Raw genomic sequence first — 41689 nt, 5'->3', positions numbered from 1 at the left:
GGGGTATTTCCTTTGGGGGCAGTGCAAGACACTACCTCAAAAGCCGAAGGCTACATGAAATTTTCAACGGCCGACAGTACTGGTATGCGCCGTTTGGCGGTAGTAGTACCCGGCCCGCCTCGAAATCTGGTTCAAATCTATAATTTTAACGATTCTACAGGAAGACTTTCCGGCCCGACAACGGTGGACTTGGGCCCTGCTCCGCCCAAAGCATACGGGGTGGAGTTTTCGCCCGATGGAACAAAGATGTACGTTTCACTTCAAAAAGGGTCAACAGATACGACCCTGTCCAAGCTTTGGCAGTTTGATATCACGGGCGACTCGGCACGCATTGCCGACTCTAAAATATTGATTGACAGTTCAGCTACCCAAATCTACGGTGCTTTGCAGATTGGCTCCGACAGTCGTATTTATTTGGCCATTAAAGACAGTCAGTATTTAGGAGTTATCAATGTTCCGGATGAGGATTCACAGGAAGAGGTACGGTTTGTAAAAAACGGGATTTCGTTAGGCGGAAAAATCAGTCAGTTAGGTTTGCCCAACTTTGTTCAAAACTTTACCGAGTCTTCTACCGGGCCGGGATTTACTTACTCGGATACGTGTTCCAATCAGCCTACTAATTTTCAGGCATCGCCCCTTTGCGACCCGATAAAAGATACCTACACGTGGAATTTTGGAGATGGATCACCTGAAGTTACAAGTCAACAACAGCAACAGCCGCACACTTATCGAATGCCTGGCACTTATACGGTGAGTTTAACACTTATGAATAAGTGTACTACGATAATTGAGAAAAAACAAATTACCATCATTGCCACGCCAGACCCAATTAAACTGAAATCTCCGATTGATACCTGTATAAATAAGTTGGTATTGGATGCGGGAGTGCAGGCCGAGCAGTATGAATGGTATAGGGGAACTAATCTTATTGCTCGAACCAAGACGGTTACATTACAACCCAGCGGAGGTTCAGGTACTTATCAAGTTATCGCGGCTAATGGAATTGAAGGCCAATGTTTTTCAACAGGAAGGGCCGAAATAAAGCTTCGGCAACCCCCGGCTTACCTACTACCGGATACCAGTTTGTGTGTTGGAGGAGGGAATGTGGTTCTTGATGCCAGACCGACCGTTACACGTTGGGATGAATTTAAATGGAGCACAGGAGAAACCAGCCAAAAAATTACTGTTACACAGCCGGGTAGATATTCAGTTCAAGTATATAATAGCTCTCTTCAGTGTTTCAACGAAGATACCATTGCCGTTCGAGCGTTGCCTAAAGCAAGATTACAGGCTGTTTTGACTCCACCTACGGGTTGTACCACGCGGGATGGGAGAATTGCCATAGGGACTGTTACGCCCAACGGAAATTATAGCTATAGCTGGTTTGGAGCGGGTGATGTGCCCTTACCAAGTACCGGAAATACGTTGACTAATTTGGGAGAGGGTGTTTATAAAGTACGTTTGACGGGTAATTCCGCCGTTTGTGCCACTGACTCCTCATTTAATTTGAAAGTTGTTAAAACCTTACGATTGCAACCTACCATTGTCAACGCCCGTTGTACGTTGCCGAGTTCGGGAGCAATCAATCTTAATACGTTGGCAGGGACTCCTACCCGATATGTGTGGACCAACGCACTGGGAACGGTGATCGGGAATAATGCACCGCTTTTGAACAATCTACTTCCCGGAAAATACAATGTGAAAGTAACCGACGCGGGAGGATGTGATACAACCCTGCGCGATATTACGGTAGGAATAACCCCCGAAAAATTCCTGAGTCTCGGGCCTGATCGTAAAAAGTGTATCGGTGATACAGCCTTATTGATTCCAACGTTGCCCGCTTTAGCCGGCAACCGGTACAAATGGAGCACAGGCGATACCACCAATCGCATCAGCGTAAGCCGAGCAGGAACGTATACGTTGACTGTGACCAATAGTGTTACGGGCTGTACGGATACGGATGACTTTGTGTATTCGTTAGCCCCGCGACCCACGTACGATTTAACCAAAGAAGTTGGACTGTGTGATCTTGATGTTGGGTCAAGTGCGACGTTGATTATTCGACCGACTTCGCCTAATGCGACCTTTTTCTGGCTTTCGCCTTTAGAGGCAAGCACTCAGCGAGTGACCGTGACCCGCGTGGGTAATTACTTTGTGCGTATTTCCAATCCGGAAGGATGTGTATTGATAGATACGGCTCGCGTCGTGGTGCGTTGTGAGCCACGGATTTATATCCCAGACATTTTTTCTCCAAATGGCGATGGTCGTAACGATGTGTTGGATGTGTATGGTGACCACCTTACCGATTTTGAATTGAAAATTTTCAATCGTTGGGGTGAGGTAATTTTTCACACGACCGACATGAACCAAAAATGGGATGGTACTTACCGTGGAACAAGTTATCCACCAATGAGTTATCCGTATGTAGTCTCCTTCAAGTCTGAATTTTTTCCTAATCGACCGCGGGCCTCTCAGCGCGGCGCAGTGCTACTGATTAAGTGATTTTTGTGTATCTTTGGATAACCAAAAATAGGAGAATGAGTGAGTTATTCACTCATTCTCCTATTCACAAATTTTCAGATGCGTCAAGACTACTTAACCGGCACCAAAGAGCCCCTTTCCCCCATTGAAAAGGAAATAGATCGGGCTTTGCGACCGCTCTCTTTTGGTGATTTTGCAGGGCAGGACAAAATCCTTGAAAATATCAGGGTGTTTGTAATTGCGGCCAAACAGCGAGGAGAAGCCCTCGACCATGTGCTGTTGCACGGGCCTCCGGGTTTGGGGAAAACCACTCTTTCCAACATTATTGCCAACGAATTGGGGGCCAGCATGAAAACCTCATCGGGGCCTATTTTGGACAAACCCAGTGATTTGGCCGGTTTACTTACTAATTTACAGACCAATGATGTGCTGTTTATTGATGAAATCCATCGCCTTAACCCGGTCGTTGAAGAATACCTGTACTCGGCGATGGAAGATTATAAGATAGACATCATGCTTGATTCTGGGCCGAATGCGCGCAGTATTCAGATTACCCTGAATCCATTCACATTGATTGGGGCTACTACGCGGGCGGGTTTGCTTACATCGCCGTTGCGTGCGCGTTTCGGCATCAATTGCCGTTTGGAATACTATGACGCTCAATTACTTTCTTCGATTGTAAATCGTTCAGCGCATATCTTGGGGACCCCTATTGACGAAGACGGAGCGTATGAAATTGCGCGGCGCAGTCGAGGTACCCCGCGTATTGCCAACAATCTGTTGCGTCGTACACGTGATTTTGCCCAAGTGAAAGGCAAAGGACGAATAACGGTTGATATAGCAGAAATGGCCCTAAAAGCCCTTGATGTGGACCAAAATGGTCTGGATGATATGGACATCCGCATCTTAACGACTATCATCGAAAAATTCAAAGGAGGGCCCGTAGGCTTATCGACCATTGCTACTGCCTGCGGTGACGAGGCCGAAACTATTGAGGAAGTTTATGAGCCGTTTTTAATTCAGGAAGGGTTTATAAAACGTACTTCCAGAGGACGGGAAGCGACCGAAAAAGCCTATCGCCACTTGGGTATTGTGCCTAAATTTAGAACAGGAGATTTGTTTGAGTAGTGTTTTTTTTAAGAAAAATTTGGCAAATTTTTGAAAAATTACGACCTTTGCCCCTCATTCTGAAAAAACAACAATTGTCATGGCCAGAGTTTGTGAAATTACGGGCAAAAGAACACGGGTTGGTAATAACGTATCGCACGCTAACAATAAAACCAAGCGTAAGTTTTATCCTAACTTACAAACAAAGAAGTTCTTCGTACCTTCTTTGAATGAGTGGGTTGAGATTAAATTGGCCACTTCGGCTCTTCGCACTATCAATAAAAAAGGTATCGAAGCCGTTTTGAAAGAAGTAGGTGCATTGTAAGATACCAATCTTTTGCAAAAGACATTGAAACCCCGCCGATGCGGGGTTTTTTGTTATGCTTTTATCCAGAAAATTTAAATTGTTTAGCTTGATGGTTAACCAATAGAATGCTTTACCGAAAAAAACACGACAAATCCATACCCTAAAGTGAGCATGGTGTGTAACATGAGCATTTGATAAGAATGCCAATAAATCCCTAAACCAACTCCGAGAGCGAAATAAAGGGCAAGAAAGAGTTCTATGACCGTAATTGGGTTAAGGCTTTTGACTAAATAGTTTTTACGCTGCCAACCATCCTGATCTTTTACAATTCCCCATTTGGGGGTACGAACAAAAGGTGTTTTTTTGCCTAAGTACCCTTCAAGTGCTGCCACGGAATTATGCAGTGACAAGCCCATGATAACAATCAGAAAAAAAGGTAACTGCCAAACTAATTGGACTACTGATTTTCGGTCGTAATGGACAGTTCCATAAAAAACGAATAGCAATATAAAACTTCCCTGAAATATTCGAAAAATGCCTAATAAGTAAGCGTACTGGGGGAATTGGTGGATGATTAACAGAGTCGGTAAACTTACCAAAGCCATAAGAAAGACTACTACAAAAACTCCGCTGTTAAGTAAATGAAAAGTCGCGTGGATTTTGGTGGACAGTTTGATATTTTTGGTTTGAAATACGTTTACCAAATTTTTTCTGGCACATTCTGCGGCTCCTTTCATCCAACGGTATTGCTGTGATTTGAGGGCAGGCATGGTAGCGGGGAGCTCAGCGGGTGTTACTACGTTTTCTAAATACACAAACTGCCAACCCCGCATTTGAGCACGATAGCTTAAATCCAAGTCTTCAGTGAGGGTATCGGCGGCCCACCCACCGGCATCGGCAATGCAGCTTTTTCGCCAAATGCCTGCTGTACCGTTGAAGTTGATAAAATGTCCGCCTGCGTTACGTCCGCCTTGTTCAACGACAAAATGCCCGTCTAATCCAAAAGCCTGTAATTGAGTAATGAGCGAATACGATTCATTAAGATGCCCCCAGCGTGTTTGTACAACCCCAACGTGCTCTTCTGTAAAATAGGGTAGGGTTTTCTGTAAAAAGTCGGGAGTGGGAACAAAATCAGCATCAAAAATCGCGACAAATTCACCTTTGCTTATGGTAAGCCCATACGCCAGCGCTCCTGCTTTGAAGCCTTCTCGGTTAGGGCGCCGGATATGCTGAATTTGAAAGCCCTGTGATTGATAGAAAGCTATTTTTGAAGCTGCCAGCTCTACCGTTTCGTCGGTAGAATCATCCAAAACCTGAATTTCTAATAGTTCTTTTGGATAGTCAAAGGCTATAACTGCCTCTATCAGACGCTCAATGACGTAGCGCTCGTTATAAATAGGAAGTTGGATGGTAACTAAAGGAGCGAGTTGTTGGCTGTTGATTGCTATCTCTGAATTGTAAACTGTAAATTGTAAACCGCTCACTGCCGATTGTAAAGTATCAGCTGCGGACTTCTTGAACCAATAGTTCCAGACTAAACTTAATTGTGCGCAACTATAAGAAAACAGGATAACCGTAGGCAATAAGTACAGTAAGATGATAAATGCTCCCATTAAAAAGGTAATTTTACCCCTGTCTGAATCAAATTAGTTGCTGTTTTTGCAATGATTTTTCCAGTCTCATTGACGATTCGGCACTCCCCGTGAATAATATTTTTACCCGCACGAATCACATGTGCCTGAACAGTAAGTACTTCTCCTTCGCGGGCGGCAGAGAGAAAATCGCAGTTCAGATTTACTGAAGTATAACCGTATTCACGTCCAAGGGCGTACACCATCATCCCTACTACATCGTCCATCATAGCGGCAGCGACTCCTCCGTGCAAAACGCCCATTGGGTTAGTCATCTCTTCTCGAACCAAAAATTCGACCGTCATAAGTCCGTGGCTTGCTTCTTTGAGGGTGCCGTTGAGCCAACGCCCTAAAGGAGATGGGCTTTGAGAAAGACTATTGCCGATTTGCGAGCGAAAAAACTCTAAACGTGGATTGGTTTCTGATGACATGCAGTAACATTTAGGGAACAAATATACACCATTTGAGATTAAACCGATTTTTCTGGCTGTTCGACTTGCTTTAAGAAATCCAAATAACGCTTTGCCAACACTTTACGGTCAAAATTTGCTTTTGCATATAGATAGCCATTTAAGCCGTGCTGTTTTACCAAGTTAGGGTTTTGTAAGTAAAATCGAATTTTTTCGGCGAAATCATCGGCGTTTTCGGGTTCTACATAAAGCCCCGCTTGCGCTTCTTCTACCAACTGCCTGGAGACCCCGTCTATTGCCATCAGAATGGGCTTTTGGCAAGACATATAATCAAAGGTTTTGTTGGAGTAAATGGTTTTGAAGGTATCCACTTTTTTCAATACCGATGTGCCGGCATCCGATGCCAAAATGTATTTGAAAACTTCTTTTTTGGGGACTGAGTCTATAAAACGGACATTGGAAAGTTGGCGGCGTTGAGCCTCTTCTTTCAATTCTTTTTTTAACATTCCATCGCCAATGAACAGAAAAAGAACGTTGGTATCTTGCAACAATTCCGCAGTATCCAAAACCTGTACCAAATGATTGGCTACGCCGTGTGCTCCTACGTAAGTTACGATAAATTTTCCTTCTAAATCGTGCTCTTTTCGAAATGCAGGTACGTCTAATCCAGTCAATAATTCTTCGGAAAGTGAAAAATCGGCTGCGTTGGGAATAAAAATGATTTTTTCGGAAGGAACTCCTTTTTGGGTTATTAATTTTTCTCGAAAAGCAGGGGTTAATACGTTGATGAGCCTTGCTTTTTTGTACATAAACTTCTCAAACCAGTAAGCAAATTTGATGAGAATACCGCTCGTAAGTATTCTGGTATCAATAGCTGATTCAGGCCATAAATCACGAATTTCAAATACGAATGGAGTACGTTTCAGGAGAGACAATACATAAGCCGTAATTCCCACAAAAAGAGGGGGAGAAGTTACTACAATGACGTCATAGTTGCCTTTTGTATAACGTAACCCACCCCAAATACTCGAAAATGTGAAGGAAAAATACGCCCATAATCGCCCTAAAAAACTTTTATTATACGATTCAGACACGTGGCAACGAATCACTTGCACGCTGTCTCGATTGGTTTCCTTCAGAAAATGTTTTCCCGAATATTTAGCGGAACGGTGACCCATATAATGTACCATTCCTGCAATAACAGTTATTTCGTGGCCTTCTGCCTGCCAAAAACGGCTGATTTCGTTCCAACGGGAACCGCCACCGTCATCATCTTCCAGAAAATATTGGTGAATAAGTAAAATTCTCATAAGTTGGTGCGAAGATACTGTAAACTCAATAAATTATGTCTGACCAACCTACTTTTGCCCCCCGAAATAATTATAAAAACTTGGCGCCCCGTCGGGGTAATTTGTTGGGAACTAACACTCACATTGCCGTTGTAGGTGCAGGGGCATTTGGGGGGTGGACTGCTTTGTGGCTTCGGCGGTTGGGGTATCGTGTTACTCTCATAGACGCTTGGGGGCCGGGCAACTCGCGGGCCAGTTCAGGGGATGAAACAAGAGTAATCCGCTCTACCTACGGTGCAAATGAAACGTACTTTGACCTGAATGTACGAGCCATTGAACTTTGGCGGGAACATCAGCACCGTTGGAATAAATCCCTGTTCTTTAATGCAGGTGTACTGTGGTTTTGCTACGATGAATCTCCCGAAATGATTGAAGCTACGCAGCCATTTATGCGTAGACACGGGCTGGAGTATCAGTATTTTTCACCCCAGGAAGCTGCCCAAAAATATCCCCATATAAATACGGCCGACTTACATCATTTGGTGTTGGATCCCTACGGCGGCTATCTCAAAGCCCGCGAAAGTTGCCAAGCCGTTCAAGAGGCTTTTGTGAGAGGAGGAGGCGCTTATGTGAATGCATTTGTTCAGCCAAACAAGATTGAGAAGGGGCGTTTGACTTCCTTAACTCTTTCCGATGGTTCTACGTTTGCGGCGGATACTTTCCTGTTTGCGTGTGGGTCTTGGCTGGGTAAACTTTTCCCCGAAGTGATTGGGGAAACAATTACATGTACCAAACAGGAAGCGTACTATTTAGGCGTTCCTGCCTCACATACGCAGCTTTTTGATCAAATGCCGGCGTGGATAGATTTGGATGGAGTGGATTTTTACTATGGAATTCCGGGAAATGCCTATCGGGGCTTTAAAATTGGCGTAGATAAACGGGGAGAACGTTTTGACCCAACAAACGGAGAAAGAATAGCGAATCCCGATGTTTTGGCAAAAGCACGGGCTTTTATGAGTCACCGTTTTCCGGCGCTCAAAAATGCACCTTTAGTTGAAAGCCGCGTATGTCCTTATGAAAATTCGCCTGATGGGAATTTTATCTTGGATACTCATCCCGAGGCAGACAATTGTTGGTTTTTAGGTGGCGGATCAGGACACGGCTACAAGCACGGCCCCGCTTTGGGCGAAATGGCAGCCGGGATTGTCAGTGGCAAACGAGATTTGGAGAATTTGTTCAGAATGAGATAAAGGTAATTTGGATCTGTGGTGATTTTTGTAAAAAGGTAATCGCCACGCCATTTAGGGCGTGGATAAAAAAGATGTGAAGGCAAAACGCAGGTCTCTTAAAAATTCAACGGGTCCAAATTCTTAAAATGCCCGTTGAGCTTAATTCGCTCTTTGGTGCGTTCCATTTCAGACATTACTGGAACGACTTTGTTGAGGTGACGAAGAATGTATCGTTGTCGTTCCGTTTCAGAATCTATTGTAAGCAAATGGTATTCTTCTTCTTGCGAAAGTCCCACTTTATGGCCTATTTGGTACGAAAACTGCTGTACTTGGGTGTCAAAATTTACTTTAGTTTGAAGAATATGGTGCAACCGATCAAGCTGAAGCAGTAATTCTGAAATGACTCCATCTGGCGTGTCGGTATCTTCTACATAGGTAATTCTGCCACCCGCGTATAATTTATTGGGTACAGGATTTTGAAAATTCAGCATCCGAAATACCTTCAATCCCTTAGTTTTGATGTCCATTCGTCCATCTTCATAGCTTTTAGAGAGACTCACGATTTGCATTTCAGTACCGTAGCCAGGAAGCTTGTTGTTGATAAAAGCCGGAATTCCAAACGTTTTTTGTTCCTCTAAGCACTCGTTGATTAACTGCCGATAGCGGGGTTCGAAAATATGTAGGTTTAGATTTTCGGTAGGATAAGCTACCAAATTTAAAGGAAAAAAAGGGAGAAAACTTTCCATAGGTTGTGCCAGAACACAGATTAAATACTGCTTGGATTTATTGCTGCTGATTACTTGCTGTAGATTCTACACTTACGCCCATGCTCAAAATAGCAGGTAATGGATCCTGACGCATGTATTGGCGAACTTTGAAGGTATATTTACCTGCGCGGGGAAAACGGTAATTTTTGAGAGCAATGATTTTATGGTCAAACAAATCGCCCAGCCCATCGCCCATGGGTTTTCCCGTTTTTTCATCCATTAGAATCAATTCATTCAGAGCTTCGTTAACGATTTTCTTTTTGTCGTTAATTAAAAACCGTTTTACGTATAAATTGTAATAAGGATAAGCTATGCTGTTACGAACCAAATAGTAAATGTTATAAGTCTTTGTCGTGTCAGTAATCTCAAAAGTAAACGACGGCTCGTTTTTGAGATACCATTGCCCGTCTTCGATGTCTTCGTGGTCTTTAAAAACAGAGTTAGAATCACAGGAAAGTAGAGTGAAAACGAATAAGTAAACAAATAAGCGAGCAATTTTTCTTGCGTATATCGCGAAAACCATAGCGTCTATTGCAGTTAGAAGAAAATTTTAATTCAAAACTTTAATTTTTTGACGAATTCTCAAAGGTATTGAATCCCGTTCAACGAGCAAAATGCCTAATCCGTACAGCAGACATAACGCCAAATGATAAGGAACAGATACCCACAGATTAGAGATTTTGACCAATGACGAAAGGTAAATCACTAATCCCGCACTTCCAATGTAGCCTAAGGCTGATGTGACTTGATAGGGAACGGAGTAATATTTCTCTCCCAAAAGATAGCATAGTATACACATTATAGCACTTGAAAGTAGAAAAGCATACGCACAAGCCATATAACCCAGTTGCGGAATCAATAAAATATTGAGTCCCACAGTCAATATGGCCCCAATAACTGTAATAAGCGTACCAAAATGAGTTTTGTCAGTGAGTTTGAACCAAAAAGCCAAATTATAGTAAATACCTAAAAGCAAGTTTGCCAGTAATAAAACGGGAACAACATCAAGGCCCACACGATATGCCTTTGAAAGCATATAATGACCTAAGAAATCAACATTGAGACTTACGCCAACCCATAAAATTACGCACACAATTACAAACCATTTCATAACTGATGCCAACAATTGTGGGGCATTTTTGTCTTCGGCTTTTGAGAAAAAGAAGGGGTCGGCAGCATACTTGAAAGACTGAATAGCCAACGACATAAAAACAGATAGTTTATAACAACTGCCGTAAATACCAAGTGCATCCTCAGAAGTAAGATTCGGGTAGAAACCCGCCGGTAGCAAGTGTCTTAAGAACCAACGGTCGGCCATTTGATTGACTGTACCGGCCAAACCGAGAATGAGAATAGGATAGGCATATACCCACATTTCGTTGAAAAGGGGTCCTTTCCATGTAAACTTAAATCCTTTAAAGGCGTCTTTCAGCAAAATCAAAAAGCAGGCATTGGCAATCAAATTGGCAATGAAAATATACCCTGGACCTATCTCGGGACGATATAAAAAAGCACCCAAAGACTGCAAAGAAGGAAGGTATTTTCCTAATGAAATATCTCGGCAAATCAGCAGAAAAAACACATTAAGTAACACATTGATGACAATATTGATAACTTTAATTTGAACAAATTTCTTTGCCTTTTTTTCTAACCTAAGGCGAGCAAAAGGAATGGCCACTACGGCATCAATTGCTACGATAATGGCTAAATAGATGATATTGGAAGATTCGCCCGGATAATCAAGCAGGTCGCTTACGGTAGGGGCGGCTATCATTAAGAGTCCAGAAAAAACAAGACTCACCAGTATAATAGCGGTAAGTGCTTGATTGAAATAGACCTGACGGTGCTCAGGAGAGCGATTTGCAAATCGAAAAAAGGCGGTTTCCATTCCAAATGTGTAAACCACGTTAAACAATGCTACCCAACTATAGAGCTCTGTGTTGGATGAAAGTTCACCGGGACGTAAAAAAACGTAAGTGTGCAGAGGTACTAAAAACCAGTAAATGGCTCGTCCGAGAATACTGCTTACTCCATACAGCGCAGTTTCGCTGGCTAATTTTTTGAGAACACTCATGTTTTAGTTAATAAGGTTCAAAGAAATCGTTAAATCCCTGACTGCGAAGATGGACTTTTAAAGTGTCGTCTCTTGTCCAATATCTTGCTTTTAATGCCAACGTTAAAGCTACAAAGGGAGTATCTTCTTCGTCAACGTCCTTGCAAAGACGATAAGCCTGCCAATACTGATTGGTCGAAATAAAGTCATTACCAACAAAGTGGATATGTTGGAGAATATTATCTAATAATTCATAGATTTCCGACTCCGAAATGTGCGCTTTTTGAATAATGGTTTCTTTGTGTTCAAAAAGCTCTACAAAGATGTACTTTGGGGCGAAGAACTTATATTGACTGTCAGAAAGAAGTAATCGACTTTTTCGATTGTTAGAGATAAGTGTTGAAAACAGGACATTGGCATCCACAACAATAGTGTCCATGTTATTTCAAAAGGCCACTTTTATGTTTTGACCACCATTCTTTTTTAATGGTTTTGCTTAAATCCAGAATAGATTCATCAAATTGTGCCCTTTTCACGAGGTCTTCTGTGCGTAAGTATTCTAATAAATCCATAATTTGCGTTCCATCAAACGCTTCTTTATCCAAGGTTATCCTTAGGTATTTGTCTGTATTTTCGATTTGTAAAGCTTCCATGGGTGCAACTTTTTGAACAAATTTATCGTAATTATTTTAAATAACGCAAACCTTATAGCACTAAATGCCCACTCTTTTAGATTTTGTAGGAAATACCCCCCTCGTCGAGCTGACACGAATGAACCCTAATCCCAAAGTAAAATTATTGGGAAAACTGGAAGGCCATAACCCGGGCGGAAGCGTAAAAGACCGCGCCGCTTACAGCATGATAAAAGGCGCTGTAGAGCGCGGTGAAATTAAACCTGGTATGAAATTGATTGAGGCTACCAGCGGTAATACAGGGATAGCTTTAGCGATGATTGCAAGGCTGTACGGGATTGAAATTGAACTGACAATGCCCAAAAATTCAACCCGCGAGCGAGTATTGACGATGGAGGCTTTTGGGGCAAAAGTTATTTTGACCGATACCATCGAATCAGCGCGGGACTATGCCGACGAAAAAGTAGCCGAAGGTGGATATTTGATGCTCAATCAATTTGCTAATCCTGAAAATTACCTGGCTCATTATCGTACCACCGGTCCTGAAATTTGGCGCGATACCGACGGAAAAGTTACGCATTTTGTGTCATCCATGGGTACTACTGGCACCATTATGGGTACTTCGAGGTACCTGAAAGAACAGAACCCTGATGTTCAAATCGTGGGGTGCCAACCGACTGACGGGTCGAGTATTCCCGGAATTCGGAAATGGCCGGTAGAGTATTTGCCCAAAATTTTTGAACCGTCGCGCGTAGACAGAGTGCTGGAAGTTTCTCAGGAAGACGCTACCCAAAGAGCGCGTGATTTGGCAAAGGTTGAAGGTATTTTTGCGGGAATGAGCAGCGGAGGGGCAGCCCACGCAGCTATTCAGTTGGCCGAAGAATTAGAAGAAGGAGTAATTGTCTTCATCGTTTGTGATCGTGGCGATCGCTACTTATCAAGTGACTTGTTTGGATAAAAAAAATCTCAAAGCGGAACTTGATACGGATTCCGCTTTGAGAAATATAAGAACCCCAATCGTTTAGTCCTCAGAAGGTTCTACATTCGTTCCACTCGGCGCTTTGATGATACCGCGCTCGGAATTACGAATAAAATTCAAAATCTCATCGCGCTCGGCCGAAGGAGGAAGTTCGATTTCGATGTGTTCCAATGCTTCCGAATTGTTCAGTCCTTTTAAATAGATATATCGGTAAACTTCCTGAATATCAGCAATTTGCTCATTAGTAAATCCACGGCGACGCAATCCGATTGAATTTACTCCAGCATAAGAAAGTGGCTCACGTGCGGCCTTGGTAAAAGGAGGAACATCCTTCCGAACCAAAGAACCTCCAGAAATCATGGCATGTTGGCCGATTTTTACCCATTGATGCACGGAGCTTGAACCGCCGATAATGCCCCAATCACCCAGATGAACGTGACCGCCCAATTGGACATTGTTCACGATAATACAATAATTGCCGATGCGACAATCGTGTGCAACGTGTGCATAAGCCATGATAAGGCAATGGCTGCCTATTTCGGTTTTACGGTATTCTTCTGTGCCACGGCTGATGGTTGCGTATTCGCGGACGATGGTTTCATCGCCAATGTAAGTAAGCGTGTATTCGCCTTTAAATTTTAAATCCTGAGGAGTAGATGAAATCACCGCTCCCGAGTAGATTTTGCAATTTTTGCCAATCCGAGCGCCCTCATTAATGACCGCGTGTGAACCTATCCAAGTGCCTTCACCGATTTCAACATCTTTGTGGATAATCGCAAAGGGTTCAATTACAACGTTATGGGCGATTTTCGCCTCCGGGTGTATGTATGCCAATGGTTGAATCATCTTTTTCTTACTAAACTTGCAGTCATGTCAGCTTCGCAAACAAGTTGGCCGGCTACATAGCCCGCACCGTGCATTTTGACAATTCCACGTTTGATAGGTGCTGTAAATTCACACTTAAATATGACGGTATCTCCAGGAATAACGTTCCGACGAAAACGGCAATTTTCAATCGCTGCCAGAAAAGGCCAATAATTCTCGGGGTCAGGTTGACTGCTAAGGGCTAATATTGCACCCGTTTGCGCCATCGCTTCCATTTGTAAAACTCCCGGCATTACCGGATTGTTTGGAAAATGCCCTGTAAAAAATGGTTCGTTCATCGTCACGTTTTTGAGACCCGCCACGCTGGTCTCGTCCATATAAACGATTTTGTCAATCATCAAAAATGGATAGCGGTGGGGAAGGAGTTCACAAATTCGCTTCAAATCCATCACAGGCGCTACTTTCGGGTCATAATGGGGAACGTGGCTCTTGGCCGCTCCCATCAATTTCTTAATTTTTTTGGCGAGAGCTACGTTGGCGGCATGGCCCGGGCGGGCAGCCAAAATTTGGGCTTTGATGGGTCTTCCTATCAATGCTAAATCTCCCACTACATCAAGAAGTTTATGGCGAGCCATTTCATTGGGGTAGTGAAGGTCTAAGTTATTCAGAATTCCTACCTTTTTATTGACTCCTATCTTGGGCTTATTGAGCAATTGCGACAAATAATCCAACTCGCCTTCTTCTACATCACGATCTACAATGACAATGGCGTTGGTTAAATCTCCGCCTTTGATGAGATTAGCTTTGTAAAGTGCCTCCAGTTCGTGCAAAAAACAAAACGTACGACAGGAAGCAATCTCGCGGGCAAAAGTCGAAATATCGTTGAGGGAGGCATGTTGACTGTTGATTACCTGTGAATTGTAATCCACCATTACCGTAAGTCGGTAATCATTGAGCGGTAAAGCCACCATCTCAATGTCTTTCTCCGCATTGATGTAGCGAACCGGTTCGGGAATTTCAAAATAATTGCGCGAGGCATTTTGCTCTTCAATCCCCGCTTCGCGTAAGGCCTCCACAAACTTGATAGAACTTCCATCCATAATAGGCGGTTCCGGACCGTCGAGTTGGATCAGAACGTTATCAATCTGTAAGCCAACCAAAGCAGCCAAGGTATGCTCGACGGTATATACGCGTGCACCGCTTTGCTCAAGGGTGGTTCCGCGCGACACATCCACTACATTGTCCACGTCGGCATCAATGATGGGCTGTCCTTCCAAATCTATCCGTTGGAATTTATAGCCATGATTGATGGGGGCCGGCAGAAAAGTCATAGTAGCTAAAACGCCCGTGTGCAAACCTACACCCGATACAGATACCGCTTTTTCGATGGTTTGTTGTTTAATGTTCAACATTCCTATTGTTTATCTTCTTTGTTATGTTTCTCTAACGCCTGAACTCTTTTTTCTAAAAGAGGTAATTTTCGAAAAATTGCTGCCGCCCGTAAACTGTCCTTAATTTCAAGAGCGGGAGTTCCGTTAAGCGATAGCCCCTCTTCGGTCCAAGTACGCGTAATGCCAGCTTGCCCGCCTACCTTGGTGCCATTCGGAACAGTAATGTGTCCATTAAAACCGGCTTGTCCTCCTATGACGCAATTCTCTCCGATTTTAGTCGAACCCGCTATGCCTGCCTGAGCAGCAATTACGGTATTTTTACCGATTTCAACGTTATGTCCAACCTGTACTAAATTATCCAGTTTTACACCTTGTCGGATAATTGTGGAACCTATAGTAGCGCAGTCTATAGATGAACATGCTCCTACACTTACATTGTCTTCGATGACTACGTTGCCCAATTGTGGAATTGTTTTGTAAGTTCCGTCAGCTTGAGGCGCAAATCCAAATCCATCGCTGCCAATGACCGCATTCGCAAAAAAAGTACAATTTTCTCCAATGACGGTATTGTTATAAATTCGTACACCCGGATGAACAACCGTCCCATCACCAATTTTGACGTTATCACCAATGTAAGCTTGCGGATAAATCTTAACATTTTTGCCAATTCGACAATTAAGACCGATGTAGGCGAAAGCACCTAAATACAGGTTTTCACCTAAGGTAGAACCCTCTCCGATGTAGGAGGGTTGCTCTATTCCTCGCTTTTCGCCTTTGATGATTTGTTCATATTGCTGAAGAAGCTGAGTGAATGCAGTATATGAGTTTTCGACCCGAATAAGGGTAGTTTTAAACGCTTTTTTGGGTTCAAAACGCTTATCTACAATAACCGCCGAAGCTTCAGTAGTGTATAAATAAGGCTCATATTTTAGATTCGATAAGAAAGAAATAGTGCCAGATTTGCCCTCTTCTATCTTAGATAACTGGCTGATTTTCAGATTGTCATTTCCTTCTATTTCTCCTCCTAGCAGCCCGGCAATCTGCTTGACGGTAAATTCCATACGGTCTCATTTAAGACTGCAAAGTTAGAGGTTTCATCCAACAAACATAATACTTTCGGACAATATTACTCAAGGCCTTAATTGTCGGTAAATCAGAGGCATTGGCAATGTCGCATACGCTCCCGTCTTTCATTTTAATGAGTATGTGTTCTTTGCTGGATACATAAGCCGCGTTGCTGGATTGGCCCAATACCATAAAATAGTCGTGCCACCCGTCAGAAATGCCCTGATCTCGCAGTTGCTGATGAATTTCCTGAAATTGATTTTGGTCGAAAGGTTGATCTGAAAACCTGATTTTGTACAATTTTCGGTTCAGTATCCGTTGGCAAATAGTGGAAAGAACAAAATCGGGATGTTTGGTCCAGGCTTTAAGACAGGCCCATATATCATAGTCATCAATTTGCGTAAAAGATTGAAGGTATACGGGATTCTCCTTGAATTGTAGCATCGTCACCGTATTGTTCAAAAATAATGAGAAATCGGGCGAGGCAAAAACGGAATCTCCACTCATTGCGAGTTCCCGAGCACGCCTGATGGCCTGAACGAGCATGACTTCTGCACAAATAGATGTTTTGTGCAGATACACCTGCCAATACATGAGGCGTCGAGCGTTAAGAAAGTTCTCTATACTCAAAATACCCTTGGATTCTATTACCAATTGGTCATTGACGACATCAAGCATCTTAATGATGCGGTCGGTACCGATAGCGCCTTCGGCAACGCCCGTAAAAAAGCAATCACGATTGAGATAGTCCATCCGGTCCATGTCCAATTGACTGGAAATCAACTGGTGAAAAAACTGACGAGGATAACTCCCTTCAAACATCTGAACCGCCATATCGAGCCTTCCGTCCATCTGACGGCTCAGGTCTTTCATAAGCTCCAATGAAAGATATTCGTGGGGTACACCCGCTAAAATGGTTTTTTCCAGTACGTGTGAAAAAGGCCCATGCCCAATATCGTGCAGCAGAATGGCGACTTGTGCAGCTTCTGATTCTGCTTCCCAAATCAAATGCCCTTTGGAACGAAGCGTATTTAAAGCCTGACCCATCAAATGCATCGCTCCCAAAGCATGATGAAATCGGGTATGCAGCGCTCCGGGATATACCAATTCCGCCAATCCCAATTGCCGAATTCGTCGAAGCCGTTGAAAGTAAGGGTGTTCGATTAAGTCAAAAACCAAATCAGAGGGGATATTGATGAAACCGTAAACGGGGTCATTGAAAATTTTACGCTTGTTAACAGGCATAAAGAATTTGGGAAACGTTTTTTTTGAATGCAATTTCGTGAAAAAAAAGAGCCAATACCTAATGAAACACCTTTGCTTACTCTTTCTGTTGCTGACTTTTTATCCGGCTTTTGCTCAAAAGAAGTCTAAAAAAGATAAACTCATTACCATTCACACATCGTACGGAGACATGAAGGCCATATTGTATGCCCAAACGCCTCTCCACAAACAAAACTTTTTAAAACTGGTCGATGAACATTTTTACGACAGTTTATTGTTTCATCGCATTATTCAGGGTTTTATGATTCAGGGAGGTGATCCCAACTCTAAAAAGGCAAAACCTGATGAGCGTCTTGGCGGTGGCGGAGGAAATATGGAACGTATACCGGCGGAGTTTCGTCCCGAACTGTTTCACAAAAAAGGGGCATTGGCCGCTGCTCGAGACGGCAATCCCGAAAAAAAATCGTCGGCGTGCCAATTTTATATTGTTCAGGGAAAAGTGTATAACGACTCAGAGCTGGAAGTTCAATTAAAACGAATGGCGGGAACGCGAATGCCTACAGATGTTCAGCGAGAAACCTATAAAACCCTCGGAGGAACACCTCATTTAGATGGAAACTACACAGTATTTGGGCAAGTTATCAGTGGATTGGCTGTCCTAGACAGCATTGCCCGTCAGCGTAAAGATGGTTTTGACCGACCTCTCAAAGACATTAGAATGAGCATGACCGTAGAGAAGATGAAAAAGAAAAAAATCACCAAACAGTACGGGTATCGGTTTGAATAAAGCAAAAATGCAGTTATTCAGGCAACTACTTTTCAAAATATTTGCAAAAGCGAGATTCTTTCGTGTAATTTTCGCGGTTGGTTTGTTAAATTTGCCCAACTTAGTGCTTATCTCAGTTAAAAGTTAATGTTTTCAATCGAAAAAGTTAAAGGCTTAACTGTTTCTAATGAACGATTAACACGTAAGCAATTAACATTTTAACGATTAATTCATCAAAAAAATAGATGGCAAAAATCCTAATTGTGGATGATGAAAAAAGTATCCGCGCTGCTTTGCGGGATATTTTAGAATACGAAGATTACGAGGTCGAAGAAGCTAAAGATGGCGAAGAAGGCCTCAACATGATTCTGAATAATTTTTACGATGTGGCTCTGTGCGACATTAAGATGCCTAAATTGGAAGGTCTCGAAGTGTTGTTGAAAGCAGGCGAAGCTGGGCGTTCGACGCAATTTATCATGATTTCTGCTTTTGGGAGTGTCGAAAATGCTGTAGAAGCTACCAAGCGCGGTGCATTTGATTTCATCACCAAACCACCGGATTTGAATCGTTTGTTGGTTTCGGTACGAAACGCCATTGAAAAGTCGAAATTGGTGGCAGAAACTGCTAACTTGAAAAAGCGCATTTTCAAAATCAATGAGATTGTAGGTGAATCCGCTCCCATACGTAAAGTTAAAGAAACCATCAGTCGTGTAGCTCCTACCGAAGCTCGGGTACTTATTACCGGTGCCAACGGTTCGGGCAAGGAAATGGTGGCAAAACAAATTCACGAACGAAGTAATCGTGCCAACAAGCCATTGATTGAGGTAAACTGTGCCGCTATTCCGGGGGAATTGATTGAAAGTGAGTTGTTTGGTTATGAAAAAGGGGCATTTACGGGCGCTATTAAGCAACGTATCGGGAAGTTTGAACAAGCTGATGGCGGCACGCTTTTTCTGGACGAGATTGGCGACATGAGTCTATCGGCTCAAGCCAAGGTGTTGAGAGCTTTACAGGAAAGCAAAATTACCCGCGTAGGTGGCGACAAAGAAATCAAAATCAACGTGCGGGTGATTGCGGCAACCAATAAAGATTTGAAACGTGAAATTTCAGAAGGTGGATTTCGCGAAGATTTATACCACCGTCTTAATGTAATTCCGATTCACGTACCGCCTCTTTCAGAACGGCGTGAAGACATTGGACTTTTGACCGAGAAATTCCTGTACGATGTTGCACAGGAATACGGCGGTATTCCCAAAGTAATTTTACCCGATGCCATTCAACACCTCAAATCGTTGCCATGGACGGGAAACGTTCGTGAGTTGAGAAACGTGATTGAGCGTTTGGTGATTATGTGCGGCGATGAAATAATGTTGGATGACGTTCGCCTTTACGCAAGTTTTGGAAATTAATGAACACTGACTTGAAAATTTGAAAAGACAATACTGTAAAAATTCAGTTAGCTCATTTTTAAATTTTCAATTTTTTAACTCTGAATAAAGTTTGGAAATCAATTTTGAAAAATCCCCCGATGGATTGATACCTGCCGTAGTGCAAGACCACGAAACAGGTAAAGTGTTGATGTTGGGATACATGAATGAAGAATCTTTGGCTAAGACGGAAGCCGAAAAGGTGGTTACTTTCTTCAGCCGTAGTAAACAGCGTCTTTGGACCAAAGGCGAAACATCAGGAAATTTTCTACACGTCAAAGCTATTTTAGCCGACTGCGACCAAGACACGATTCTTATCAAGGCCCAACCCGTTGGTTCAACCTGCCATACAGGGGCTGATACCTGTTTTTTTGAAAAAAATGAAGGAAAAGCTTCTTTTCTGAATTATTTGCAAAAACAAATCATTCGTGATCGAAAAAACAATCCGTCAGAATCATCTTATACCAGCAAACTCTTTAAAAAAGGAGTAAATAAAATCGCGCAAAAAGTGGGTGAAGAGGCGGTTGAATTAGTGATTGAAGCTAAAGACACCAATGACGACCTTTTTAAAGGCGAAGCGGCCGACTTACTTTTCCATTATCTCATTCTTCTCGAACAACGTGGAATGGATTTGGACGATATTGTGGAGGTGTTGAAAGAAAGACATAAATAGTTTATAGTCCACGGTCAATAGCCCACGGATTGTCGTTGAAAAATATGGATATGGTAATCTATGGGCTATCAACTATGGACTGTAAACTAAATCATTCATCAATTAAGCGCTTAGTAATTGGTTGATAGCTATCAATACGGCGGTCGCGGAGATAAGGCCATGTAGTGCGGTAGTACTCCGTTTTGTCCAAATCCAACTCAACCACTTTTACTTCTTCTTGGTCGTGAGAGGCCAAATGCATCAGGCTCCCGAAAGGGTTTGACACAAATGAACCTCCCCAGAATTGCTGGTCAGCTTCGCGACCCACACGATTAACAGATACAACATACACGCCATTCGCTACCGAATGACTGCGCTGAATGGTTTGCCAGGCATTGTATTGTTCTTCATTCATAGCCGGGTCTTGTTCATTGGTATCCCAACCGATAGCTGTAGGATAAAACAGGATTTCGGCGCCCATCAGGCTGGTAATTCGTGCTGCTTCGGGGTACCATTGATCCCAGCAAATCAGGATGCCGAGTTTTCCAAAACGAGTATTAAATACTTTATACCCTAAATCTCCGGGAGTAAAATAAAACTTTTCGTAATAGCCTGGGTCATCGGGAATGTGCATTTTACGGTATTTTCCCAGGTAACTGCCATCAGCGTCTAAGACAGCAGTGGTGTTGTGATAAAGCCCAGGGGCGCGTTTTTCAAACAAAGACGTAATAATAACAATCCCCAGTTCTTTGGCCAATTCGCCAAACCGTTCGGTGGTTGGACCGGGAATAGCCTCTCCTAAATTAAAATTGGCGTGGTCTTCTACATCACAGAAATAAAGCGATTTAAACAACTCCTGCAAACAAACTATCTGTGCACCCAAAGCCGCTGCTTCGCGGGTTTTGGCAATGGCTTTTTCTACATTAGCTTCAACATCAGCGATGCAACTCATTTGCACCAGCCCCACTTTTACATTTCGCATAGAATCTCTCTTAAATTCAATACTTAATTATACTTATGTAGTGCAAAGGTAACGCTAAAACCTCTTACTTAATTGACAAATCCGGGAAAGTGCTTACTTTAGAGGTGAAATCAACAAACCTTTAATTATGCAATTTTTTACTAACCTAACGAGAAGTGTTTTTCTGACTACTGTTCTCTTTTATCATGCAATCAGCAGTTTTTCCCAAACCAAAGAAAAAATCGTAGCCTCTGATCTGACACGTATTAAGCAGGTAGGCGGCATTGCCATTTCTCCCGATGGGAAACGGGCGATTTACACGGTTACAGCGCTTGAGCCTGCTTCAGAAGCCCTTGATTATGAATATCGTACTCATTTATGGTTGATGGATTTGGAAGCTAAAACACCACCGCGAGCCATTACACGCGGCAACGAGAGCGCAAGCCAGGCATCATGGAGTCCTGATGGTAAAAGCGTGACATTTGTGAGAGCGGTGAAAGGCAAGTCTCAAATTTTTATTATGCCGCTTGACGGTGGTGAAGCTTGGCAATTGACAGATTATAAACACGGTGCTTCGGCCCCTCAGTTTTCTCCCGATGGTCGCCAAATTTTGTTTTCTACCGCCCCTGCTTTTTCAGTACTGATGACTGATTCTACGTTAAATCCTACTAAAATTGGACCTGCCTGGAGTTTGGAAAAAGCAGGTTTTGCCAGAAATGAGTTTTTGAAGAAGAATACAGCCAAGCCTAACCCTGACGGGACGATTGAAGAAATTAGGGCGTATTTGGATAAAGATGTGGAAGATAAAAAAGTGAAAGTGATCAATCGCCTCAATTTTCAGGGAGAAGCTTCTGCTGGACAAGAATTAAATTTTTCCCATTTACTGGTCATTGAAGTGAAAGAAGGGGCCAAACCTGTTTCGCTTACCAAAGGCTTTTATTCCTATGCGGGTGCGGCTTGGTCGGGCGATGGCAAACAAATTTGGTTTTCAACTCGGGCCGACAGCCTTATTCACCCAGACCGTGACTCGGAAAGCCGTATCTGCGTCATGAATGCTGATGGCACTGGAATGCGGACTGTATTGGTTGAAAAAGGCCGTACTTTTGGTCAACCGACTCCGTCGCCCGATGGACAATGGCTAACGTTCATTTCTTCCCAAGCTGCTGTTAAACCCGCAACGCTCGACCAAGGTCACTTAGGATTTTTGAATCTAAAAACTCCAAATGCAAAATACACCATCAATCCATTTGACCGCTCCCCCGGCAATTTGAAATGGGTAACGCTGACTTTTCCTAAGAGTAAGAAAGAAGTTGGGAAGGTAGATTACGTCTATTTTACGGCTTCTTCCAACGGTGGTACGCCGCTTTTCAGAGCGGTTCCAACCATAGATAAAGTGGAACAATTGTCTGATTATGACACCGGCGTTACCGATTTTGATGTGATTGCCAATAAGGTGGTCTATTCTAAAACAGAAGTTCTCAATCCGTCGGAATTGTATCAGGCTGATGTGTTGATGAAAAATGCGGCAAAACTCTCGACCCACAATGATTGGGTAAGCAAAAAAGCCCTGAGTATGCCCGAAAAGCACACCTTTAAAAATTCAAAAGGTCAAACGGTTGAGTATTGGATTATGAAACCAACGTTTGCAGAAGCGGGTAAAAAATATCCGCTTTTGCTCAATATGCACGGAGGTCCAACGGCGATGTGGGGGCCGGGAGAACCTTCCATGTGGCATGAACATCAGTTTTTCTGCGCACAGGGATATGGGGTTGTTTATGCTAATCCACGCGGTTCTGGAGGTTATGGTGTAGAATTTATGAAAGCCAATTACCGCGATTGGGGTACCGGCCCGGCCGATGATGTATTGCGGGCTTGTTCGGAAGCTGCGAAGGAATCTTGGGCCGATACGACAAAGCAAGTAATTACGGGCGGTTCGTACGCGGGTTATCTGACGGCTTGGATTATTGCCCACGATTATCGTTTCAAAGCGGCTTTTGCCCAACGCGGAGTGTATGATCTCACAACGTTTATGGGCGAAGGCAATGCCTGGCGTTTGGTGCCGGGGTATTTTGGCGGTTATCCGTGGGAAGCTGAAACTAAAGCTTCAATGGATGCCAATTCGCCTTATACCTTCGTAGAAAAAATTCACACACCTTTTCTCATTAAACACGGTGAAAATGATCTTCGTACGGGAATTATTCAGAGCGAAATGCTTTATAAATCGCTGAAAGTGCTGGGGCGTGAGGTAGAATATGTACGTATGCCAGGAGCAACGCACGAGTTGAGCCGTACTGGAAATCCCCGTCAGCGTATTGATCGTATGTTGCGGATTTATGAGTTTTTTGAGCGGTATGTAGGGAAAAAGTAGATTTGGGCTTTAATGGTTTTCTTTTGTTATTTGCATCATAAATAAAAAATACCGATGACTGAAAAAGAACGCTTATCTCAGCTTGAAGAAGTTGTATCTGAAATACTTTTAAAGCAGGATAGAATTGCAGAAGAATTGGCACATTTGAGCCTTAAAGTAGCTTCAAACTCTATTGATATTGCAGGCTTAAAAGTAACTGTCTCTTCTGTAGAAACGAAAGTTGATAGATTGGAAATAAAAGTAGACAGAATGGAAATGAAAATAGACAACCATACTGACAGGATTGTAGAGCTTCAGCAAGACGTTAAAGCAGGCCAGGCCGAATTGAAGAGTAATATGGCATTACTTTTACAAGCTATTTGTGGTCAGAAATAACATAACAGATTTCTTAATTTCTTAATCAATCATGAACAATCGTCGCGATTTTATCAAACAATTAGGGGCTGCCGCAGGAATGGCTGCTTTGGCTCCGGAAGTTTTTGCTGCGGAACCCCAAAAATTGTGGTTCCAAATTTCTCTGGCCGAGTGGTCGTTGCACAAAACGATCTTCAACGAAAAGAAACTGACCAATTTAGACTTTCCCGCGGTAGCTCGGAAAGAGTTTGGAGTGGGTATTGTGGAATATGTAGACCAAATGTTTAAGGACAAAGCCAAAGATACCGCTTACCTGAATGACCTGCTGCAACGCTGCAAAGACAACGATATTAAAAACCACCTCATCATGGTGGACACAGCGGGGAATCTTGGCGAAGCAGATGCTAAAAAACGCATGGAGGCCGTCGAGAAGCATTATCAATGGGTGGATTGTGCCAAATACTTGGGGTGTGCAACTATTCGGGTGAATGCTCGCGGCCAGGGAACGAAAGAGGAGCAAGCGAAGCAGGCTGCTGACGGATTAGCAAAATTGAGTGAGTATGCAGCTAAGCAAAAAATCAATGTGATTGTAGAAAACCACGGTGGAAACTCGTCGGATGGAAAATGGTTGGCCGGTGTCATGAAAGAAGTGGGCATGAAAAACTGCGGAACCTTACCTGATTTTGGTAATTTCTGTATTGAATCGTCGTATGGTGCAGGCGAACGTACTTGCAAAAACGAATACGACCGCTATGTAGGTACCAAAGAATTAATGCCGTATGCCAAAGGAGTAAGTGCTAAAACCAACGACTTTGACGATAAAGGAAATGAAGTCAAAATAGATTATGTCAAACTTCTTAAAATCGTGAAAGACAGCGGGTTTAAAGGTATCATTGGCATTGAATACGAAGGACCAACGATGTCGGAATACGACGGTATAAAAGCTACCAAGAAACTGCTGGAGCGAGTGGGAGCGATGGTGTAAATTTTTAAGTGTCGAGTTTAGAGTGCAGAATGTCAAATGAAATAACTCGACACTCTGCATTATGAATTCGACATTTTTATTTTTTATACGCCTGCTAAACGTGAAATAGGAATATTAAGTCCTTTACTTAGGCGTTTAATCATTGATAAAGTTAATTCTCGTTTACGATTTAATACCTTGGATACCATTGTTTTATCACCAATAAAAGGAATTAGATCTACTTGTTAAAGGCCATTTTGAAGCATTTTGTTTTGCAAATAAGCGACGGGATCAGAAGCACTCATTGGGTAATGAATATCTTCATACGCTTCCACAAGCGTTACTATCAATTCCAACTCATCTCCTGCTTCACTGTTTGGTTGAGGGTGAGTTCGTAACAAATTATAAATTTGTTGGAGGGCCTCTTCGTACTGTTCTTCGGTTTTTATTGGTTTAATTGTCATTGTTTCCGCCGTTTAAATTCTACTTTTTTCGAATCAATCTTATCATAGTCAGCATGGCTGCCAATCCATAGCACAAACACAATTCCAAAAGTGTAATCAATGTGTGTTATAAGCCGGTAACCATTGCCTTTTATATTGAAAACCACCCGATTATTATCAATAATACTTGCATTGCTAAATGCGGCCTTTACAGCATTTGGGGTATTCCAACTAAGGCTCACTACTGTATCATGCCATTCTAATAATGAATTTTCGGAGTCGGGATTAGTATCCCAAAATTCTTTGAGCGCTCGTTTAGCAATAATTCGCATATCATACAAAACTCTGCAAAAGTTGGCAATTTGTCAACTTTCGCAGAGTGAAATTTATCGCGTTTTGAAAGGAAGGTTAAAATTCAATAACTAATCCCAACGCAGGCGTAAAATTGGCATCTTCGTTGGCGAGAATGAGCGGGATGGCGTTGCTGCCGTCGAGTTTAAGGGCTTGACCGTTGCTGGTTTTAAAGCCTGAATTATCACTCAAACGCTCAAAAGTGTATTGGGGAATGGCGGCGTTGGAAGTTAACAGCGCATTTTGGAAATCAAAGAACAGGTCAATTGATGCTTTCTTATAATTCCATTTTTTATCTACTCTGAAATCTACCCGACTGAATGCTTTGAGACGTTGGCTATTCAGACGAGCATAATCTTCGGTACCTACTCCCGTAGTTAGGTAGGTTTTTTGGGAAGTTACCAAATCAAACGGTGTATAAGGAGCGCCGCCTTGATAAAGCCATTTCAAGCCCAACTCCCAGCCTCGTTTGAATTTATAGCCTAATTGCGTTGAAACCAGATTGCGCGTGTTCCAGGCTGAGGCAACGTATTTGCCGTCTTTGCCCGTAAATTCGGATTTGAAATGGGTGTAACTCAACACTCCAAAGAAATTTTTGGTGAGTTTTTGTTGGATAAAAAACTCAATTCCTCGACTTCTGCCCTTGCCGATACTCGTAACGGTTTCGTTGCCAATCGCTCCAAAGTTTCCTCCCTGATTGGCCAATGAAATACCGTCACGTACCGAAACGGGGTAATTGTCATACATTTTTGAGAAACCTTCCAGCGTAATGCGGGTGGTGGGCGTTGGGATAAATTCAAGTCCTGCTACCAAGTGGTCAGAGCGAATGTATTTATTGGATTTGTTGACAAAATTGCCATCTTGACGGTACCCTAAAACGGTGTAAATCGGAGTTTTGAAGTAACGACCTACGGAAGCGTTCAAACGCCATTTATCGCTCAATTGATAGCTTGCCGATAGGCGCGGGCTCAGGGTTTGGAATGGATTATTGCCGTCAGTGGTAAACGAATTCATGTCCGTACGAAGCCCTGCTGAGAGGTTGAGGCGGTCGTCGAGTAATTTCCGATTCACCTGCGCAAAAGCACCGTATTTGAAGAAGTCAACGGCAGTATTGAACGCTACCGTTATTCCGGGCTGTACAATTTGGCCCTGTGCGTTTTTGATTTCGCGGCGTAAAACGTTGAAATAGTTGTTGTTGTATTTCACATATTGCAGCACAGCCCCGTAGCTGTATTCCCATTTGCCGATAAATTTATTGACATCCATCCGCAGTTTGTTTTCAATTTCCTGTGAAACACTTTTCAACGCGCGGTATTGCTCATTATCTTGGCGATTGTCTTCAAATCGATCCAAGCGATTGTTGAACATATTACGGCTTAAAGAAATATTCAGAAAGCCGTTTTCGAGCAGTCGTTTCAGGGAAAACCCCGTCGTATAATTCCACTGATTAATATTGGGATTGGAACGCAGAATATATTCTTTTTCGGGACTGCTTTCTTTGGGAACGGCAAACGAAAACTCATCAATCGCCCCCACACCAATCGCGGTAAAGGTTGTTTTTTTGTTGATTTTATGCGTGACTTTGTACTGAAAATCCCAATAATTAGGACGAATGGGCAAGTCAATGGCCTTGAATAAAAATTGCAGATACGAACGTCGTACCGAAGCTAAAAAGGTTGTTTTAGAAGAAATGGGTCCTTCCAAGGTGCCTGCTATTTCGGTAGAACTTACCCGAATGTTTCCTTGAACTCGCTCAGGGTTTCCTTCGCGTTGGCGAAACTGGAGTACCGACGAAAGTGCATTGTCGTAGCGGGCATTAAAACTGCTTGAACTCAAGGTCGCGTCTTCAATAAACGATACGTTCAGAATGCCCGTCGGGCCGCCAGAACTTCCCTGTGTGGCAAAGTGATTGATGACGGGAATCTCTATGCCGTCTAAGTAAAATACATTTTCGTTGGGTCCTCCTCCTCTGATAATCAAATCGTTACGAAATCCACCTACGGAGCCTGCGGTGCCGCCTACCCCCGGTAGTACCTGAATCACGCGCGAAATGTCGAAGTTGCCTCCGGGGTTATTTTTAATCTCTTCGGTAGTGAGTTTTTGAATGGAATTGGGCGTTTCAGTAGAAGCGACCGAAATCGAACGGTTGAAAACTACTTTTGTTTCGGCCAATTCTACCGCCTCTTCCTCCAATTCAAAATTGATTTGTTGGGCATTACCGGAGGTAAGTACTACGTTAAATTTACTGACAGCTTTGTAGCCCACAAAGGTTGCCTTGAGATTGTAACTGCCTACCGGTAAACTGAGTTTGAATTTGCCATCTACGTCGGTAGTGGTTCCTTGGTTAGTTCCTTCTACCTGAACCGTCACTCCAATTAGCGTCTCTTGGGTACGCTTGTCTTTTACGATTCCGAGAATAGTACCAGTATTTTGAGCAAATACGCTGATGGTGGTAAAAAGTAAAAAACTGATAATGCCTGTGGCTTTCATACGACTCATTGCAATAGATATAAAAAACATTACAGATAGATTTTTGGTTATTTATTACGATAACATTCTAAATTTTGAATTGTTTGTACGAAAACAAAATAATTGTGTCATTTTAGAATGTTTCTCTATAAAAATCATGAACTACGAACTTTTGCAACAATTGATAGGCTACTTGGCCGCGTACGAATCCCAACGTTCGCCGTCGCAACGGAAAGATATGGAGGGCTTTGTAGCGTACCTGAATCAGCAGGTTTTTGAGAAATCAGTCGACCCAACCGTTGGTTTTGAAAATGGCGAGACTGTGGAGGCGTTATTGTCGCAATTGATTGCTTTTTTGTACCGTTATGCCAAAGGATATATCAAAAAAGCCTTGAATCATTCCAACCTGATTACCATCGACGACTTTTCTTATTTGGCAGGTATTTGGCAAACCGGAGGCTGTTCAAAGAGCGAGATTATCGACATGAACATTCACGAAAAAACAACGGGCATGGAAGTCATCAAACGATTGCTGAACAACCAACTCATTGAACAGACCGATGACCTTATCGACCGCAGAAGTAAACGTTTATTAATTACTGAAAAAGGAAAAGGAGTTCTGTTTGGAACGTTTGAGGAGATGCGGAAAGCAAGTTTAATTATTGCGGGTACGTTGTCCGAAATCGAAAAAATGCAGTTGCTGTATTTACTCCAAAAATTACATTTTTTCCATAAACCCTTGTTTTTGAACGAGCGAGAAAAGAGTTTAGATGAATTACTGGATTTTACAGACCACACAAATCCAAATGCGGAGTTCTATAGATAAAATTGCAGAAAAAGATTAGTTTTCGCTTCTTTTTAACTTTCACACTCTCTCAAGCCTTAACTCAATGATGTCATACCGAAAAATTGGTTTTTTGTTTCGCAATCCTTCCGTTAGAGAAGAATTGGCACGGCTCGACCCCGTGAAAGATCATCAACGGATGGTTCATTTAATGACTTCCTACGAGTTTCCGTTTGACATGGTGCGCTCGTTGGAATTGGCACTTTTTCATACCTATGCTAGCCCGAGTATTTCGTCATTGTTGCAAAAAACGGGCGAGTTTGTAAAACGAGGACAAAAGCGGTACGATGACACGGGTATTCTGATTGCGCAGTTTATGCAGGCAGGCTACGACAGCGAATTGGGACAAAGATCGATTTCGCAAATGAATAAGATTCACGGTCATTATCCCATTCCTAACGATGATTATCTGTTGGTACTGTCCACCTTTGTGTTCTATCCCATTGATTGGATGGAAAAATACGGCTGGCGTGCCTTTACATCGCCTGAAAAACAGGCGTTGTTTCTGTTTTTTCGGGAAGTGGGTAAACGAATGAATTTGACGGATGTACCGGAAACGTTGGAAGAAATGAAGGCGTTTGCCGAAAACTATGAAAAACGCTGGTTCTGCTATACAGACAGCAATCGTACCATTGCCGATGCCACAGTTCGCATTGTGGAAAATTGGTTTCCAAAACCTTTACGGCCCATAGTAAAGCCCGTTTTTGCAGCGCTCATCAGTGAAAAATTGCGGAATGCGTTTGGATATCGGAAACCGCCTGCTGCATTTTGCGTACTGGTTGAAGCAAGTTTGCAACTTCGAAAATGGCCTCTGAAGCTTATTACCTTTAAACCCTATCCCACACTGATTGGCAATACGCATTGGATAACCTATCCCAAACACGAGTTTACAATCGAAACCTTAGGACCGGAGCATTTGAATCGAAAAATGAAAAGCCGATAACAAAAGAGAGGCCACGACGATTCGCGGCCTCTCTTTTGTTATTGTAAATTCTTATTAAACGTATTTGTCACGAGTTTGGAACAAAATCCAACCTCCGATAACAAACGATAAGGCAAGGCTAATGATGTTGCTTACCATACCCCCCACTCCTAAAAAGCCAACAACTCCATTGACCAAACTAAGTAAAAAAACGTAGTAAAGATTATTCCATCCTTTTTTCTGACGTTTCATCAAAGGCGAAATCGCTAATCCTTCCAAAAGAACCATAACTGCCAGAATACCCATAGAAATCCAGTAAACTCCCATACTTCCATAAGCAGTGACTCCAAGGGCGGAAGCGCCAACACCAATACCTACAACAGCCAGTAAAGCGATGCCGCCAAACAATACTCCCAACATACAAAGGTAGGGAGCGATTTTAACAAGAATTTCCTTTACATTATCAGGAAAAGGAGGGAATTTGGCAAAAAAATCCGCAATTTCTTTTTCGAGGGGGAGGTTTTGTTCCATTTGTTTGAAAAGGGTTTAGTGAAAAAAGAGGTTTGGGAAAAATTTACCGAACGTAGCCCTTTTCATTCAAAGAGTCAAGGGGTTAGGTATATTTTTCTTAGCTTTCTGTATATTCACCTTCCAACTTTGAAATTACCGCTGTTGCCACGGCATTTCCCGCTACCGAAGTAGCCGAACGGCCCATGTCGAGGAAGGGATCAATACCTAACAAAAGAGCCAAACCTTCGACGGGCAGATTAAATTGCGCCAACGTCCCGGCAATCACAACCAACGAAGCACGCGGTACACCTGCTATTCCTTTGGAGGTAATCATCAGGGTCAAAAGCATGGCTATTTGCTGCTGAATCGTGAGGGGAATACCGTAGGCTTGGGCAATAAAACCGGTGGCAAAGGTCATGTACATCATGGAGCCATCGAGGTTGAAAGAATAACCCAAAGGCAATACAAATCCGATGATGCGCTGACTGCAACCAAATTTTTCCAAAGCGGTGATTTGCTGCGGTAAAGAAGCCTCTGAACTTGCCGTACTGAACGTCAAAATCATAGAATCTTTGACGTGTGCCAACAGTTTGAGGTATGGGATTTTCATGACGAGGCAAATGGCCCATAACACTCCAAAAATAAAGAAGAGCAAACCTCCGAAGAAACACACCATCAGGTACGCATACGAAATCAGAATTTCGAGTCCTTTCATAGCTACTACGCCCGTCATAGCGCCTAAAACCGCAAAAGGGGCCAATTGCATGACGTAACCTACAATTTTAAAAACAACTTCGGAAAGGCTTTCGAGGGCTTTAATGAGTTTTTTGCCATGTTCCCCTACAGCCCCTAAGGCAATACCGAAAAACAGCGAAAACACCACAATTTGAAGGATTTCGTTTTCGGAAAGGGCTTTGAAAAAACTATCTGGGAAAATGTGTAAAATAAAATCTTCGAGAGTTTTCATGGACTTGCCCGTTACTCCCGTGTCGGTGCCTGCGGCAGGGCGCGGCCATTGTTGCACTTCGCCGGGGCGAGTCACGTTGACGACCACTAAACCTACAATGAGTGATAAAATCGTGGCAAAATAAAAATAAAGCAGGGTTTTGATACCAATTCGACCTACTACTGCGAAGTCGCCTAATTTAGCTACTCCCACGGCCAATGTACAAAACACCAGCGGGCCGACAATCATTTTAATGAGTTTGAGGAAGACTTTACTCAGGATTTGAAATTTATTGGCAATTGCGGCGGCCTGTTCGGCATCCATATTACTGTGCAGAATTTGCCCGATAATGACCCCTAGTACAAAGCCGATAACAATTTTGGTAGTAATGTTTAGTTTCATGAAGTGTTGGTTTGTGATGTATCAGTTAGGTTAAAAATTGCGGTTTAGGATGGATGGTATTTTAAACGGAATATTCATAAAAATTTGGGGTTTATGAAAGATTCAGCTTGATTCTGCCACAAATTAGGAAAAAAACAAAAGATAAGAGACGAACCATTAAAGGTTTTAATAAAATAGTCTTTTTTCTTAATTCTAAGTAATATAACCAAAGCGGTATAAAGTAAAAAAGTAGCCTTACTGGCTTGATTGTATGACGACTTTCAACCGATACCTTCAATGAAAAAAAGAGACTTCATCAAACTTGTTGGAATGAGTAGCGTAGGAGTAGCAGGCAGTGGTTTGTCCACCAATGCAATGGCTAAGGAGACTCCGCAAAGACCTTACCGCCAGCAATTTAATATGTGCGGGTACGCTGCCCCCAAAATAGATACTGTTCGAATAGGTTACATCGGATTGGGTAACCGAGGGGCAGGGGCATTGGAACGAATTGTTTTTCTGGAAAATGTACAGGTAAAAGCCCTGTGCGACATCCGTCCCGAAAAAGCGGAAGCGGCAAAAAAGAAATTTGAAGGCACTTCGCATTCGCCCGTCGTATATGCAGGCAAAGCAGATGAGTGGAAGAAACTCTGTGAGCGCGACGATATTGATTTGGTATACATCTGTACCCCTTGGAATTTGCACGCTCCCATGGCCCTATACGCCATGGAGCATGGCAAACACGTTGCCATGGAAATCCCTGCCGCTACGACGGTCGAAGATTGTTGGAAACTGGTGGAAACCTCCGAACGCACGCGCAAGCATTGCATGATGCTCGAAAACTGCTGCTACGACTTTTTTGAATTACTTACCCTTAATATGGCCCGTCAGGGTTTTTTCGGGGAAGTTGTCCACATAGAGGGAGCCTATATTCACGATATTTACGAGTCTTTTTTTGATAAAACCAAGCGGTACGATTTGTGGCGCTTGAGAGAAAATGTGCGCAAAGGAAATCTTTATCCAACCCATGGATTGGGGCCGATTTGTCAAGTCCTGGACATTAATCGGGGAGACAGAATGGATTACTTGGTGTCGATGTCAAGTAACGATTTTATGTTGGAGGCAAGGGCAAAACAGGTAGCTAAAACGGATCCTACGTTTCAGGAATTTGCGAATAAGACCTTTCGGGGAAATATGAATACGACGACCATTCGTACGCAGAAAGGAAAAACCATCATGCTTCAACACGATGTGACTTCACCGCGTCCTTACTCGCGGATTCATTTGGTAAGTGGTACAAAAGCCACGGCTCTGAAATATCCGCTGCCGGGACGAATTTCAACGGGGCACGACTGGATTTCGGAAACGGAAATGAAAGCGTTGGAAGAAAAATACCAACCCGAAATTGTGAAAAGAATCGGAGAGTTGGCCAAACAGGTAGGAGGTCACGGTGGAATGGATTTTCTGATGGATTGGCGTTTGATTGATTGTTTACGAAATGGACTTCCCTTAGACCAAGATGTATACGATGCTGCTTCGTGGAGTGTGATTGGGCCATTGAGTGAAAAATCAGTGGCCAATCGTTCCAATTCAATTGATATCCCCGACTTTACGTCAGGTGCCTGGAAAACCAATACGCCCGTTGATATTTCTATGAAAACGGGCGGAAATACTAAAGTAACTGCAAAAAAATAATGAAGATAGACATTTTTGAAAACAGCGAAGCCATGGGAATGGCAGCTGGTAAAGCCACTGCTGATTTGCTTCGTACTGCCATCCGCATCAAAGGAACAGCCAATATTATTTTGGCCACGGGAACGAGTCAATTTGAGGTACTTAACCAATTATTAGCCGAAACCGACATTGATTGGACCAAAGTAACCATGTTTCATTTGGATGAATACATTGGACTTCCGGATTCTCATCCTGCCAGTTTTCGTAAGTATTTGAAAGAACGATTCATTGAAAAAGTGACTTTTAAGGCTTATCATTTAATCAACGCAGAGATTGACCCCGAAGCAGAATGTGAACGTTTGGGCAAACTCATCTCATCACACCCGATTGACGTCGCATTGGTTGGAATTGGTGAAAATGGACACTTGGCATTCAATGACCCTCCAGCTGACTTCGACACTGAGCAACCTTATATCATTGTGAATTTGGATGAACCTTGCCGTCGGCAGCAGTTGGGCGAAGGCTGGTTTCCATCGTTGGAAGCCGTACCTACTCAGGCCATCAGCATGTCTATTCGTCAGATTATGAAATCGGCGAATATCATTTGTTCTGTCCCCGACGAACGAAAAGCACAGGCAGTCAAAAACTGTCTTGAACAGAAAGTTAGTAATCTGTTTCCTGCAAGTATTCTACAACAACATCCTCATTGCAGCGTGTTTTTGGATGTGTTTTCGAGCAAATATTTAGAAAAAAATAAGTTGTAATAACTCTTTGCGACCCTTGCGAAAAACCCTTGCGGCCGTTGCGGTTAAATGTAAACGTCGTTTTTAACCGCAATGGACGCAATAGGTTTCGCAAGGGACGCAAGGAGAAATTCTAAAAGCATGAAAAACCGTAGAACGTTCCTGAAAATGAGCAGTTTGGCAGGGCTCAGTGTGGCCGGCAACGGCGTCTTGAAAAACTTTCCTTTAGCATCAAAAACTAATTTGAAAATGACTCCTGAATCCAACCTCAACGAAGGAAGCGTGAGCCTGATTGGTCAATACGGCCCGTGGGCTAATTCGCTCATAGAGAATAAATTACCTTCTCTCTCTTTTAGAAGAAAAGAATGGGATGACCTTGAAAAATGGCGAAAAACGGCCAAAACACGACTTGTTGAGCGATTAGGTATTCCTGACATTGGCGGTTTGCCCGAGGTAACTGTCAAAAAACAATATGAATACGATGGCTTGCACATCGAAGAATTGAGCTGGCAATTGCCTTACGGACGTCCTACGGAAGGTATTTTATTGAAGCCTGTAAATGCCAAAGAGCCTTTGCCTGGAATCCTTGCTTTTCACGACCACGGAGGAAATAAATACTTTGGAACGCGAAAAATAACGCGCACTTCAGAGGCACAATATCCCTTGATGAAGGAACACCAGGAAGAGTACTATGAAGGGTTGGCTTGGGCCAATGAAATCGCCAAACGAGGGTACGTAGTTTTGGTCTCGGATGCGTTTCCTTTTGCAAGCCGCAGGGTTTGGATGCAGGATGTGCCGCAGCATTTGCGGGGAAAATTAAACGATGAAAACCCCGAAGAACCTGCTAACATTAAGGCGTATAACGAATGGGCGGGAGAACATGAGCACATCATGGCGAAATCGTTATTCAGTGCCGGAACTACCTGGCCTGCTGTGTTTTTTGCCGAAGACCGAAAAGCCTTGGATATCCTGTGCGCCAGAAAAGACGTGGATGCCAACCGAATTGGGTGTGGTGGACTCTCGGGTGGTGGAATGCGCACTGTGTTTATGGGTGGACTTGACGAGCGTATTAAATGTGCCGTTTGTGTAGGATTTATGACAACTTGGAAGGACTTTGTCCTGAACAAATCGTATACGCATACGTGGATGACCTACGTTCCGATATTGCCCAATGAGTTGGACTTCCCAGAAATTTTCGGATTACGAGCATCATTGCCGGCGTTAGTGCTCAATGATGAAGACGATCAGCTTTATACGCTTCCTGAAATGAAACAAGCCGATAAAATCTTAGCAGAGGTGTATAAAAAAGCAAATGCTTCCAATCACTACAAATGCTCTTATTATCCCGGGCTTCACAAGTTTGATAAAAAGATGCAAACCGAAGCTTTTGATTGGTTTGATAAGTGGCTAAAATAAGCCCAAACCTTATAGGTTTCTAATAAGTGAATTATCAGAAACCTATAAGGTTTTTTGCAATAACACAGAAGTATTAATCATCTCCCGGGCCGTTTTGGCAATCCCTTCGGGATCAAAACCGCACTCGCGGTGAAGCTCGATTTGTTCACCGTGTTCTACGACTCTGTCAGGGATACCGAGGCGTTTGAGTTTGGCGCTGTAGCCGTGGTCAGCCATAAATTCGAGGACAGCGCTTCCCATTCCACCTTGGATGCAGCCGTCTTCCACGGTAATAATTTTGTCAAATTTTTGAAAAACTTCGTGCAAAAGCGTTTCATCCAACGGCTTAACAAAACGTAAATCGTAATGGGCAGCACTTATGCCTTCTTTTTCAAGAATTTCACACGATTGAACGGCGTAGTTGCCAATGTGACCAATGGTCAAAATAGCCACATCTGCGCCGTTGCGTATTTTACGGCCTTTTCCAATTTCAATTTTTTCGAGTGGAGTTCTCCACTGTGGCATCATTCCTTCGCCCCGTGGGTAACGTATGGTAAAGGCATGTTTTTGACTTTGGGTTTCGTCCAATTGCGCCGTATACATCAAATTGCGCAGTTCCTGCTCGTTCATAGGAGCACTGACAATCATGCTGGGAATACAACGCATGTAGGCAATGTCGTAAGCACCGTGGTGGGTCGGCCCATCGGCACCGGCAAAACCGGCACGGTCTAAACAAAAGATAACCGGCACTTCCTGAATACAAACATCGTGAATAACTTGGTCGTAGGCCCGCTGCATAAACGTGCTGTAAATATTACAAAACACGACTGAACCCTGCGTAGCCATTCCCGCGGAGAAAGTCACGGCGTGTTGTTCCGCAATGCCCACGTCAAAAGCGCGGCTTGGCATTGCCTTCATCATCAGATTCATGGAAGACCCCGACGGCATCGCAGGCGTTACGCCCACAATTTTTGGATTCTGTTCGGCCAGTTCAACCAACGTATTTCCAAATACGTCCTGGTATTTGGGCGGTTGAGGCTTGTCGGGTACCTTTTTAAAGATTTCACCCGTTATTTTATCAAATTTGCCAGGCGCGTGCCACTTAGTTTGGTCTTTTTCGGCAGGAGCAAATCCTTTGCCTTTGACCGTGACACAGTGCAGTAATTTAGGCCCCGGTATATTTTTTAAATCATTGAGTACGTGCACCAGATGATCCACATCGTGACCATCAATGGGGCCGAAATAACGTAAATTAAGCGATTCAAATAAATTGCTTTGGCGAAGTAACGTAGCTTTCAGGCCGTCTTCCACCCGAGAAACAACCTCACGGGCGCTTTTGCCAAAATGACTCATTTTTCCCAACAGATTCCATACCTCTTCTTTTACCCGGTTGTAGGTGTGTGAAGTAGTGATGTCGGTCAAATATTCTTTCAATGCCCCTACGTTGGGGTCAATACTCATGCAATTGTCATTGAGAATAATGAGCAGATTGGTGTTGTTGAGTGAGCCGGCGTGGTTCATTGCCTCAAACGCCATCCCGCCTGTCATGGCACCGTCGCCAATGACTGCAATAGACTGTTGGTTTTTTATTCCTTTCAACTGCGCACCTACAGCCATACCCAAAGCGGCAGAAATGGAAGTGGAAGAGTGTCCCACCCCAAAAGAGTCGTACACGCTTTCTTTGCGTTTGGGGAATCCGGATATACCGCCATAAAGGCGATTCGTATAAAAGTTGTCACGTCTTCCGGTTAGGATCTTATGGCCGTAAGCTTGGTGACCTACGTCCCAAATTAACTGGTCGTCAGGGGTATTAAAAACATAATGCAGCGCAACCGTCAATTCCACCACACCCAGTCCTGCACCAAAGTGCCCGCCATATACGGATACCAAATCAATGATATACTGCCGAAGTTCTTGGGAGACTTGAGGAAGTAATGAGGAGTCCAGTTTTCGCAGATCCTGAGGTGTAGAGATTTGCGAAAGTAATTTTCCGGGAGTGATGAGCATTGCTTAACGGCTTGATACAAAACGTAGTGATATAACTCGCTTGTTGTTAAAAGTGTTTGGCAAAGTTATGAAAAATGACAGTTTGCTACTACATTTTGCTGAATTGATACTTATAAATCAATGTACAAAACCTGCGGTCTATACAAAATAGACCCAGAAACAAGCTATCATTGCTGACTGGCTTTGTATAGTTTCTGCTTTTCTTCGCGAGTTAGGCTTTCGTAGCCCGACTTGGATATTTTGTCGAGAATAGCGTCAATTTCGTCCTGATTAGGAATAACAACCGCTGAATTATTAGTTGTTTGGGTAAAACGGCGGTTGGCCGAGGCGGTAGTGGCACGCGCACGTTGAGGCACTTGAATGTCAGGCTTTCTTTTAAATATATTCTGAAAAAAGTTGCCTATGGCATAAATAGGTTTCCCCCAATCGTTACCATTTTTAAGCGCTCTAATAAAACCGAATCCTACCATGGCACCCGCCAGATGGGCTAAATTTCCGCCAGCATTAGGACCAACTAATTGCGCCATTGAGATAATGATGCACAGGGCTGCAATGTATTTGAGACGAACGGGGCCAATCAAAAATACAAAGAAAGTATGATCGGGCAGAAGAGTAGCTGCTCCTAAGATAACAGCAAAAACAGCCCCTGATGCTCCAATCAGACTGTTATTGGCAAGCTCCCCCTGAAAGTAAGGGAGCAAGTTGTACATAGTTAAAAACAAAACCCCACCGGCCAAACCACCTAAAACAAACAGGGCGACAAGCCGCCGACTGCCGAGATATTCTTCAATCACCTGCCCAAACCAATAAAGAGAAAGCATGTTAAAAAATACATGAAAAGGCCCCTGATGCACAAAAAAGTTGGTCAAAAGAGTCCATGGTTTATACACAAAGGCGTTAAAATCGGCGGGAAGACGGAGTTGCTCAATCACCCATTGGTAATAGTGAGGCAATTGTCCAAAAGTAAATATGACATAGAGGAGAATGACCGCCACGAAGACAATTACATTCAATAAAATGAGTTTAATGACCGCGTTGTTGGTCTTTGAAAACTCCCCTTTAAGATCGTCAAAAATGCTGCTCATCGCTCTCGTCTTTTCTGGTAATTTCTTTAAACCAATTCATTTTTATGTCCCATTACTATTTTTCTGACTGAAATTTAGACAAAAAGACACATAATTGCAAATCAGTACATTCGCCTGATTCGCCATACTTTTAACATAATATACGCAAAAATCATGCCTCCAAGATGCGCAAAATGGGCAACTCCCGAATCTTTAATGTTAATTCCTGCGTAAAGCTCGTATAAAGCGTAAAAAGTTACGAAATATTTGGCTTTTATCGGGACGGGAAAAAACAACATCATCATTTCCATGTTGGGAAAAATAAGACCGAATGCCGCAATGATTCCAAAAATTGCCCCAGAAGCTCCCAACATAGGTACATCCAGGCGTTGTTCATACATTTGCTTTACAAAATCTACACTTTCTTTGATGTAAGCTAAATTTTTCGGTTGGTCTTCAAAATTATTGAGGAAATCGAAAGCGGCTCGCTTTACCTCAGGTGCAAATCGGGTTACGAAATCTAAAAATGCATCGGGTGATGGATATTGGGCGTATAAATCAACCGCATTTTTAAGTTGAATCATTTCGAAATAACTGATAGCAGTGTAAAGAAATCCAGCTCCAATCCCCGTTACGAAATAAAAGATGACAAATCGTTTGGTTCCAAGTACCTGTTGTTCCAACAGCGGACCAAAAAAGAATAAACCCAGCATGTTGCTGAATAAATGCCCAAAGCCTCCGTGCAGGAACATATAAGTCACAAACTGATGCGGTTTAAAACTGGGGCCTAAGATAGGGTGCAATGCAAACCAATACTCAGCAAAGCCAAAATTGAGATTTTGCAAAAAGAATACGACAACGTTTATAATCAGTAAATTCCGTACGACAGGCGTAATATTAAACATGGCTTTATGGACTTATTTGAATAGGGTAGCTATTTTTTCTAACGATAAAATGGTAAAAATGGGTTCGCCCATGGGCGTATAATTTGGGTTGGAAGATACAAATAATTGGTTAATCAATCGCTCCATTTCATCAGATGAGAGCCGTACTAAATAGCGGGATGCAAATCGCCGAGCCAATGTGCGGGCAGTAGTTTCAGTGCGGTTGAGCTGAAGGTCAGAGTAGCTTTGGCGGAGTTGCTCTGTCAATTCTTCAAAGATTCGCTGCGCATCTTCAGCAGGTAAATCGGATGGTAAACTCCTTACCACCAGCGTGTCGGGACCTAACGCGTCGAAATCAAAGCCTAACGCAATAATTTCATCACGCATTTCCAGAACCAGTGGAATATCGGTCAACGGCAAGCGAACAGTGATGGGAAACAGGAGTTGCTGAGATACGGCATTGGGACTTTCCAATTGCTTTAAATAGCGGTCGTACAGGACACGCTCATAAGCAGCGCGTTGGTCTATCAGCATCATTCCTGATTTTACGGCCGACACTACGTAGCGATTTTGAATCTGTACCGCTAAGCGGCGATTTTTAAAATCTTCTTCATCACCTGCACTCACCTCGTTTGCCCGACTGCCTAACGTAGGGGACAGGGGCGAAGAGGTAATCAATTCGTCAGTCTCTCCTAAATCTAACTTGGTTTGGGTAAGGGTTGGCTCAGGTTTCTGAAAACCCTCAAATAACTTCTCCCAGTTTGTTAAATTATTTTCCTCCCGGCGTGACGTAGGAAGGGACGGCGGAGTGGGAGAGGGTTCCCAAGCAGGCGACAAAGACTTTGATTTTATACCTTCACTGGTACGGGGATTGGGTGAAGAATGCAGAAAATTGACGTTGGAATCAAAATCTATCGAATGCGAAAGGTGATTGACGCTGATGGCTTTGCGAACGGCAGCCATCAGCAGTGCATACACCGAACGCTCATCATCAAACTTTATTTCTGTTTTGGTTGGGTGAATATTGATATCAATGTGGGAAGGATCAATGTCCAGATTCAGCACATAAAAAGGATGATTGCCTTCCGAGATGGTGCTTTCGTACGCAGCCAATACCGCATGATGCAAATAGTTATGCTTAATGAATCGCTCATTAACAAAGAAAAACTGCTCTCCCCGTGCTTTACGGGCAAAATCTGGCTTTCCTACGTAGCCTTTAACGGTGATATAATGAGTTTCTTCCTGACAGGAAATTAAGTTTTCTCGATAGTTTTTGCCAAACATATCCACAATCCGTCGGTTCAGTTTGCCTGCATACAGATTGTACACTTCGGTATCGTTGTGATAAAGCGATAAACTTGTTTCTGGATGAGCCAAGGCAACACGTTGAAATTCGTCCAAAATATGACGCATTTCAACGGAATTAGTTTTTAGGAAATTACGCCTGGCGGGAACGTTAAAGAATAAGTTTTTGACCAAAATATTAGTCCCGGGCAAGCAAGCCACCGATTCCTGTGATTTTAGTTCAGAACCTTCTATTCGCAATAAAATTCCTATTTCGTCGGCGGGGCGTCGCGTGCGCATTTCTACTTGAGCTACGGCAGCTATAGAAGCCAATGCCTCCCCACGAAACCCCATGGTGCGGATTCGGAAGAGGTCGTCAGCGTGGCGTATCTTGGAAGTGGCATGGCGTTCAAAACTCATGCGTGCGTCGGTTTCAGACATGCCTCCTCCATCATCAATGACTTGAACCAACGTACGGCCTGCATCTCGGATAATGACTTGAATACTTTTTGCCTGCGCATCAATGGCGTTTTCCAGCAGCTCTTTCACAACCGAAGCCGGGCGCTGAACCACTTCGCCTGCGGCAATTTGGTTGGCGATAGCGTCGGGAAGCAGGTGAATAATATCTTGCATAGTAACGTTAAGTCTTACAAAAATAGAGAACAAATTAATGAACCTAAAACGTTTGCCTGATGGTAATTTTTGGAAAAAAATGTACAGGTAAAACCATCGTCAAAAAATATGTTCATTTGTATGATTAAAAAAGTAATTAAGAATAACGTGAACTTTTCAAATCTAAGCAACCATTTGAGGGCAATACTGGCTCAATACCAATGGTAGTGCTATACTAACTTTGGGTTTTCTTTGGTAAAAAGAATAGGCACAGATAGCAG

General features: G+C 43.1%; 38 protein-coding genes. 16 read left to right on the top strand and 22 right to left on the bottom strand.

The genetic code is table 11. The annotated features are described in order from the left end of the window. From Q0081_RS20890 to rpmB, 3 genes are all read left to right on the top strand, one after another. Positions 1–2502: gliding motility-associated C-terminal domain-containing protein (locus Q0081_RS20890; protein ID WP_298358038.1), on the top strand; the 2502-nt coding region annotated here is incomplete at its 5' end. A gap of 78 nt (positions 2503–2580) precedes the next feature. Further along, positions 2581–3609, top strand: a complete 1029-nt coding sequence (ruvB, locus tag Q0081_RS20885; RefSeq protein ID WP_298358035.1) for a Holliday junction branch migration DNA helicase RuvB — start codon at positions 2581–2583, stop codon at positions 3607–3609. A gap of 79 nt (positions 3610–3688) precedes the next feature. Beyond that, positions 3689–3913, top strand: coding sequence for a 50S ribosomal protein L28 (rpmB, locus tag Q0081_RS20880; RefSeq protein WP_298358032.1), 225 nt, complete (start codon positions 3689–3691; stop codon positions 3911–3913). 95 nt (positions 3914–4008) lie between these two features. On the opposite strand, the gene Q0081_RS20875 is transcribed toward rpmB, so the two are convergent. Genes Q0081_RS20875 through Q0081_RS20865 form a run of 3 tightly spaced genes read right to left on the bottom strand, consistent with a single transcriptional unit; the run spans position 4009 to position 7246 of the window. After that, on the bottom strand, positions 4009–5508 hold the full coding sequence (locus tag Q0081_RS20875; protein ID WP_298358029.1) for a cellulose synthase family protein: 1500 nt from the start codon (positions 5506–5508) through the stop codon (positions 4009–4011). Next, entirely contained in the window at positions 5508–5957 is a 450-nt protein-coding gene (locus tag Q0081_RS20870; protein ID WP_298358026.1) for a PaaI family thioesterase, read from the bottom strand. Before Q0081_RS20870 ends, Q0081_RS20875 begins: the two co-directional genes overlap by 1 nt. A 38-nt stretch (positions 5958–5995) precedes the next feature. Beyond that, a complete protein-coding gene (locus Q0081_RS20865) occupies positions 5996–7246 on the bottom strand; it encodes a glycosyltransferase family 4 protein (RefSeq protein ID WP_298358023.1) in 1251 nt (416 codons plus the stop codon). A 35-nt stretch (positions 7247–7281) separates the two neighbouring features. Here Q0081_RS20865 and Q0081_RS20860 point away from each other — a divergent pair, with 35 nt between their 5' ends. Continuing rightward, positions 7282–8475, top strand: a complete 1194-nt coding sequence (locus tag Q0081_RS20860; protein WP_298358020.1) for an FAD-binding oxidoreductase — start codon at positions 7282–7284, stop codon at positions 8473–8475. A 95-nt stretch (positions 8476–8570) separates the two neighbouring features. On the opposite strand, the gene Q0081_RS20855 is transcribed toward Q0081_RS20860, so the two are convergent. The 5 genes from Q0081_RS20855 to Q0081_RS20835 are packed head-to-tail and all read right to left on the bottom strand — an operon-like array spanning position 8571 to position 11927. Beyond that, positions 8571–9200 carry an LON peptidase substrate-binding domain-containing protein gene (locus tag Q0081_RS20855; protein WP_298358017.1) on the bottom strand — a complete coding sequence of 210 codons (630 nt, stop codon included), beginning with the start codon at positions 9198–9200 and terminating at the stop codon, positions 8571–8573. 37 nt (positions 9201–9237) lie between these two features. Next, positions 9238–9744: a gliding motility lipoprotein GldH gene (locus Q0081_RS20850; RefSeq protein WP_298358014.1), complete on the bottom strand. Its 507-nt coding sequence runs from the start codon at positions 9742–9744 to the stop codon at positions 9238–9240. 27 nt (positions 9745–9771) lie between these two features. Next, positions 9772–11295 (bottom strand): oligosaccharide flippase family protein, encoded by a 1524-nt coding sequence (locus tag Q0081_RS20845; protein ID WP_298358011.1) that lies wholly within the window; start codon positions 11293–11295, stop codon positions 9772–9774. 7 nt (positions 11296–11302) lie between these two features. Then, the gene (locus Q0081_RS20840) at positions 11303–11713 is read right to left on the bottom strand and encodes a PIN domain-containing protein (RefSeq protein ID WP_298358007.1); all 411 of its coding nucleotides are present in this window, start codon (positions 11711–11713) and stop codon (positions 11303–11305) included. A 1-nt stretch (position 11714) separates the two neighbouring features. Continuing rightward, complete coding sequence (locus Q0081_RS20835) at positions 11715–11927, bottom strand: hypothetical protein (protein WP_298358004.1); 213 nt, start codon at positions 11925–11927, stop codon at positions 11715–11717. A 64-nt stretch (positions 11928–11991) separates the two neighbouring features. On the opposite strand from Q0081_RS20835, the gene cysM reads away from it, so the two are divergent. After that, entirely contained in the window at positions 11992–12864 is an 873-nt protein-coding gene (gene cysM, locus Q0081_RS20830; RefSeq protein ID WP_298358001.1) for a cysteine synthase CysM, read from the top strand. A 63-nt stretch (positions 12865–12927) separates the two neighbouring features. Here cysM and lpxA read toward each other — a convergent pair whose 3' ends face one another. Genes lpxA through Q0081_RS20810 form a run of 4 tightly spaced genes read right to left on the bottom strand, consistent with a single transcriptional unit; the run spans position 12928 to position 17411 of the window. Further along, a complete protein-coding gene (gene lpxA / locus Q0081_RS20825) occupies positions 12928–13731 on the bottom strand; it encodes an acyl-ACP--UDP-N-acetylglucosamine O-acyltransferase (RefSeq protein ID WP_298357997.1) in 804 nt (267 codons plus the stop codon). Beyond that, positions 13728–15119 carry a bifunctional UDP-3-O-[3-hydroxymyristoyl] N-acetylglucosamine deacetylase/3-hydroxyacyl-ACP dehydratase gene (locus Q0081_RS20820; RefSeq protein WP_298358041.1) on the bottom strand — a complete coding sequence of 464 codons (1392 nt, stop codon included), beginning with the start codon at positions 15117–15119 and terminating at the stop codon, positions 13728–13730. The genes lpxA and Q0081_RS20820 overlap by 4 nt, the downstream gene beginning before the upstream one ends. A gap of 5 nt (positions 15120–15124) precedes the next feature. After that, the gene (gene lpxD, locus Q0081_RS20815) at positions 15125–16162 is read right to left on the bottom strand and encodes a UDP-3-O-(3-hydroxymyristoyl)glucosamine N-acyltransferase (protein WP_298357995.1); all 1038 of its coding nucleotides are present in this window, start codon (positions 16160–16162) and stop codon (positions 15125–15127) included. Between the two features lie 10 nt (positions 16163–16172). Beyond that, positions 16173–17411, bottom strand: a complete 1239-nt coding sequence (locus Q0081_RS20810) for an HD domain-containing protein (RefSeq protein ID WP_298357992.1) — start codon at positions 17409–17411, stop codon at positions 16173–16175. 61 nt (positions 17412–17472) lie between these two features. Between Q0081_RS20810 and Q0081_RS20805 the strand changes: the two genes are divergently transcribed. The 3 genes from Q0081_RS20805 (at position 17473) to hisIE (ending at position 20256) form a co-directional block, all read left to right on the top strand. Further along, entirely contained in the window at positions 17473–18177 is a 705-nt protein-coding gene (locus Q0081_RS20805; protein WP_298357989.1) for a peptidylprolyl isomerase, read from the top strand. 224 nt (positions 18178–18401) lie between these two features. Further along, the gene (locus tag Q0081_RS20800) at positions 18402–19565 is read left to right on the top strand and encodes a sigma-54 dependent transcriptional regulator (RefSeq protein WP_298357986.1); all 1164 of its coding nucleotides are present in this window, start codon (positions 18402–18404) and stop codon (positions 19563–19565) included. Between the two features lie 91 nt (positions 19566–19656). Beyond that, positions 19657–20256: a bifunctional phosphoribosyl-AMP cyclohydrolase/phosphoribosyl-ATP diphosphatase HisIE gene (gene hisIE, locus Q0081_RS20795; protein ID WP_298357984.1), complete on the top strand. Its 600-nt coding sequence runs from the start codon at positions 19657–19659 to the stop codon at positions 20254–20256. Positions 20257–20347: 91 nt separating this feature from the next. Here the strand turns inward: hisIE and Q0081_RS20790 are convergent, their stop codons facing one another. Continuing rightward, complete coding sequence (locus Q0081_RS20790) at positions 20348–21217, bottom strand: carbon-nitrogen hydrolase (protein ID WP_298357982.1); 870 nt, start codon at positions 21215–21217, stop codon at positions 20348–20350. A 127-nt stretch (positions 21218–21344) separates the two neighbouring features. Here Q0081_RS20790 and Q0081_RS20785 point away from each other — a divergent pair, with 127 nt between their 5' ends. Genes Q0081_RS20785 through Q0081_RS20775 form a run of 3 tightly spaced genes read left to right on the top strand, consistent with a single transcriptional unit; the run spans position 21345 to position 24903 of the window. After that, positions 21345–23564, top strand: a complete 2220-nt coding sequence (locus Q0081_RS20785; protein ID WP_298357979.1) for a S9 family peptidase — start codon at positions 21345–21347, stop codon at positions 23562–23564. 54 nt (positions 23565–23618) lie between these two features. Next, the gene (locus Q0081_RS20780) at positions 23619–23939 is read left to right on the top strand and encodes a hypothetical protein (RefSeq protein ID WP_298357976.1); all 321 of its coding nucleotides are present in this window, start codon (positions 23619–23621) and stop codon (positions 23937–23939) included. Between the two features lie 31 nt (positions 23940–23970). After that, complete coding sequence (locus tag Q0081_RS20775; RefSeq protein ID WP_298357974.1) at positions 23971–24903, top strand: sugar phosphate isomerase/epimerase; 933 nt, start codon at positions 23971–23973, stop codon at positions 24901–24903. Positions 24904–25127: 224 nt separating this feature from the next. Here the strand turns inward: Q0081_RS20775 and Q0081_RS20770 are convergent, their stop codons facing one another. The 3 genes from Q0081_RS20770 to Q0081_RS20760 form a co-directional block, all read right to left on the bottom strand. After that, positions 25128–25346, bottom strand: coding sequence for a type II toxin-antitoxin system HigA family antitoxin (locus tag Q0081_RS20770; RefSeq protein ID WP_298357971.1), 219 nt, complete (start codon positions 25344–25346; stop codon positions 25128–25130). Continuing rightward, entirely contained in the window at positions 25343–25657 is a 315-nt protein-coding gene (locus Q0081_RS20765; protein WP_298357968.1) for a type II toxin-antitoxin system HigB family toxin, read from the bottom strand. Before Q0081_RS20765 ends, Q0081_RS20770 begins: the two co-directional genes overlap by 4 nt. Positions 25658–25733: 76 nt before the next feature. Continuing rightward, complete coding sequence (locus tag Q0081_RS20760; RefSeq protein WP_298357966.1) at positions 25734–28196, bottom strand: TonB-dependent receptor; 2463 nt, start codon at positions 28194–28196, stop codon at positions 25734–25736. Positions 28197–28302: 106 nt separating this feature from the next. On the opposite strand from Q0081_RS20760, the gene Q0081_RS20755 reads away from it, so the two are divergent. Both Q0081_RS20755 and Q0081_RS20750 read left to right on the top strand, forming a co-directional pair. Then, positions 28303–28971, top strand: coding sequence for a MarR family winged helix-turn-helix transcriptional regulator (locus Q0081_RS20755; RefSeq protein ID WP_298357963.1), 669 nt, complete (start codon positions 28303–28305; stop codon positions 28969–28971). 64 nt (positions 28972–29035) lie between these two features. Continuing rightward, the gene (locus Q0081_RS20750; protein ID WP_298357961.1) at positions 29036–29932 is read left to right on the top strand and encodes an oxygenase MpaB family protein; all 897 of its coding nucleotides are present in this window, start codon (positions 29036–29038) and stop codon (positions 29930–29932) included. A 54-nt stretch (positions 29933–29986) separates the two neighbouring features. Here the strand turns inward: Q0081_RS20750 and Q0081_RS20745 are convergent, their stop codons facing one another. Together Q0081_RS20745 and Q0081_RS20740 are read right to left on the bottom strand one after the other, a co-directional pair. Continuing rightward, a complete protein-coding gene (locus Q0081_RS20745) occupies positions 29987–30442 on the bottom strand; it encodes a hypothetical protein (RefSeq protein WP_298357958.1) in 456 nt (151 codons plus the stop codon). A gap of 97 nt (positions 30443–30539) precedes the next feature. Further along, positions 30540–31769 carry a dicarboxylate/amino acid:cation symporter gene (locus Q0081_RS20740; protein ID WP_298357956.1) on the bottom strand — a complete coding sequence of 410 codons (1230 nt, stop codon included), beginning with the start codon at positions 31767–31769 and terminating at the stop codon, positions 30540–30542. Between the two features lie 276 nt (positions 31770–32045). Here Q0081_RS20740 and Q0081_RS20735 point away from each other — a divergent pair, with 276 nt between their 5' ends. From Q0081_RS20735 to Q0081_RS20725, 3 genes are all read left to right on the top strand, one after another. Next, positions 32046–33440, top strand: coding sequence for a Gfo/Idh/MocA family protein (locus tag Q0081_RS20735; RefSeq protein ID WP_298357953.1), 1395 nt, complete (start codon positions 32046–32048; stop codon positions 33438–33440). Then, complete coding sequence (locus Q0081_RS20730) at positions 33440–34183, top strand: glucosamine-6-phosphate deaminase (RefSeq protein WP_298357948.1); 744 nt, start codon at positions 33440–33442, stop codon at positions 34181–34183. Before Q0081_RS20735 ends, Q0081_RS20730 begins: the two co-directional genes overlap by 1 nt. 120 nt (positions 34184–34303) lie before the next feature. After that, the gene (locus Q0081_RS20725) at positions 34304–35578 is read left to right on the top strand and encodes a S9 family peptidase (RefSeq protein ID WP_298357943.1); all 1275 of its coding nucleotides are present in this window, start codon (positions 34304–34306) and stop codon (positions 35576–35578) included. A 42-nt stretch (positions 35579–35620) separates the two neighbouring features. Here the strand turns inward: Q0081_RS20725 and dxs are convergent, their stop codons facing one another. The 4 genes from dxs to mutL form a co-directional block, all read right to left on the bottom strand. After that, entirely contained in the window at positions 35621–37564 is a 1944-nt protein-coding gene (gene dxs, locus Q0081_RS20720) for a 1-deoxy-D-xylulose-5-phosphate synthase (RefSeq protein ID WP_298357940.1), read from the bottom strand. A 167-nt stretch (positions 37565–37731) separates the two neighbouring features. Beyond that, positions 37732–38649, bottom strand: a complete 918-nt coding sequence (locus tag Q0081_RS20715) for a rhomboid family intramembrane serine protease (RefSeq protein ID WP_298357937.1) — start codon at positions 38647–38649, stop codon at positions 37732–37734. 101 nt (positions 38650–38750) lie between these two features. Beyond that, positions 38751–39533 carry a rhomboid family intramembrane serine protease gene (locus Q0081_RS20710; protein WP_298357934.1) on the bottom strand — a complete coding sequence of 261 codons (783 nt, stop codon included), beginning with the start codon at positions 39531–39533 and terminating at the stop codon, positions 38751–38753. A gap of 12 nt (positions 39534–39545) precedes the next feature. Further along, positions 39546–41429 carry a DNA mismatch repair endonuclease MutL gene (gene mutL / locus Q0081_RS20705; RefSeq protein ID WP_298357931.1) on the bottom strand — a complete coding sequence of 628 codons (1884 nt, stop codon included), beginning with the start codon at positions 41427–41429 and terminating at the stop codon, positions 39546–39548. Positions 41430–41689 lie beyond the last annotated feature (260 nt).

This window comes from Runella sp. (assembly GCF_027484545.1).
Taxonomy (GTDB): domain Bacteria; phylum Bacteroidota; class Bacteroidia; order Cytophagales; family Spirosomataceae; genus Runella.
Note: the sequence above shows the minus strand (reverse complement) of the source record. Positions and strands in the feature narration are given on the sequence as shown.

Coding starts and splice junctions, on each gene's coding strand:
- Q0081_RS20790 (WP_298357982.1), bottom strand. CDS start 21,217: ATGCGAAATGTAAAAGTGGGGCTGGTGCAAATGAGTTGCATCGCTGAT.
- Q0081_RS20870 (WP_298358026.1), bottom strand. CDS start 5,957: ATGTCATCAGAAACCAATCCACGTTTAGAGTTTTTTCGCTCGCAAATC.
- Q0081_RS20710 (WP_298357934.1), bottom strand. CDS start 39,533: ATGTTTAATATTACGCCTGTCGTACGGAATTTACTGATTATAAACGTT.
- mutL (WP_298357931.1), bottom strand. CDS start 41,429: ATGCAAGATATTATTCACCTGCTTCCCGACGCTATCGCCAACCAAATT.
- lpxA (WP_298357997.1), bottom strand. CDS start 13,731: ATGATTCAACCATTGGCATACATACACCCGGAGGCGAAAATCGCCCAT.
- Q0081_RS20780 (WP_298357976.1), top strand. CDS start 23,619: ATGACTGAAAAAGAACGCTTATCTCAGCTTGAAGAAGTTGTATCTGAA.
- Q0081_RS20750 (WP_298357961.1), top strand. CDS start 29,036: ATGATGTCATACCGAAAAATTGGTTTTTTGTTTCGCAATCCTTCCGTT.
- cysM (WP_298358001.1), top strand. CDS start 11,992: ATGCCCACTCTTTTAGATTTTGTAGGAAATACCCCCCTCGTCGAGCTG.
- Q0081_RS20725 (WP_298357943.1), top strand. CDS start 34,304: ATGAAAAACCGTAGAACGTTCCTGAAAATGAGCAGTTTGGCAGGGCTC.
- Q0081_RS20715 (WP_298357937.1), bottom strand. CDS start 38,649: ATGAGCAGCATTTTTGACGATCTTAAAGGGGAGTTTTCAAAGACCAAC.
- Q0081_RS20775 (WP_298357974.1), top strand. CDS start 23,971: ATGAACAATCGTCGCGATTTTATCAAACAATTAGGGGCTGCCGCAGGA.
- Q0081_RS20785 (WP_298357979.1), top strand. CDS start 21,345: ATGCAATTTTTTACTAACCTAACGAGAAGTGTTTTTCTGACTACTGTT.
- Q0081_RS20855 (WP_298358017.1), bottom strand. CDS start 9,200: ATGGAAAGTTTTCTCCCTTTTTTTCCTTTAAATTTGGTAGCTTATCCT.
- Q0081_RS20800 (WP_298357986.1), top strand. CDS start 18,402: ATGGCAAAAATCCTAATTGTGGATGATGAAAAAAGTATCCGCGCTGCT.
- Q0081_RS20805 (WP_298357989.1), top strand. CDS start 17,473: ATGAAACACCTTTGCTTACTCTTTCTGTTGCTGACTTTTTATCCGGCT.
- Q0081_RS20760 (WP_298357966.1), bottom strand. CDS start 28,196: ATGTTTTTTATATCTATTGCAATGAGTCGTATGAAAGCCACAGGCATT.
- Q0081_RS20770 (WP_298357971.1), bottom strand. CDS start 25,346: ATGACAATTAAACCAATAAAAACCGAAGAACAGTACGAAGAGGCCCTC.
- dxs (WP_298357940.1), bottom strand. CDS start 37,564: ATGCTCATCACTCCCGGAAAATTACTTTCGCAAATCTCTACACCTCAG.
- Q0081_RS20740 (WP_298357956.1), bottom strand. CDS start 31,769: ATGAAACTAAACATTACTACCAAAATTGTTATCGGCTTTGTACTAGGG.
- Q0081_RS20810 (WP_298357992.1), bottom strand. CDS start 17,411: ATGCCTGTTAACAAGCGTAAAATTTTCAATGACCCCGTTTACGGTTTC.
- Q0081_RS20865 (WP_298358023.1), bottom strand. CDS start 7,246: ATGAGAATTTTACTTATTCACCAATATTTTCTGGAAGATGATGACGGT.
- ruvB (WP_298358035.1), top strand. CDS start 2,581: ATGCGTCAAGACTACTTAACCGGCACCAAAGAGCCCCTTTCCCCCATT.
- Q0081_RS20745 (WP_298357958.1), bottom strand. CDS start 30,442: ATGGAACAAAACCTCCCCCTCGAAAAAGAAATTGCGGATTTTTTTGCC.
- Q0081_RS20735 (WP_298357953.1), top strand. CDS start 32,046: ATGAAAAAAAGAGACTTCATCAAACTTGTTGGAATGAGTAGCGTAGGA.
- Q0081_RS20835 (WP_298358004.1), bottom strand. CDS start 11,927: ATGGAAGCTTTACAAATCGAAAATACAGACAAATACCTAAGGATAACC.
- Q0081_RS20765 (WP_298357968.1), bottom strand. CDS start 25,657: ATGCGAATTATTGCTAAACGAGCGCTCAAAGAATTTTGGGATACTAAT.
- Q0081_RS20860 (WP_298358020.1), top strand. CDS start 7,282: ATGTCTGACCAACCTACTTTTGCCCCCCGAAATAATTATAAAAACTTG.
- Q0081_RS20840 (WP_298358007.1), bottom strand. CDS start 11,713: ATGGACACTATTGTTGTGGATGCCAATGTCCTGTTTTCAACACTTATC.
- Q0081_RS20850 (WP_298358014.1), bottom strand. CDS start 9,744: ATGGTTTTCGCGATATACGCAAGAAAAATTGCTCGCTTATTTGTTTAC.
- lpxD (WP_298357995.1), bottom strand. CDS start 16,162: ATGGAATTTACCGTCAAGCAGATTGCCGGGCTGCTAGGAGGAGAAATA.
- Q0081_RS20875 (WP_298358029.1), bottom strand. CDS start 5,508: ATGGGAGCATTTATCATCTTACTGTACTTATTGCCTACGGTTATCCTG.
- Q0081_RS20755 (WP_298357963.1), top strand. CDS start 28,303: ATGAACTACGAACTTTTGCAACAATTGATAGGCTACTTGGCCGCGTAC.
- Q0081_RS20730 (WP_298357948.1), top strand. CDS start 33,440: ATGAAGATAGACATTTTTGAAAACAGCGAAGCCATGGGAATGGCAGCT.
- Q0081_RS20845 (WP_298358011.1), bottom strand. CDS start 11,295: ATGAGTGTTCTCAAAAAATTAGCCAGCGAAACTGCGCTGTATGGAGTA.
- rpmB (WP_298358032.1), top strand. CDS start 3,689: ATGGCCAGAGTTTGTGAAATTACGGGCAAAAGAACACGGGTTGGTAAT.